This window comes from Rhodococcus sp. NPDC049939, assembly GCF_040656415.1.
GTDB lineage: Bacteria > Actinomycetota > Actinomycetes > Mycobacteriales > Mycobacteriaceae > Rhodococcus_F.
Genome location: NZ_JBFAMC010000001.1, coordinates 817,755 through 875,274 on the forward strand (window position 1 = coordinate 817,755; position 57,520 = coordinate 875,274).

A 57,520-nucleotide genomic window follows, 5' to 3' on the forward strand; every position below is an offset into this window, starting at 1 on the left:
GACGGAATGAACTGCATGGGACCGACCGCGCGATCGTGCACGGAATCTCCATCCATCGCACCCCCGTCGGTGTCGCGGATCACCGCGTTTCCGGCCAGTCGTCCGTCGAGGACGGGCCCGAGGATCGGGGAGAGAGTGGTGCCGATCGAGTCGGTCCGGCCACCTCCCGCATGGCCGGATTCGATGCGGCCGATACCCGCGAGCAGATGCCAGGGCAACCCGCACCGTGGATTCTCCGCCATCATCACGAGTTCGGCGGCCCGGTACGCGTTCAGTTCGATCTCCGGTATGCCGAGTGCGCTCAGGATTATCGGCGCGGCGATGAGCCCTGAACCGAACGTGGCGGTTGGCGAAAGGGGGCTTGTCGCGGACGGTACGGGCGGTGGGGGAGCAGCGCGCTGTGAGCGAACGGACCGTGGTGTGGGCGGCAGCAACCTCGCAGGCGGGAGTTGTGCGGATTGTGGTTCCGATCCGGATTTGGCTGCGCCCTGCGTATCGATCTTCCCTACGACGGAGGACGCGAGCACGGTCGTGCCCAACTGAGAACTGTGGACCGGGACACTGCCGGACAACGAACCGAGAGTGGCGACAGCGCCCGCAGTGAGAAGAGACAGCATCAACGGTCCACGAATTCGCACTCGACAGCCCCCTGCGACGTATTTGTCTGCACACGTCATACTTTCGACAAGACGTGAGTGACGTTACCTATCCGTGATTGCTGCTGCCGGAGATTTGAGCGGACTGGTCGACGCTCATTGACGCCTGTTTCGGACATCGTCCTCGTCGGTGAGCAGGGTCCTGATCTCGTCGAGTTCACGCCGCAGATAGTCGCGTGTGGCTACCTCGCCGATCGCAATGCGAAGGGCTGCCAGTTCGCGCGCCAGGAACTCGGTGTCCGCTTTCGTCTGCTCGGCCCGTGAACGGTCTACCTCGAGGGCGACGCGGTCACGATTCTCCTGGCGGTTCTGGGCCAGCAGAATCAATGGAGCGGCGTAGGCGGCTTGGGTGGAGAAGGCCAGATTCAGAAGTATGAAGGGGTACGGGTCCCACTGGAGTCTGACGGCGAACAGATTGATGGCGATCCAAACGAAGACGACAATCGTCTGGATCATCAGGTAGCGACCTGTGCCGAGGAATCGCGCGAATTTCTCGCTGATCCGACCGACCGCCTCCACGTCGTAGGTGAGCCGGAAGCGGCGGGCTATCCGGGGTGTGTCGAGGCGCTGCCGCTCGGAAAGGCTGCGGGCCGCCGCGCTGGACGCCTTTTCGGTCATCGGTCGATCTCCTCTTCTCGCCAGTCCTCGGGGAGGAGATGGTCCAGGACGTCGTCGACGGTGACCGCGCCGATCAAGTGGCCTTCGTTGTCGACGACCGGACCGCACACGAGGTTGTAACTCGCGAAGTACCGCGTGACTCTGGCCAGCGAGTCGTCCGCTGCGAGGCAGGGCAGGCCCGTGTCCAGCAGGCCGCCGACGAGGCCTGCAGGCGGCTCCCGCAGAAGTTGTTGCAAGTGGACGCAACCGAGGTAGCGGCCCGTCGGCGTGGCCGTCGGTGGCCGGACGACGAAAACCATGCTCGCCAGCGCAGGGGTCACGTCGGGGTTCCGGGCTCGTGCCAGTGCCTCCGCGACGGTCATCGAGGCGGTCAGCACCAGCGGTTCGGGGGTCATCAGGCCACCAGCGGTGTCGGGCGAATGCTCGAGAAGCCTTCGGACCGGCTCGGAATCCTGCGGGTCCATCAACTGCAACAGCGACTCGGCCTCGGGTTCGGGTAGCTCGCCGAGGAGGTCGGCGGCATCGTCGGGATCCATGGCTTCGAGGACGTCGGCGGCCCGTTCCACCTCGAGGTGCATGAGCAGATGGGTTTGGTCGTCGGTTGGCAGTTCCTGGACCACGTCTGCGAGCCGTTCATCGTCGAGGGCGACTGCGAGTTCGTGCCTGCGCTTGTCAGGGAGTTCCCGCATTGCGTTGGCCACGTCAGCTGGGCGCATGCCTTCGTACTGCATCAGCAGGGCCGCGACGCCCTGCCCCGGCATCGACAGATCGGTCTGGGTGAGTCCCTGTACGTGCTGCCAGTCCACGATGTATATCTCGGCCCGCCTCCCGAGACGTCCCCGATGTTTGCGTACAGCCACTTTCGACACAACCCAGTCACGGCTTCTGGTGAGCTCGATACCGAGATCGACCACAACGGTGTCGACTCCGTGTAGTTCCCCCATGTCCGGGTCGTCAACCCGCACTCGGGAATCGAGTACCTGGGCGAGCGCGAGAACCTCGCTCGGGCGTTGAGTGAATCGGCGCAGGCTGACATTGCCCGTCGTAAGTGTGACCGAACCCGGTTCGATCGCAGTGACACGCAGCATGGGAACGAAGATGCGTTTGCGCGTGAACATTTCGATGACCAACCCGAGTACTCGGGGTTGCTGCCGGCCGATGCGGACGGTGATGACTACGTCCCGCACCCGGCCGATCGACTCGCCGTCTGGGCCGAGGACCACCAGGCCGGCGAGCCTGGCTGCAAATACCTTGTTCGCAGCTGCCATGATTGTCAGGCTAATTCCTCTGACAGAGATTCCGGCAATTGAACACCTGTGAAATTGGAGGATGGTATGTGTTCCGTGTCGAGGCCCCGGCGATCGGTTCTCGCTGTCCCGGGCAGCAGTCGCAAGATGATCGACAAGGCCAAGGGATTACCCGCGGACGAAGTCTTCCTCGACCTCGAGGACGCGGTGTCCCCTCTCGTCAAGAGGGAAGCCCGCGCCACGATCGCAGACGCCCTCGCCGAGGACGGGTGGGGGGACCAGATCAAAGTGGTGAGGGTCAACGACTGGACCACCGAGTGGACCTATGCCGATGTCGCCGAGGTCGTTGGGCGCGCCGGCGCGCATCTCGATGCGATCCTCCTGCCAAAAGTGCCGGATGCCAGCCATGTTCAGGCGTTGGACCTGTTGCTGACTCAAGTCGAGAAGGAAAACGGACTCGATGTCGGCAGGATCGGGATTGAGCCCCAGATCGAGAATGCGATCGGGCTCACCAACATCGACGCCATCGCGACGGCAAGCCCGCGAGTGCAGACGCTGGTGTTCGGTCCAGCCGATTTCATGGCAAGCATCAACATGCGAACCCTCGTCGTCGGCGAGCAGCCGGACGGTTACGACCGTGGTGATGCTTATCACCACATCTTGATGACGATCCTCTTGGCCGCCCGGGCGCACGGAGTGCAGGCCATCGACGGCCCCTACCTCCAGATCCGTGACATCGAGGGATTCCGTCGTTCTGCCCAGCGCACGGCAGCACTGGGCTTCGACGGAAAATGGGTGTTGCATCCCACTCAGATCGAGGCCGCCAACGAGGTGTTCAGCCCCCGTCAGGATGATTACGACCGGGCTGAGCTGATTCTGGACGCGTACGAGTTCCACACTTCCGCGGCCGGTGGTAAGCGCGGCGCGGTGATGCTCGGTAACGAGATGATCGATGAGGCGAGCAGGAAGATGGCCCTCGTGATCTCCGCCAAGGGACGAGCTGCGGGAATGAAGCGCACGACGGATTTCGTACGGCCTGACGAGGGCTAGCTGGGACAGGCAGAATGGTTAATACAGGATCGATTCTGGACAGAATCACACGAGGAGATCAGGCGACAATGACGAATCCACTCGGACAGTCCACTGGGGCGCGGCGTGGGGCTCTGCCGGAACCCCCCACGGGCTGGCCCATCGGTTCGTACCCCACCTACGCGGAGGCGCAGCGCGCCGTCGACTACCTCTCCGATCAAGAGTTCTCTGTAGAGGACGTCACCATCGTGGGTGTGAACCTCATGCAGGTCGAGCGCGTGCTCGGGCGTCTGTCATGGGCGAAAGTTATTGGTGGGGGAATTGTTTCGGGTGCTTGGCTCGGCGTTTTCTTCGGTCTGTTGTTGGGCATCGTTACGGGAGGGTTCCTTGCGCCACTGGTAGTGGGCATTATCGGCGGCATCATCTTCGGGCTGATCTCGACGTCGATCCCATACGCGGCGACTCGGGGGACCCGGGACTTCGCATCCACGATGCAACTGGTTGCCGGGCGTTACGACGTGTTGTGCAAGCCGAAGTCGGCGGAGATCGCCAGGGACATGCTGGCCAGACTGGCCCTCTGATCTGCTCAGCTAAGACGCGCTTCGGTGCTCGCTCGCGGGGGTCGTGTTCGCGGAGCCCAGGCCACCGACGGTGCCCCATTCGGCGGCGAGGGCGGTCGCGTGAACCTCGTCCTCCTCTTCGTGTGGCGGGGTGCGGATCAGGCGGGTGGTGCCGACCAGTGGGAGCAGACCGGCGAGCGCGGCAGCCGCTGCGCCGACGACGAACGCGATCACATACGCAGTTTCCGAAGGGATGGCGGTTCCGGCCAGGGTGATACCGGCGAGCAGGCTTGCCAGCAGGGCGCTGGCGAAGGAACTGCCGACGGACCGGGCGATGGAGTTGATGCTGTTCGCGACGCCGGTTTCGTTCTGGTGAACTTCCGCGACCAATAGCGACGGAAGCGCCGCATAGGCAAGGCTGATGAAGGTGTTGACCAGCAGGAGCGCGGCGATCACTTCCAGGGTCTGGTCATGCGCGAGGATGAACAGTGTGAAGCCGACAACACCGACCACGCTCGAGGCGGTGAGGACCGCACGGGGACCGAAGCGCTGGATCAGCTTTCCGCTGAGGATCGCGACGATGACACCGGTGATCGCACCCGGGAGCAGGTACACGGCGGAGGCCTCCAGCACAGTGGCCCCGAATCCGTATCCTGCGACCTCACGCGGGGTCTGAACGAAATACGAACTGCCCAAGAACATCACGAACATGGACATGCCCACGAATAGTGCGGCCAGGTGGGTGACGAGTACCGATGGGCTGGTGAGTAGTCGGGGTGCGACAAGCGGATCGGCAGTCCTGCGTTCGTAGAGGAACCAGACGATGAGAACCACGATTCCCGCGAGGCCACTGCCGACCGTGACGGGCGAGAGCCAGCCCCAGTTTCCTCCTTCGGAGATCGGAAGCAGAACGAGGATGAGGCCGACCCCGAGGCCCACCGCGCCGATCCAGTCGATCGGCCCCGCGCCACTGCGTGGACGCCGGGGGATCGAGAACCAGGCGAGGACGAGTCCGACCGCACTGATGGCAGAGGCCAGCCAGAAGACTCGGTGGAAGTCGGCTCCGTCGGAGACCAGCACGCCCGTGAGGATGATGCCGAAGCACCCACCGAAGCCGAGAGTGCCGGAGAGGATCCCCATTGCCCCGGTCAGCTTCGCCGGCGGGAGTTCGTCCCGCAGGACGGCGATTCCGATGGGGAAAAGTGCGAACGACGCGCCTTGGAGCACACGGGCGAAGATCAGCACACCGATCGAAGTCGCGACAGCGCCGATGACCGAGCCCAGCAGAACGACCGCGAGCACACCGAGCAGGACCGGACGCTTGCCGCGCAGATCTGCGAGCCGACCCAGGACGGGTGTCGCAGTGGCGGCTGCGAGGAGGTTGGCGGTAAGGAGCCATCCCACGCCAGTCGGGCTGACGCCCAGTTGCGCTCCTATGGTTCCGACGATCGGCACCACCAGTGTCTGGAGAACGGCGACGATCATCACGACGAAGCACATGACCGGTAGAAGCCCCCTGGTTGCCGGTTTCGATCCGATGGCCACTGGGTCCTCCCGCAGTCCGAACTTGCACTAGGGCAATACGGTACTGCGGCAACTGACGAGACCGCGGTCACGGTGAGATCGGAGCCGGTTGTCGCGATCGTGCTGCCATGCAGCCTGCCCGAGAGGCCGTCCGGCGGGGGATCGAGTTCGGTGGTTTGATGGCCGGGTGACTGACAGTGTTGTTGCCTCGGTTCGCGCACACCTGATCGAGCAGATCGGAGTGCCGGATCCAGCGGAGGCTTCGGTGACGTTCCTGGGCGTCGAACCTCTCAGCGTGCTCCGGTTCGCCGCAGACGGCGAGGGTCTGGTGAGGTACGCGACAGTGGGTTGTTCCAGGCACCCGATGGGCGACCCGGGCGAGTTGATGGCCGACCCCGTGCGCGGACCGCGCGCCGAGCTCGTCCTCGCGCTGCGCGGCGGCACAGGGGTGGCTTCGGGTGTCGCGCGCACGTTGGCGGTTCTGGCGGCCGCGCCCTCGGTGGAGGGCGTCGTTCTGGTGGGGGACGCGCTGCTCGACTTGGGAGAGCCCCTGTGGAAGGACGCACCGTTCACGGCGGTGTTGCTCGAGGAGTCGACTATTGCAGATCTGCCGCTACCGGAACCGGCCGAGGCCGTACGGTTTCTGACGGTGGTGCCGCTGACCGGAAATGAAGCGGCGTGGGTGCGATTGCGCGGCGCTGATGCTCTGCGTGAGGCGTGGGCGGAGGCGGGCATCGACGTCCGCGATCCGAATCGTGCATCCGCTTCACTCTGATATATGCAAGAGCGGGCGACTGATAGATGCGGCAATCGGCGACACACCCGAGTTCGAAGACCGTTCGCCCGACAGCTGAGAGACTGGACTGGTGCTCATCGATCTTCATTCTCACTCGACGGCCTCGGACGGAACGGATCGTCCGGAGGCCTTGGTGCGCGCCGCGAAGGCGGCAGGCTTGGACGTCGTGGCGTTGACCGATCACGACACCACCTCAGGTTGGGCAGAGGCGGTCGCCGCGTTACCTGCCGGGCTCACGCTGGTCCGGGGCATGGAAATGTCGTGCGAAGGTCGTGGAGAGGACGGACGTCCTGTCGCAGTACATCTGCTTGCCTACCTGTTCGACCCGGCTCACCCGGCGTTCGCGAGGGAGCGAGAACGGTTGCTCGACGAACGGGTAGTCAGAGTCCGAGCAATGGCAGAACGGATGAAGGAAGACGGACTCCCGATCGACGCCGACGAGGTCCTCGCTGAGGCGGGAGTCGCCGCGGGTCGCCCGCACCTGGCCAGGGCCCTGATGCGGGCGGGGGTCGTCGACAGCGTCGGTGAGGCGTTCGTCGACCTGCTTGCGCCCGGTGGCAGGTACTTCGTGGATAAGTCGGACACACCGCTCGACGAGGCGGTACAACTTGTGGCGGAGGCGGGGGGAGTGAGTGTCCTCGCGCACGGGCGCGCGCGCATGAGGGGGCGGTTGCTTGCACTCGAACACATCCGTGATCTGGCGTCGGCAGGTCTGCACGGGCTCGAGGTGCACCACCCGGACCACTCGGCGGCCGACACGCGGCTACTGCAGGACCTTGCGGGGGAACTCGACCTCGTCGTCACCGGTTCTTCCGACTATCACGGGGCGAACAAGAATACAAGGTTGGGCGAATTCTCTACGAACGCAGACGAATTTGACAGATTGGTGTCCAAATCATCTGGAGTGCCGGTGATTTCGTCATGAGTGTATACGCAAGAGATGGATACGACAGGTTCGACTCCTATGGTCGGCCTGCTCCTGGCGATGTGCCGCCCAGAGAGCCACGAAGCCCGCTGCCCCTCCGGGCAATCCGTGCGCTCAGCGGTGCCGTCGCTGCCGGACTCGTGCTTCTGCTGCTCGTCGTGATCGTTTCCGCCTACCTAGGTGGCGGCAAGGGGGTGCCTGGACCGGGAACGGTCTCCATCACAGCGCACACCGCGGCTGCTCTGGTCGCGATAGCGGCTCAGTGGATCGCGGATCGTCGCGAAGGAATGGTGGCTGCGACCGCGTCTGCGGTCGTAATCGCGGCGGCGGCTCTTCTGCTGTTCACACAATGGTGGGGTTGATGCCGATTCGGTCAAAAGGCGACAGCGAATGGCGCAGTGATCACGGAACCCGTACTCGCCGGGCAGTGGGAGCGTGGAGCTACGACTCCCGACGGGATGACAATTTGATTGCGTGTCGATAGTCGTGCCAAACTTGCCATACTCCGCCGTCGGCGCCACCGCCCTTCGGGGGAGATCACGGCAGTCTTGCCAGGGCTCACCCGCCCGGTGCCATGACGCTTTGGAAGTTCTGCGGCCATCGTGATAGCGCATCCTGGAGCGTCATCTCAGTAGTCGTTCGTGGAGTAGTCAAGTGGTCAGAGTTGATCCGCATGGTTACTTCTCAGTAACCCGGCCCCGAGTGAGCCTAGACTTTGTAGGAGTGCCATTGTGTCCACCGTGTCTGAACCCACAACACCGCAGAAGGTCGAGCTGAACGACGAGGAAATCTTCGCCGGCCACATCGGGGGAAAGCTCTCGGTGCAGACCACGGCAGCCCTCGATTCTCAGCGTGCCCTGTCCATCGCATACACGCCCGGCGTCGCACAGGTCAGCCGCGCCATCGCAGCCGATGAGACGCTGGCCAATCGCTACACCTGGACCAATCGCCTCGTCGTCGTCGTATCGGACGGCTCCGCGGTACTCGGCCTCGGTGACATCGGAGCCCGGGCGTCACTTCCCGTGATGGAGGGCAAATCCGCGCTGTTCAAGAAGTTTGCGGACCTGAACTCCATCCCGTTGGTGCTGGATACGAAGGACACTGACGAGATCGTCGAGACTCTCATCCGATTGCGTCCGAGCTTCGGCGCCGTCAATCTCGAGGACATCTCGGCGCCCCGCTGCTTCGAGATCGAAGAGCGCGTGATCGAAGCGCTCGATTGTCCGGTCATGCATGACGATCAACACGGCACCGCGATCGTCGTCCTTGCCGCACTCAAGGGTGCCACCAAGGTCCAGGACCGCCCCCTGCACGAGCTTCGGGTGGTCATCTCCGGTGCCGGTGCCGCAGGTGTCGCCTGCGCGAACATTCTGCTGGCCGCCGGCATCAACGACGTGACGGTTCTCGACTCGAAGGGCATCGTTTCCGAAGATCGCGAGGACCTCACCGAGGTCAAGTCCGACTTGGCAGCCCGAACCAACCCCACAGGTCGCCGCGGTGGCATCGTCGAGGCCCTCGATGGTGCAGACGTGTTCCTGGGTGTGTCTGCGGGCACTGTGCCCGAAGAGATCATCGCCACAATGGCGGAGAACTCGATCGTGTTCGCGTTGTCGAACCCGGATCCAGAGATTCACCCCGACATCGCACGCAAGCATGCGGCAATCGTGGCTACGGGACGCAGTGACTTCCCGAACCAGATCAACAACGTACTCGCCTTCCCCGGTGTGTTCCGTGGTGCGCTCGACGCCGGCGCCCGCCGTATCACCGAAGGCATGAAGCTTGCCGCTGCCGAGGCAATCCTTTCGGTGGTCGGCGACGAGCTGGGTGTAGACAAGATCGTTCCCAGCCCGCTCGATCCTCGGGTCGCCCCCGCTGTTGCGGAGGCGGTCGCCGGTGCCGCTCACGCAGAAGGCGTCACCAGCTAGCGAGAATCCGTCGAACACCCCGGACTGGAGCCCGCACCCAAGGCTCCGGTATCGGGGTGTTCGTCGTTGTGCGGTCTCTTCGTCAGGATGCCCTCGCGACAATCTGTTCGGCGCTCGGGTTGCGCCTCAGTCGGCCCGTGCCGGGAACGGACATCCATACCGCGAGCGCGAGCAGACCGTCCACGACGAGCGCGAGAATCGTCACCAGAAGCGCGCCAACCACCACCCGGTCGTACTGGCGCAAGGCAAGCCCATCGAAGATGTAGCGGCCCAAGCCGCCGAGATTGACGTACGCGGCCACGGATGCGGTTGCGATGATCTGCAAGGTGGCGTTGCGGAGTCCGCCGAGCATGAGCGGCAGCGCGTTCGGCGCCTCGACACGGGTGAGGACTTGCCATTCGGTCAGGCCCATCGCCCGCGCGGCGTCTACAACCTTCCACTCGACGTTCGCAATACCCGCGTAGGTTCCTGCCAGCACAGGTGGAATCCCGAGGATCACCAGGGCCAGGATCGGGGGGATCAGACCGAGCCCGAGCACAAGCACCAGCAGCGTCAGCAGGCCGAGCGTCGGCAGGGAGCGGAGTGCGTTGACGAGACCAACGACGACCACGTCGCCTTTGCGTAGGTGCCCGATGATCAGACCGAGCGGTACCGCTACCGCCACCGCCAGGACCACCGCCAGAAAGCTGTACCAAAGGTGTTCGAGGATTCGAGCGCCGATTCCCGTGCTGCCGTGCCAGTTGGCCGCGTCGGTGATATAGACCCACGCGTCGGCGAAGATGTTCATGAAGCCCCCTCGGACGCCGGTGCGCTGGAGGGCCATTGTTCTGCAGACGGGCGGCGAAATTGCCGGGTCCACGGTGTCAGTAATCGGCCGACGAGGTACAGCAGCACGTCGAATGTCAGGGCGAGTACGGCGATGGCGATGATCCCGGCCAAAATCTGGTCGGGGTAGTCACGGTGGTAGCCCTGGGTGAACAGGGTGCCGAGGCCCCCGATTCCGATTACCGAACCCACCGATACCAGCGAGATGTTGGTCACAGCCACCACCCTCACGGTGGCGACGAGAACGGGTATTGCGAGGGGGAGGTCGACGGTGAGGACCCGCCCGAGGCGGGTGAATCCCATCGCGGTTGCAGAGTCGACGACATCAGCGGGGACCGAGTCGAGGGCCTCGGGCACGGCACGGATGAGCAGGGCGGTGGAGTAGATCGTCAGCGCGATCACCACGTTGAGCGGGTCGAGGATCTGCAAGCCGACAATCGAGGGAATCGTCACGAACAGCGCCAACGATGGAATCGTGAACGCAATGCCCGCGGCGATCAGTGTGATCTTGCGCAGCCACGGCACGCCCTTGACGACGCTCCCTACCGGGACGGCGATCATCAGTCCGATCAGAAGGGGGACCAGTGCGAGATACAGATGGGTCTTCGTCAGATCGACGACGACGGAGAAGTTGTCGAGCAGCCACCTCATCGGACTACGGCCTGTCCGTGCTCGTCGCCTCGCAAGAGAGGTGGAGCTCACTCCTCATGCGATCCTCCGCCGCCCGTTGCTCGGCCAGTTTCGCGATCACCTCGGCGCCGAGTATGCCGCCCGCCACCGTGCCGTCGGCGTCTACAGCCACCCCGATCCCCGCGGGAGAGGAGATGGCCGCGTCCAGCGCCTGTCGTAGATCGGCGCCGGGAGTGAAGAGAGACCCTCCTGCCGCAGTGCATTCGGAGATCGGGCGACCAGCACGCGCCCTCTCCACGCCAATGCCGTCGATCCAGCCCGTGGGAACTCCGGTATCGGTGACGACCAGGGCCCAGTCACCGTGCTCGAGGGTCAGCTCGGGTACTTCCTTTTCGGTCGCGGTCCGAATCGTGTGCAGCGGAACCTGATCGGCGGTCCGGAACGAGAGGCCACGGTAGCCGCGATCTCGTCCCACGAACGACGCGACGAAATCGTTGGCGGGCACGGACAGGACCGTGTCCGGGGTGTCGTACTGCTGCAGCCGTCCACCCGGGCCGAAAACTGCCACCCTGTCGCCAAGTTTGATGGCTTCGTCGATGTCGTGGGTGACGAACACGATGGTCTTCCGCATTTCGGCCTGCAGGCGTTGCATCTCCGCCTGCAGGTCCTCTCGGACAAGGGGATCGACGGCACTGAACGGCTCGTCCATCAGCAGGATCGGCGGATCGGCGGCCAGCGCCCGAGCGACTCCTACGCGCTGTTGCTGCCCACCGGAGAGTTGCCCGGGATAGCGTGACGCCAGCGCCGGATCGAGGCCCACCCGTTCCAGTACAGCCAACGCGGCCTTGCGGGCGCTGCGCCGTGAATCACCCTTCAGCACAGGCACGGTGGCGACGTTGTCCACGACTGTGCGGTGTGGCAACAGTCCGGCGCCCTGGATGACGTAACCGATGCCGAGGCGAAGCTTCACGGCGTCGACATCGGCGATGTCGCGCCCGCCAACCGTGATCGTTCCCTTGGTAGGCGTGATCATCCGGTTGATCATCCGCATCGATGTGGTCTTACCGCAGCCGGACGGCCCGACGAAGACCGTGAAGGACTCGGCTTCGATCTCGAGATCGAGGTTGTCGACTGCCGTCGTGCCATCCGGATACCGTTTGGTGACACCCGAGAAAGTGATCACGGCGAGTCCTTACGAGACCGGCTGGTCGAGCCCCTGGTCGGTGACCCATTGCTCCGCCGCCGCCGCCGGTTCGGTCTTCGCGTCACCGGAGACGGCATCGTTAAGCGACAGAAGGGCTTCGGTGGTCAGTTTCGCCGACACAGCATCGAGCACCTCGGTCAGTTCGTCGGAGACCTTCGCGGTACGCACCACTGGGACTACGTTCTGCGCGGCGAAGTTGTCAAGCGGGTCCGTGAGCACCACGAAGTCGTTCTTCTCGATAGCTGGAGACGTGGTGAAGATGTTGGCAGCGGTGATCTGCCCTGAAGCAAGGGCTGCGACCGTGGCGGGACCACCGTTGTCGGCGATCGGAACGAAATTGTCGGCCGATATGTCGAGCCCGTACTTCGACTTCAATCCCGGCAGGCCACCGATGCGCTCGGCGAACTCCGCGGGCGCACCGAACTTGACCTCGCTCGAGTGCTCCGCAAGGTCGGCAATCGAAGTCAGGTTCCAACGTTGCGCCGTTTCCCTCGTGACGACGACGGCGTCCTTGTTTTCGGCCGGAGCCGGCGTGATGATCATGAGTTCCGGTCCCAGTGCGGCAGGAAGTGCTGCGTCGACGTCGGTGGCACTGGTCGCCGTCGACTCGGGATCGACATATTGCAGGAGGTTTCCCGTGTAGTCGGGAATGACGTCGATGGACCCATCCTTCAGCGCCGGAATATATGCCTCCCGGGTGCCGATGTTGAACTTGGTGGTCACGTCGAACCCGTTTGCGCGGAGCGCGTCGGTGTAGATGTTCGCGACCGTCACCGATTCGGGGAAGTTTGCAGACCCGACGATGATCGAATTCGGGTTGTCGCCGGACCCTTCGCCGCCCCCGGAGAGTGGATTGGATCCTCCACCGCAGGCCGCGAGCGACACTATCGCGACCGTTGCGAGAGCGGTACCGCCCACGACGCGGCGGGTGAAATATGACGGGATTCGTGAGGTGCGCACAGGGTCCTTTCCGTCGTCACCGCGGCCGGGTCCGCCAAGGGCACCGGTGGGTGTGTGTAGGAGCTGCCAGGTGGCCAGTGTAACGATGGGGGGCGGACACAGCAGGGTCTTGTTGCGACTCGACATTTCAAGGAAGGACTCTTACGTGGCACACACGCACAACGAAGGATCGCGGGCGGGGCGGCGATGCCGACCGTTGTCGTGGCGGCGGGTGGTGATCACCGCCTCGGCTGTGCTGCTGATGGGTGTGACGGCGTCCTGTGGAGTCGATCGTGCCACTCCCGACGAGTCCGCCGCGCCTGCGAGTCAAATCGTCGTCGGGGCCGGTGACAGCGCCGAGAGCCGAATTCTGGCTGAAATCTATGCCGGTGCGCTGCGTACGACGGGAGCCTCGGTCAGCACAGCTCACGGTCTCGGTGCCCGCACCGACTACCTCGGTGAACTCGACGCCGGCGACGTGACGGTGGTGCCGGAACTCACGGGCGAACTGCTTCGGTACTACAATCCCCGGTCGACGGAGACCGAGCAGGACGACGTCTTCGAGGCACTGAGTAGGTCTTTGCCGCAGGGCCTTTCGGTATCCGACTTCGCCTCGGCCGAGGACAGGTCGGTGTTGGCCATCACGCCGGAAACCTCCACCCGCCTGAGCCTTACAGCCCTGGAGGATCTCAATCCCTGGTGCAGCACGACAACTGTTGTATACGCGCCGAGCTTCGAGGCCGATGCCTTGGCAGGTCTTAGCGGATGTTCGTTCGCCCAGACTCGTATGGCGACTGACGATGCGGCGGCAATCGCCGAAGTCACCGCCCCGGAGTCTGCCGACGAATCTGTCCGCCTGGCCGGTGTGACCACAGCTTCCCCCGACGTCGCGGGTGCGGATCTCGTTCTGCTGTCCGACGCCGACCACGTCTTCACTGCGCAGAACGTCGTGCCGCTGTACCGAAGCGGAAGCCTTCGCGAATCCCAGGTGAAGGCGATGAACCTGGTAGCGGGTGAGCTGACGACAGCGGACCTGGCCGACATGATCGGCCAGGTCCGCGATGGTGCGGATTCAGCGGGCGTGGCGCGGATTTGGCTTGACGCTCATCTGTGAACGGAGAAATTCGCCCAGTTCGGCGACCGCGTCCTCAGCCTCTCGTACCAAAGACGCCTGCAGGTGGGCGACGTGCCACAGACGGGCGTACTCGGTGAGCGTGACATCCACGTTCGACTGTTCCAGCTTGTCGGCGAACTCCATGACCTGCGGGTAGAGAACTTCCTCCACGCCGATGTGAATCAGAGTGGGCGGCAACCCTTTCAGGTCCCCCAACATCGGGGCGTAGCCGGGGTCGCTCGCATCCCCGTTGCCCAGATACTTCTCGGCCGCGTCGAACGACCAACCCGCATTGACGACGAGGTCACGGGGGCGGGGATAGTCGCGACGCCCTGGGTCGACCCATGGTGAGATCAGGGCCATCGCGGCGGGCGTCACGCCGTGCCGATCGATCAGGCGCCGTGCAGTTGCGACAGCGAGTCCGCCGCCTGCAGAGTCACCTGCGACAGCTAGTTGCTCTGTCTCGTAACCGTGTTCGGTGTTCAGTTCCATGTACGCCGCCACCGCGTCCTCGAGGCCGGCCGGGAACGGATGCTCCGGTGCCAACCTGTAGTCGAGGGTGTAGACCGCGGCGCCGGATTCCTTGGCAAGGTAGGCGGCCAGCGAGCGGTGCGTTGCCGGCGAACCGATCGTGAAGGCGCCGCCGTGTAGGTAGAGAACGGCGGTCTGGCGTTTCGTGGCCCCTACGGTGATTCGCTCCGCGGGTCGGCCGGCCAGTGAGGTCGGGCGAACGACGGTACCCGGTGGGAACCGCTGTAGCGGGGCACCGAGTTCGAGGAGCGCCCTCTGTACGTCGTACGGAAGCCTCGCGTTGAGGCTCAGCCGGTAGAAGGGCCGGAGGGCGGCCGCGACGACCGGAAGTGGTAGGTGCAAGCTCATAAGTTCCTCAGTTCGACTTGGGCACAATGCGTTCGACGACGGTGGCGACCACACGCTGATAGTTGGACCCGACCAGCCGCACGAATGCGTCGAGCAACTTGGCATCGGTGCCGACCAGAATGCGGGGCTTACCCTTGCGGACGCCGTTGACGATGATCTTCGCCGCATCTTCGGCTGTGGTTCGCGCGAGCCTCTTGTCGAAGAATGCAGCGGAGGTATCCCGATCCTCGCCCGGCCCGACCGTGGCATTGCGGGCGATGGCAGTCTTGACCCCGCCGGGGTGCACACACGTGACCTTGACGGGATGCTTTGCGATCAGCATTTCCTGTCGCAGTGCCTCGGTGAAGCCGCGAACAGCAAACTTCGCCGCGTTGTAGGCACTCTGCTTCGGCATGGCCAACAGGCCGAACAGGCTCGAGATGTTCACGACATGGCCATCGCCCGACGCAATCAGGTGCGGAAGAAATGCCTTGGTGCCGTTGACCACTCCCCAGAAGTCCACGTCCATGATCTTTTCGATGTCCTTGAACTGGGACTTCTCGAAGTCGCCGTTGTATGCGACGCCGGCATTGTTGTAGATCTGGTTGACCTTTCCGAAGTGGTCAACCACGTCATCTGCATACGCCAGCACTGCATCACGCTCGGTGACGTCCAGGTGATCGGACTTGACCTCGGCGCCCAGCGCTGTCGCTCCGCGCGCGGTTTCGGCGAGACCAGCCGCGTCCACGTCAGAGATGGCAAGTTTGGCGCCCTGGCCCGCCAAATTCAGCGCCAGGGCCCTACCGATGCCTGATCCGGCACCGGTGATCACCACTACCTTGCCTGCGAACTCACTCACGGCGTGGTGGCTTTCACGCCGTCAGGATCGACCTGCGCTGGTATGGCCTTGGAGTTCGCGGACTTCCTCTTCCTTTTCGCCTTGACCTTCCCGTTCACCGGCGCGGGTGCGGGTTCGGGCGCCGGTACGGGTAGGTCGGCCGTAGCAACGCTGTCATATGCGGCAAGGTCGAAACGCTGGGTCTCGTTGCGGAACTCGAAGGTGAAGCCCGGCCACAGCGTGGTGTTGTTGCCGTGCTTGTCGAGGTACCAGCTCGCGCAGCCGCCGGTGTTCCAGACGCTGTTCGACAACCTTTTCTGAATGTCCGCGTTGTAGCGGTCCAGGACGTCCTCGCGGACCTCGATCTTGCCGATGTCGTGCTTGTCCAGCGTCCGCAGTGCGTCGACCAGGTAGCTCAGCTGCGATTCGATCATGTAGACCATCGAGCTGTGGCCCAGACCCGTGTTGGGGCCCGTGAGGAAGAACATGTTGGGGAAGTTCGCGATGGCCGCGCCTTTGTAAGCTCGCTGTCCACCGTCTTCGAAGACCTGAGCGAGTGATCGGCCGTCCTTGCCGAAGATGGTTTCGAAGGTGGGGGAGTCGGTGACGTGGAATCCGGTGGCGACGACGATCGCGTCGACCTCGCGGACGGTGCCGTCCCGGGACACCACCGAGTTGGCGGTGACCTTCTCGATGCCGTCGGTCACGAGGTCGACGTTGTCCTGCGCGAGGGTCGGGTAGTAGTTGTTGGAGATCAGGATGCGCTTGCAGCCGAGCTGGAAGTTCGGTGCCACCTTCTCTCGAAGCGCCTTGTCCTTGATCTGGCTGCGCAGGTGGAGCGTGGCCGAGAGTTCCAGGGGCTTCATGAACACCGGAGCCTTCGTCAGTCCGAAGACCTGCGTCTCCCGCCACAAGTAGACACCCGTGCGATAGAGCCGCTGGAAACCCGGGACGTACTTGAATGCGGCCTGCTCCAGCGTCGTGTACTCGCGGTCCGCGCGGGGCAGGATCCACGGCGCTGTGCGCTGGTACACGTCGAGGTGGGAGACCTTCTTGCCGATTTCCGGGATGATCTGGATGGCGGAAGCACCCGTGCCGATGACGGCGACGCGCTTACCGGTGAGGTCGGCGTCGTGATTCCAGCGGGCGGAATGGAAGATCTCGCCCTCGAATCCTTCTATGCCCTCGATGTCGGGCAGGGACGGCTCGCACAATGTACCGACCGCGGAGACGACGATCTTGGCGACGAAGTTTCCCTTGCTGGTGCTGACTTCCCATCGTGTGGTCGCCTCGTTCCAGCGGGCAGACTGCACATCGCAGTTGAAAAGGTGCTTGTCGAGCACCTTGAACTTCCTGGACACCGACTGAATGTACTTCTGGATCTCGGGTTGCGGCGAGAACGACCGCGTCCAGTTCGGGTTCAGGGCGAACGAGTACGAGTACAACTGTGAGGGGACGTCACACGCCGCGCCCGGATACGTGTTGTCCCGCCAGGTACCGCCGACGTCGCTGCCGCGTTCGAGCACGAGGAAGTCGGTCTTGCCTGCCTGGGTCAGCTTGATCGCCGCGCCGAGGCCGGAGAACCCGCTGCCGATGATCAGGGTGTCGACGTGGCGGACATCAGCGGTGGGCTCGTAAGTATCTGTGTCTGGGAGACTCATGCACGCCACAATAAGACGCTATTGATTTTCGGTCAATAGCTATTGACTTACGTTTAGTAGTCTTGTGTCATGGCAGTTGTGAAGCGGACCCGTCTCAGCCCCGAGCAACGGCGCGCGCAATTGATCGATCTCGGCGAAAAAATGCTCGCAGAACGACCCCTCGAGCAGATCACCGTCGAGGACATCGCGGACCAGGCCGGGGTGTCGCCCGGTCTGCTGTTCCACTACTTCGCCTCCAAGCACGACTTCCACCTCGCAATCGTCCGGCATGCGAACGACGAGATGCTTGCTTATACGGCCGCCGATCCGTCCCTCGAGAAACTCGGCGATCCGATGCGGGTCCTGCGTTCGGTGCTGTCGTCCTACATCGACTATGCCAGCGAGAATCGCACATGCTATCTGTCGCTGTCGCGCGGACCGGCGAGTGGCGACCCGGACATGCAGGCAATCTTCGAGGAGACTCGCGTGGTGATGTGCGAGCGGGTCCTCGAACAACTCAGGTTGCTTGCCATCGAGCCGACCTCCGCGGTGGTGCTCTCCGTGCGCGGATGGATCGCGTACGTCGAGGAGGTCACGATCACTTGGCTGTACAACCCGTTGCACAACCAGCGGTTGTCCCGCGACGAACTGATCGACATCGCCGCTCAGGCTCTTCCCGCGCTCGCCATTGCAGCGGCGCCTGAGATGGCGGCAACGCTGCAGTCAGCGATCGCGGGCTGAAATCGGACCAGGAACTACGAAAGCCGGGCCGGCTCACTCCCTGGAGTGGACCGGCCCGGCTTTCGCTGGAGAACCGAAATCACAAACGAAACTCAGCTGAACGCTTCATCCGTTTCATGCTCAATCGCTGAACATTCGAGCGGTTTCGCCCCTTTCGCTGAACGCTTCATCGATGATCTCTTGCTGTTCTACCGCGTGCACCTTGCTCGAGCCAGACGACGGCGCCGACATCGAACGACGAGAGATGCGTTTGATTCCGCTCAGCTTGTCGGGCAGCAGTTCGGGCAGCGCGAGACCGAAGAACGGCCACGCGCCCTGGTTGGCCGGCTCCTCCTGAACCCACTGGAACTCGACGGCATTCGGATAGAGGTCGAGTGTTGCGCGTAGGCGACGGCTTGGAATCGGGTACAACTGCTCGATGCGGACGATCGCGATGTCCTCACGGTTGTCCTTGTGCTTCCTCGCCAGCAACTCCCAGTACAGTTTTCCGCTGACAAGAAGAACGCGGCGGACCTTGGAGCGGTCGGCGATGCCGTCCTCGTACGCGGGCTCCTCGAACACCGACCGGAACTTGCCGGTGGTGAAGTCTTCGATCTCCGAGACCGCAGCCTTGTTGCGTAGCATCGATTTCGGTGTGAAGACGACCAACGGGCGATTGATGCCGTCGAGCGAGTGACGCCGCAGCAAGTGGAAGTAGCTCGCCGGCGTGGACGGCACGGCGACCGTCATCGAACTTTCCGCACACAGCTGCAAGAAGCGTTCGATGCGGCCGGACGTGTGGTCGGGACCTTGACCTTCGTGGCCGTGCGGCAGCAGCAGCACGACATCGGAAAGCTGTCCCCACTTGGCCTCACCCGATGAGATGAACTCGTCGATGATGGACTGCGCACCGTTGACGAAATCACCGAACTGTGCCTCCCACAGCACCAGCGCGTCCGGGTTGCCTACGGCGTAGCCGTATTCGAAGCCGACGGCTGCGAACTCGCTGAGCGCGGAGTCGTAGACCATGAACTTGCCGTGGTTCTCGCTACCCAGGTTCTGTAGAGGGGTGTACTCCTCGCCCGTCTTGCGGTCGATGAGCACCGAGTGACGTTGCGTGAAAGTGCCACGCCTCGAGTCCTGGCCGGACAGGCGAACCAGCTTGCCCTGGTCGACAAGCGAGCCGAAGGCGAGAAGTTCCGCAAACGCCCAGTCGATCTTGCCTTCGCGAGACATCTCCAGACGCTTCTCGATGACTGGTTTCACTCGCGGATGCACGGTGAAACCTTCGGGAAGGTTGACGAACGCGTCGCCGATCCGCTCGAGAACCGAGATGTCGACGGACGTCTTCAGCTTGGTCGGCAGCGGCTGATCCAATTCGACCGATTCGCTCGGCCCGGGTGTGTACTTCTCGAGTTCGCGGACCTCGTTGAATACCCGTTCGAGCTGGCCCTGGTAGTCGCGTAGGGCGTCTTCGGCTTCCTTCAGCGAGATGTCGCCGCGGCCGATCAGGGATTCGGTGTAGCTCTTGCGGACGCTGCGCTTGGTGTCGATGACGTCATACATGGCCGGTTGCGTCATCGAGGGGTCGTCGCCCTCGTTGTGACCGCGACGGCGGTAGCAGATCATGTCGATGACGACGTCCTTGTGGAACTTCTCTCGGAAATCGACGGCCAGCTGGGCGACCCAGACGCAGGCCTCGGGGTCGTCGCCGTTGACGTGGAAGATCGGCGCGCCGATCATCTTCGCGACGTCGGTGCAGTACTCGGAAGACCGGGAGTGTTCCGGGGCGGTGGTGAAACCGACCTGATTGTTGACCACGATGTGCACAGTGCCACCGGTCCGGTAGCCGCGCAGCAGTGCCAGGTTCAACGTCTCGGCGACCACACCTTGACCGGCGAACGCGGCGTCGCCGTGCAGCATCAGCGGCAGGACGGTGAAGCCGTCCTCGCCCTTGTCGAGGATGTCCTGCTTGGCGCGGACCAGACCCTCGAGAACCGGGTCTACCGCCTCCAGGTGTGAGGGATTGGCCGTGAGGGAGACGGTTATGTCGTTGTCACCGAACATCTGGATGTAGGTGCCCTCGGCGCCGAGGTGGTACTTCACGTCGCCGGAGCCGTGAGCGGCCGCCGGGTTCATGTTGCCCTCGAATTCCGTGAAGATCTTGGAGTAGGGCTTGCCGACGATATTCGCCAGGACGTTCAGGCGACCACGGTGCGGCATACCGATGACGACCTCGTCGAGCGCGTGCTCGGCGGCTTGGTCGATGACAGCGTCCATCATCGGGATGACGGACTCGGCGCCCTCGAGCGAGAATCGCTTCTGGCCGACGTATTTGGTCTGGAGGAACGTCTCGAAGGCCTCTGCGGCGTTGAGCTTGCTCAGGATGTACTTCTGTTGGGCGACCGTGGGCTTGACGTGATGCGCCTCTACTCGGGCCTGTAGCCACTGCTGTTGTTCCGGCTCGAGGATGTGCGTGTACTCGACACCGATGTGGCGGCAATACGCGTCACGAAGCACGCTGAGGACGTCGCGCAGCTTCATCTTCGACTTGCCGTGGAAGCCGCCGACTTTGAACTCGCGATCGAGGTCCCAGAGGGTCAGGTCGTGTGTGGTGACGTCGAGGTCCGGATGGCTGCGGAACTTGTCCTTGACGAACTGGAGCGGATCCGTGTCGGCCATCAGGTGACCGCGGTTGCGGTATGCGGCGATCAACTCGAGAACACGAGTGCTCTTGTCGATGGCGCCTTCCGGCACGTCCTTCCGCCAGCGGACCGGTTCGTACGGGATGTGCAGCGAGTGGAAGATCTCGTCGTAGAATTCGTCGCTGATCAGCAGGTTGTGGATGGTCCGAAGGAAATCGCCCGATTCGGCACCTTGAATGATCCGGTGATCGTACGTCGAAGTGAGAGTCATGAGCTTGCCGACGCCCATTTCGGCGATGCGCTCGTCGCTCGCGCCCTGGAACTCTGCGGGGTACTCCATGGCGCCGGCGCCGATGATGGCGCCCTGGCCGTTCATGAGGCGCGGCACCGAGTGCACTGTGCCGATCCCACCGGGATTGGTCAGCGAGATGGTGACACCCGAGAAGTCCTCGGCCGTGAGCTTGCCGTCACGTGCACGCCGAACGATGTCCTCGTAGGCGCTGTAGAACTGCGTGAAGTTGAGCGCTTCGGTCTTCTTGATCGCCGCGACGACGAGGGATCGGCTGCCGTCCTTGCCGGGCAGGTCTATAGCCAGGCCCAGGTTGGTGTGTGCGGGGGTGACCACGTTCGGCTTGCCGTCGACCTCGGCGAAGTGGCGGTTCATGTTCGGGAATACCTTGACGGCCTGCACGATCGCGTACCCGAGAAGGTGCGTGAACGAGATCTTGCCACCACGGGTACGGGCGAGGTGATTGTTGATGACGATCCGGTTGTCGGACATCAGCTTCGCGGGAATCGCGCGCACGCTGGTGGCGGTCGGAATCGCAAGCGATGCCGACATGTTCTTCGCAACGGCAGCAGCCGCGCCGCGGAGAACCTTCGACTCGGTGGTGGCAGGAGCCTCGGTCGCAGGAGTAGAGGCCTTCGCTTCCTTGGTTGGCTTCGGGGGCGCGACGCTCTTCGGAGCAGCCTTCGGGGCTGCGGCTTTCGGAGCCGCAGTCTTAGGGGCTGCGCTCTCTGGCGCCGCGCCGTTGGCCTGCTTGGTCTGAGGCCGGGGCGCGGTCTTCGGCGCAGCGGCCCGAGGAGCCGAGGTCGTGGCCGCGGGAGCAGCAGGCGCGGCGGCATTGGCAGTGCCGTGTCCATTGGCTGCGCCTGTATTCGAGGCAGCTTCCGGAGAGTAATCTGTCAGGAATTCGTGCCAGCTGGCATCCACGGACGACGGGTCGTCCTGGAAGCGCTGGTACATCTCGTCAACCAACCACTGGTTCTGTCCGAACTGGGATGTAGAGCTGCTGCTCACGGCAGGTATTCGCCTCGTTTCTGTTTCGGTACCCGATCAGAGCGCCTATATAACATGAGAGTAGCCCCCGCGTGTTACGCGTATTTAACCCGACGAACACGTGTTGACCGTCCCACGGCTATCGACGGGGTTACCATCGATGACGGTTCTCGCCCCGAGATTATTCCCCGGTACCGCCTTCGCCGCATCTCGCAGGACACGATAGAGGTCACCGGCGTAGGCGAGCGCGGTGTGGATCCGGTCTCGAGCAGCCGACTCTGGTCGACGACAGTGTTTACTTCCGAAAAGGTCACGGCCGCGTGGCGAGGTAACAGAGGTATTACGGTGTGGGTCCTCGGCGAGGTGGTCTGTTCCGCTCCGCTGACACGACGACGGTCTGCTTGTCCAGCATCTTCCCCGTTGTGTCGACACGTCAGATGTGGACGTACGAGTTCGCTCGTCGGGTCAGCTGATACCGGTGATGTGTTCCGGCCGAACCGGCACTCGGGTGAGCTCCAAGCCTGTGGCGTCCCTGATCGCAGCCACGATCGCAGGTATGGAAGACAATGTGGAGGCTTCCCCGGCGCCGCGCAGTCCGTACGGGGCCAGCGGGTCCGGGTTCTCCAGGATCTCGAGGCGCATCGGCGGCATGTCGACGATCGTCGGGATGAGGTAATCGTGGAATGAAGGGTTCTGGACCAGCCCGTCCTGGACGACGATCTCCTCCATAACCGCCAGCCCGAGACCTTGGGACGACCCGCCGTGGATCTGGCCCTCCAGCGCCAACCGGTTGAGCACTTTGCCGACATCCTGGACGGCCGCCATCTCGACAACCTTGATCCGTCCGAGCTCGACGTCGACATCGACGACCGCGCGGTGAACGCACAATGCATGCTGGGTGTGGGTGGCACCTTGTCCGGTGACCGGGTCCATGGCGTTGGTCGGGCGGTGGTGATACTCCCTGGTCTGCTCGATGACCCGGTCGCCGAGAACGTCTTCAAGGGTGGCAAGCGGACCCTCTGATGCGGACTCGATCTTGCCACCGACCAGGCTCAGGTCTTCGACGAGCCGGCCGAGATGGACCCGTGTCAAAGAGAAGACGGCCTCACGGATCGCTTCACAGGCTGCCTTCACCGCACCTCCGGTCATGTACGACTGGCGGGACGCAGACGTCGATCCGGCACTGCCGACCCGGTTGTCGGCTGGGTGGATGGTGACCCGGTTGACGCCCAGTTCGGTACGGACGATCTGTGCCTGCAGGGTCACCAGACCCTGGCCTACTTCGGCGGCGCTCGTGTGCACCAGTGCGGTGGCCTCGCCCCCTATCACCTGGAGTCCGACTCGGGCCGTGGAGAAGTCGTCACGGGACTCGGAGGAGCAGATGTTCTTCATGCCGACTCCGTAGCCGACACCACGTACTACGCCCTCGCCGTGTGTGGTCTGCGAGGTGCACCCTGGCAGGTTCATGATGTCGGTGGCATCGAGCGGGGCAGGCATCGGCATCGCTTCGGCTCGCGTAAGCATGTCGGCCAATGGTGTGTGCGCCTCGACCAGCTGACCGGTGGCCAATACCGAGCCCTGCTCGATCGCATTGATCCGGCGAACCTCGACTCGGCTGATCCCGCAGGCCTCGGCCACCTTGTCCATCATCGACTCGTATGCGAAGCAGGTTTGCAGGGCGCCGAAACCGCGCATCGCTCCACACGGAGGATTGTTGGTGTAGACGCCGTACGCGTTGACCTCGATGTTGGGGATCACGTACGGACCGACTGCGAGTGAGGCGGCGGTCCCGACGACGCCCAGGGTGGCCGACGTATATGCGCCACCGTCGAAGATGATCTCCGCGTCGGCGAAGAGCAACTTTCCTGCGCGTGTCGCCCCGTACTCGTAGCGCATCTGGGCCGGGTGCCTATGCACATGACCGAAGAATGACTCGTAGCGGTTGTACACCATCTTGATCGGCTTGCCCGTGTGCAGTGCCAGCATCGCCGCGTGGATCTCCATCGAGAGATCTTCGCGACCGCCGAATGCTCCGCCGACGCCGGCAAGCGTCATCCGGATCTTGTCCTGGGGCATGGCCAGACACGGACTGATCTGTTCGAGATCGTTGTGCATCCATTGGGTTGCGACGTACAGATCGATGCCGCCGTCTTCGCCCGGAATCGCAAGCCCGGACTCTGTGCCGAGAAACGCGTGGTCTTGAATTCCGGTGTTGAACTCGCCGCTGACCACGATATCTGCCGCGGCGCGGGCAGAAGCGACGTCACCGACGCGAATCGGCTGATGCCGAGCCAGTCCGCCGCGCGGCTGAACCTTCGGATAGCTCGGGTCCAGTGCTGCCCGGCGTGCATCGGTGAGCGGTTCGAGCACCTCGTAGTGGACGGTGATCTTCTCCATTGCTCGCCGCGCCGTCTCCGGGTGGTCGGCGGCTACCAGGGCGATCGGTTCACCCTGATGCCGGACCTCGTCGAATGCCAGTACGGGCTGGTCCCACGTGTGATTCACCCCATAGCACTTTCGGCCGGGGACGTCCTCATGCGTGAGGACTGCTTCCACGCCGGCGGTGGCGTAGGCCTCGCCCGTCTCTATGGACAGAATCCTCGCCCGCGGGTGTGGGCTGCGCAGGGTTGCGCCCCACAGCATTCCGTCGATCGAGAGGTCTGACGAGTATGCGAACTCGCCTTTGACCTTCAGGGTTCCGTCCGGCCGTAGCGGGCTGTCGCCGACCCGTCCCTGACCCGGCGCGACGATGTCGCTCGGCGCTCGCAGTGGTGTGGTCACAATGGTCCCGCCTTCTGTGAGGCGGCGAGCGACTCCGCCTTCCGCAAGGCAGTGAGCCGCACCGCGTCGAGAATCTTTTCATAGCCCGTACAGCGGCACAGGTTGCCTGCGAGTGCCTCTCGAATCTGCGCATCGGATGGGTTCGGCACTCGCTCGATCAGGTCATGTGCCTGCACTACCAGGCCCGGCGTGCAGAACCCGCACTGGATGGCTCCACATTCGACGAACGCCTCCTGTACCGGATCGAGCTGATCGCCGTCGGCAAGCCCTTCGACCGTGCGGATGCGGCGTCCATGGACCTGGCCTGCAGCCACCAGGCAGGCGCACGTGGGTATGTCGTCGAGATAGACCGTGCAGGAACCGCATTCGCCCTGTTCGCAGGCGTTCTTCGAGCCCGGGAGTCCCATTCGTTGGCGGAGGAGGTAGAGGAGGCTCTCGCCTTCCCACACATTGTCTGCTACCTGTTCCTTGCCATTGACAGTGCAAGTCACACGCATGTCTAGGCCGCCTTTCTCCTGGTCGAGTGGTCCTGCCACGCCCAGGTGAGGGTTCGTCTGGCGATGACCGCGAGAGCGTTCTTGCGGTACCCGGCTGTGCCCCGAAAGTCATCGATCGGGTTGGCCGCTTCCTTGACCAGATCTCCGAACCGGCGGGTGACGGCCTCGTCGGGCGCACCGTCCCAATCGAGTTCGGCGGCCAGGAACTCCTCTGCCGCGAGGGCCCGACAGGGGTTGGGAGCGGCCGACCCGAGCCCTGTGCCCACCCGCCGTTCCTGTGGGTACAGCGCAATCGAGAAGGAACATGTTGCCGCTACCATCGCGTTCCGGATACCAACCTTGGAGAAGTACTGCGGGCCGGAGGCCGGTGCGACGTGGAAGGCGCGGATGAGTTCATCGGGGGCGAGCGCACTGCGCTCGGCACTCGGATAGAACTCGGTGGCGGGGATCATTCGCACGCCGCGGGCAGATGATTCGACTTCGATCACTGCGCCGGTAGCAAGCAAGGGCGCGTGAGCGTCGCCGCTGTGGTCAGTCGCGCCGAGACTTCCGCCGACCGTGCCGCGGTTGCGGATCTGGCGCGAGCCGATGGTCCGGGCGGCCTGCGCGAGTGCGGGTAGTCGGTCGCCGAGTTCCGAGATCAGTCGCACGTAAGGCACTCCGGCCCCGACTCGCAGCGTTCCGTCCCCGAGTTGTTCCCATCGGGACAATTCGGTGACCGGATTGAGGTCGAGGAGTGCGGCAGGCCGATCCAGATCGAAGTTCAACCCGACCATGACGACGGTGCCGCCTTGAATGGGTACGGCGTCGGGACGGTCGGCCATGACGGCCAGCGCGTCTTCCCAGTTTTCGGGGCGAAGGAAATCCATGGTGTCCGGTGCTCTCCACTCGCGATGAGGTCCCCACCCACTACTACCCCTGCAGACGGGGTTGGGCGAGCGACCAAGCTCTGAGCGGTGATGACCCGTGCAACCCGGGTTCGTGATACCTGCAAACCCGCTGGTTCCTTTGGCGAGGCCCCGCCACGTACGGTACACGGGTGATGAAACGTGTTCTAGTTCTTGCCGCAGTAGGCGCGCTGGCTACCGCGTGCGGAAGCCCGTCGACCGAAGACTCAGCGACCTCCACAACCACAGCGACCGCCACGACCTCCTCGTCAACCAGCCCCACCTCGACACCCGCGGCGCCGACAAGGACGATGAGCCCCGAACAAGCGATGTAGTCGGAGTACGCCAGCGCACTTAGGGCGGCCGGAATCGACTTCGAGCCTGGGCGCGAACACGGCTCGGACTGGTACTACGACATGAACACCTGCGATGATTTGCGCTCTGGGGTCTTGGACGCGTACGACTTCGCAACCAGATATGGAGTCCTCGCTCAGACCGGCAACGGCCGCCAGTACACCATTATGGTTCCCATCCTGTGTCCTGATCAGCAGCCGATTCTGGACCAAGCCTTGGCCGGTGAGGTTCGGGAAACGACGTTCCGTGGCGGCAAGCGGCTCATCGGCAATGGGCTGGAGAAGACGCCGTGGAACGATTACTACCTTTCGCCTGGCACCTACCGAACAGAAGAACCCGCCTCAGATTGCTACTGGGAGCGCTCCGACGCCAACGGAAACATCATCGACAACAACTCGTCTCAGTCGCACCGTCGGTGACAGTCACCATCGCACCAACCGACGGTGGATTCACCTCTAGGGGCTGCGGCACTTGGAGATTAGTGGAGTAAGAACATTTGCTGACTCGTACAGGCGCCGGCCTCGTCGTCCTCCCCGGCCTCGTTCCGTCAGTTGATGTCGCGCTGCCGCATGAGCACCCAGCCGCCCGCAACGAAAGCAACGGTCCAGGCCAGCAGGGTAAGTGGCGCGGCAGGCCAGAGAGTCAGCCAGTCGATTTCGTTACTCGCGGCAGCGTTGGCGACCGTGCCGAGTGTGGCCGATACGGGTAGGAATCCGTTGACGGAACCGAGCCCGATCCCGCTGAGGATCGCGCGGAGGATCAACTCGCCCACCGTGAACCAGACCGCGATTGCGATACAACTGACTACCCAGGACCGAGTGAGCATCGAGATGCCACCACCGAGGAGCGCCCACAGTGCCGCGCAGATCAAGGCGGTGCCCAGCATTGCGAACAGTGTTCCGCTCAATCCGAAACTCTCGCCTCCGAACGTCAGGAGCAGGGCGACGCTGACCGCCTCCACAGCGAGGCCGTACAAGATCCCGAACCCTGCTGTGACAGCGAGCTTGGCGCCGATCACGCCGTCCCGGCCGCGCGCGGTCAGAAACGTGGTGGTCAGTGTCTTGTAACGAAACTCCGTTCCCACGTTGACCGCGCCGAAGAGGGCAGCAAACAGCACCAGAAGGAAGAGGGCGACCCCCAGCCCGTACAGGGTTGCCGCGAGGTCGACGTGGAGCGGATCGACCTCCAATGCGTTGGTGGACACGCTCATTGCCGGAAGCGTGATCGTGCTGGAGAACATTCCGACGATCAGGGGTACCAGTCCGAGTACCCACCAGAATCGCAATGTCACGACTTTGCGAAACTCCGCGGTGAGTAACGCTGTCATCGCTTTCCTCCTGGCACCGGACCGTGGTGGGGTGGTGCATAGCCGGGCGGTGGTGTGTATCCAGGCGGCGGACCATACCAGGACTGCGGTGCGTACATCTGCGGCGGGCCGTAGCCCGATGGCGCAGCTGCGCTGGCTCCCGCCACGTACTGGCCGGCGGTCATCGTGAGGAAGAGTTGCTCGAGATCGATCTCCTCACCGACCATGCCGAAGATCGCTATGCCGCTTCGATCGGCAACTGCCCGCACGACGTCCTCGCCGACACCCGCGACGGCGAGCCGACCGTCAGCGAGGGAGCGAGTATCGACGAGGCCCTCGGCGGCCAGTGCCGTCGCGAGTGCGGGCGGGTTCGAGCATGCGACCAGCAAGCGGCTCTGCTGCGATTTGCGCAGCTCGTCGAGACGTCCGGTGTAGACGATTGCGCCGCGGGTGATGATCACGACTGTGTCTACGGTCTCCTCCACTTCACGAAGGATGTGGCTCGTGATCAAGGCAGTGCCCCCGGATGCGGCGAAGCCTTGGAGGAATTCGCCCAGCCACGCGATGCCCTCCGGATCGAGTCCATTCATCGGTTCGTCGAGGACGAGGATCTGTGGATCGCCGAGAAGTGCCGTTGCCAGGGTGAGTCGCTGCCGCATGCCAAGGGAAAGTCCACCCGCCCGTCGCCGCGCCACCTCCTCGAGTCCGACGATCGACAGCACCTGTCGCACGCGCGCTTCGGGGGCACGAATCGCGGCGGCGTACACGGTCAGGTGGTCAAGAGCGGTGCGGTTGGGGTGCACGCCCTGCGTGTCGAGGACGGCTCCCACGGTCCGGGCGGGATACGCGAGTTGGTGGATCGGCAGCCCCGCGACGGTGGACGTTCCCGACGTAGGTCGGACCAGACCCAGGATCATCCGCAGCGTCGTGGTCTTGCCGGAACCGTCGGGACCGACGAGCCCTGTAACCGAGCCTCGAGGAACCGAGAACGTCAGATCGCTGACCGCCGGAACGCTCTTGAAACTCTTCGACAGCCCGCGCACCTCGATGGGTGCTGCGAAACTTTCGGAGATTGCAGTGGTCAACCCGTCCCCCTGACACAATCGAGTGGAATCGGTTTCGAGACTACTGGGCCGATCCGATGAGCTTTGACCCATGACGTTCGGGACATGGCCCGCTGGGCACACTGACGCCATTCGATTGGGGATTCAGATGAGCAAGCATCACCACCACCGTCATCACGGCCGAGACGTCCTCGTCCCTGCCTATACCGGCCGAATGGCGATCGAACCGTTCCCTGCGTTGCGCTTGCCGGAACGGGCGGCCAATCCGGAGGCGGCCTACCGCTTCATCCACGACGAGTTGATGCTCGACGGCAGTTCCCGTCTGAATCTGGCCACGTTCGTCACCACCTGGATGGACCCAGAGGCCGACAAGTTGATGGCCGAGACATTCGACAAGAACATGATCGACAAGGACGAGTATCCGGCAACTGCGGCGATCGAGTCGCGGTGCGTGTCGATGGTGGCAGACCTCTTCCACGCGCCCGATCTGTCGCCCACGGACCCGGCCAGTGCCACTGGTGTGTCCACGATCGGCTCCAGTGAAGCCGTCATGCTCGGTGGGCTGGCGCTCAAATGGCGGTGGAGAGCGCGGCGTGAAGAGGCGGGAAAGGACACGGCACGACCGAATCTCGTGCTCGGTAGCAACGTGCAGGTGGTGTGGGAGAAGTTTTGCCGTTACTTCGACGTCGAACCCAAGTACCTGCCGATGGAAAGGGGTCGATATGTCATCACCCCGGAACAGGTCCGCGACGCGGTCGACGAGAACACGATCGGAGTAGTCGCGATCGTCGGCACTACCTATACCGGTGAACTCGAACCGGTTGCCGAAATCGCCGACACACTCGACGAACTCGCCGCGTCAGGTGGCCCTGACGTCCCGATCCATGTCGACGCGGCCAGCGGGGGATTCGTTGTTCCGTTCTTGTACCCGGATCTGCTGTGGGACTTCCGGGTACCCCGGGTGGTTTCCATCAATGTCAGTGGGCACAAGTATGGGTTGACGTACCCGGGTATCGGGTTCGTGGTGTGGCGCGGTAGAGAGCATCTGCCTGAAGGGCTCGTATTCCGGGTCAACTACCTGGGCGGCGACATGCCGACGTTCACCCTGAATTTCTCCCGCCCTGGAAATCAGGTGGTGGGGCAGTACTACAACTTCCTACGTCTCGGTCGCGCAGGCTACCGGGCGATCATGGAGACCCTCCGTGACACAGCGGTCCAAGTAAGTGAGCGGATCGCCGAACTCGAGCACTTTGCCTTGGTCACCGATGGCTGCGATATTCCGGTAGTAACTTTCGAGCTCGTGGGAGACCCCGGATTCACGGTCTTCGACTTGTCACACGAGCTGCGGGCGAGGGGGTGGCAGGTACCCGCATACACGATGCCCGCCGATGCGGAGGACGTGGCGGTGCTGCGCATTGTCGTTCGTGAGGGCTTCAGTGCCCACCTCGGAACGTTGGTGTGCGACGACATCGAAGCGGCCTGTGCCGACTTGCGCGGGAAGAACGGCGGGCACTCGGAGCATCACTTCTGCCACTGAGTGTGCGTTCGATCGTTGCGCTCCGTACCCAGCCAAGCGTTCCGGCGTCACCGCGGTGGCAACTGTGTCGATGCCGGCTCTGCCTTCGAGAACGTCAGAGTCCCGTCGTCGACCGGGGTGTCTCGCAGTACGACGACGTCCTTGTAGTAGTCCATCTGCAGGTTCCACGGATCCTCGGTGCCTGCCTGCGGCCACAGGCCCTGGGATCGCTGGATGTACCCGGCAGCGAAGTCGAGCAGCGGCCGCGTCTCCATGTCGGGCCGGTCGTTCTCGGCGACCGCGACCGTGGCGCCGCGAAGATCCATCTCGGTAAGCAACCGGCTCAGGAAGCCCGCCACCAAGTCGACCTTGAGCGTCCACGGGGCGTTGACATAGCCGACGGCGAAGGAGAAGTTCGGGACGTCGGAGAGCATCGTTCCCTTGAACGCGAACCGTTTGGTGATGTCCAAGGGTTCGCCGTCGATGCTCAGTTCGACGCCGCCGAGCGCGAGCAGATCGAGCCCGGTCGCGGTGATGATGATGTCGGCGTCGAGGTGCCTGCCGGAACTGAGCGCGATGCCGGTCTCGGTGAACGTCTCGATCGTGTCGGTGACGACCGATGCTTTCCCCTTGCGGATCGTCTTGAACAGGTCGCCGCCCGGCACGACACACAGGCGTTGATCCCATGGGGCGTACCTGGGGTTGAAGTGGGTGTCGACGTCGAAGCCGGCCGGCAGCATTCGCTTGTTGAGCCTTCGGATGACAGCCCGCGCCTGCCGAGGGAAGCGTCGGCACAGCTTGTAGACCCAGACGTTCTGCGCGATGTTCTTCTTACGGGTGAGCCGGTACCCGCGTTCGGCGCCGAGGACGCGACGGAACACGTCATAGAGTGCATCCTCCGCCGGCAGCGGAATGATGTACGTGGGCGAACGCTGGAGCATCGTGACGTGCTCGGTTGCGTCGGCCATCGCCGGGATCAGCGTGACGGCGGTCGACCCGGAACCGATGACGACGACTCTCTTACCGGCGTAGTCCAGGTCCTCGGGCCAGTGCTGGGGATGCACGATCTGTCCGGCGAACCGTTCCGCGCCAGGGAACTCGGGGGTGTAGCCCTTGTCGTAGTTGTAGTAGCCGGCGGCGCAGAAGAACCAATTCGCCGTGAACGTCACGGTCTCGTCGCCGTCGCCGACGCGAGCGGTGATAGTCCAGCGCGCGTCCGCCGGTGACCAATCGGCGCGGATCACCTTGTGGTGGTAGCGAATACACTCTTCGATGTCGTACTCGCGTGCGGTCTCGCGGATGTAGCCGAGGATGTCGGCGGCAGGCGCGAGGGCCTTACGGCCCTTCCACGGCTTGAAGTCGTACCCGTAGGTCTGCACGTCGGAGTCGGAGCGGATTCCCGGGTACCGGAACAGGTCCCAGGTGCCGCCGGAGACCGCACGGGACTCGAGGATCATCAACGTCCGCTCGGGGTGTTCCCGGCGCAGTCGTGCCGCGACCCCGATCCCGGACAGCCCGGCCCCGACGATGAGGACGTCGACGTGCGTGGCTTCGACCGCACGGGACCCGTTTGATCGTTCGGGGTGTTCGGGGCTCATCGAATCCTCCGGTGCGTTTGCTGGTAAACCTCGTCTGTCCTGCACGATAGCCCGATCGACCGATTCCGCGGGACCGACCCGAGCAGATTCTCGCGACCAAGTGCCTCTTGCGTCCAATGATGATTCCTATTGTCGTCGCTCGTGGTGGTCGGCAGGGTTCTGTCGATGAAAGGTGTTGGCTCGGACCTGCACGATGTACCGCAATTCTCGAGGAATCGAACATCGCGTGAACACTCGAGGACACGCCGGAAGCAAAGCTGTACGGCCATCCGAATTGTGTTGTGATCCTCTCGTGCCCGAAAACAAAAACATGGCTGGCGTGAGCAGGCGCGGCATGTTGCGCGGCTCGATGGTTCTTGCAGGCGTTGGACTTGCCACCGCGACCGCGGGGCGGGTCTCAGCGCAGGCTGTGACACCGGGATTCGTCCACGGTGTCGCGTCCGGTGATCCCCTCCCTGACCGGGTGATCATCTGGACCCGGATCACCCCCTCCGCCGACGCGCTACCAGGTTCTGGTGTGGGGCAGAGAATTTCGGTGTCCTGGCAGGTCGCGGCCGACCCGGACTTCACGAACGTCGTGCGCGGCGGCACCGCGAACACCGGTCCCGACACCGACCACACCGTGAAGGTCGACGTCACCGGATTGCGCCCCGACACCGGGTACTTCTACCGGTTCGCCGCGCTCGGCCAGACGTCCGCGACCGGGCGCACCCGCACCGCGCCCGCGACCGACGCCGATCTCAGCCGGCTGCGGTTCGGTGTCGTCTCGTGCTCCAACTGGGAGGCCGGCTACTTCGCGTCGTATCGCCATCTCGCCGAGCGCGACGACCTCGACGCGATCGTGCATCTCGGCGACTACCTCTACGAGTACGGTCACGGTGTGTACGGCGGCCCAAACGGCCCTGTCCGACTGCACGATCCGGCACACGAGATCGTCTCGCTCGCCGACTACCGGATCCGGCACGCGCAATACAAGACCGACCCCGACCTGATGGCGCTGCACGCCCGCGTGCCGTTCATCGCCACATGGGACGACCATGAGAGCGCCGACAACGCGTACATGGGTGGGGCCGACAACCACGATCCTGCCGCGGAGGGGGAGTGGGGTGCGCGTAAAGCCGCGTCGATGCAGGCATACTTCGAGTGGATGCCGGTCCGGGTCGACGGTACGGGCGGCGACGCCGCTCTCTACCGGCGCTTTCAGTTCGGCGATCTCGCCGAACTGTCCATGCTCGACCTGCGCAGCTACCGCGACGTGCAAGCCTCCGCAGGCGCCGGGTGGCGCAATACCGACTCTCCGGACCGAACCATTACCGGTCGTGAGCAGATGGACTGGCTGACCAGCGGTATCGTCACCTCGTCGGCGCAGTGGAAGCTCGTCGGCAACCCGGTGATGATCGCCCCGTGGGTGTTCCCGCCGCTCGACACCCGCACGATGGGGGCGATCACCGAGGCGGTCGGATTACCGGAGGCCGGCATCCCCTACAACACCGACCAGTGGGACGGCTATACCGCCGACCGTCGCAGACTCTTCGATGCGATCTCTTCGAATGGGGTCCGTAACACCGTCTTTCTCACCGGTGACATCCACACCTCCTGGGCGTGTGATCTGCCTGTGAATGCAGCGGACTACCCGGGCGCGGGCACGGTCGGCACCGAATTCATCGTCCCGTCGGTGACGTCCTCCAACATCGACGACATACTCGGCGTTCCTCCGCGCACCGCGACACTCGCCGCCGAAGAGGCGATCAAATCGACCAATCGTCATATGCGGTATGTCGAACTCGACTCCCACGGTTTCGGTGTGTTCGAGGTGAACAGGCAAGGGGCGCAAATGGACTGGTTCTATATCACTGACCCGAGGGATCCGTACGCCACGGTTCGACACGCGGCGAGCTATCGCGTCGCCGACGGCACCCAGCAGGCCCGCCCGGTTGCGACGCCTCTCGATCCCGCCGCCTACCGCCCGAGTGGCGGCTCATGAGCGCCGTCCTGACCCGGCGGACGTGTCGACAGACGATCTTCCCTCGACGGCGCGTCCGAGTCCTGATGCGATATCGGCTGCGAGGCGGCGCCGGCGTGGATCGCGTTAGTGTGGGGTGGTGACTACCTGCTCGGCTCTTTCACGAGGCTGGGGTACGAGCGCAGCACTACCGTCGCGTTTGCCGCCGCGGACAGCAACTTCGAGCTGGCCATCGCGGTCGCAACCACCATCGCCGCACCAGTGTCGTCCAAGGAGTACTGATGTCCGATCAGTCGTTCAACGAGGAACTGCGCACCCGCGATAATCGGGCTCAGCCCGAACTGTTGATGCCACAAGCGGTCCTTGCCCGCACAGCTGCGGATCTGGCCGCCAAGTACACCGGGGTGTTCTCTCCGCAAACAGTCGAGCGGTACGTATTCGAGTCCTACACCGCGCTGAGGCTGGTCGCGAAAGTGCACACCCACCTGACGACGCTGGCCGGACGGTTCGCCGCCGAGCGGCTCACCGCGCTTGCCCAATCACAGGGGGCAGTGCCGAAGACTGTGCCCGAGGTGCTGTTCGTGTGCGTCCACAACTCCGGCCGCTCCCAGATGGCCGCCGCGCTGCTCGCCCATCACGCCCCCGGGCGGGTCCACGCCCGCTCCGCCGGCTCGGCACCGATCGATGCCATCGCACCGCCCGTCATCGAAGCGATGCTCGAGCTCGGGATCGACCTCGGCTCCGAGTTCCCCAAGCCGCTCACCGACGACGTCGTCGCAGCTGCCGACGTCGTGGTGTCGATGGGCTGCGGGGAAGCGTGCCCGGTCTACCCCGGCAAGCGCTACCTGGACTGGGCAGTCGACGACCCGGATGGACAGCCGCTGGAGCACGTCCGGCGGATCCGCGACGACATCGACGCCAGGGTCGGCGAGCTGCTTCGTCAACTCGTCCTCGCCACCGACTGACCGCATTGAAAGGCACTGCATGTCCACCACACCGAAGGTGCTGTTCGTCTGCGTCCACAACGCGGGCCGCTCGCAGATGGCCGCCGGATTCCTCACCGCTTTCGCCGGGGATCGGATCGAGGTGCATTCCGCCGGCTCCGCGCCGGCAGGCCAAGTGAACCCTGCCGCGATCGAAGCGATGGCTGAGGTTGGTATAGACATCTCCGCCGAGAACCCGAAGGCCCTCACCGTCGATGCGGTACTGGCCTCCGACGTGGTGATCACCATGGGCTGCGGCGACAGCTGCCCGATCTTCCCCGGCAAGAGCTACCGCGACTGGGTCCTCGATGACCCGGCCGGCCAGGGCGTCGACGCGGTCCGTCCGATCCGCGACGAGATCAAGGCCAAGGTCGAGGCCCTGATCGTAGAGCTGACCTCGCAGCCCGCCACTTGCTGACGGGGATCACCTAGAGGCCACCGAACGCCGATTGGTCGCGGTCGGCAACGACATCCCGCCCCGGCGCAGCGACGATCATGCCTCCAGTGCGGGAAGCTCGTCCGGCCACTTGGCAGGGGCCGGACCGAAGGCTTCGCGCGCGTTGTTTATCAGACCCCTGCCGATGGCTCGGTTGCCTGCGCCGCCGATGGCTGCACCGATGCCTGCAGGCACGAGTTTGCCGAGAATCAGTGCGCTGCGGCGGGCGGCGTACCTCGTGATGAACTTTCGCACCAAGGTGTTGTTCATGCCGGCCATCGTGGAGCCGGGGACACGGTTGGTGACGGCGGTCGCCCAGTTCTTCGCCGTCACGCCTGTCGCCTTCTGGACGATCTCGATTCCCGACTCGCCAAGGGCTACCGAGAGGACGAGCGCGCGCCGCTGCTGATGGTCGGCGGCAGAGACCCCGTGCACCGACGCTACAGCGAGGGTCAGCAGAGCGGCTGCCTCGAGGAAGAACGCCGATTCCGCACCCACTGCCGCGATGGATGCGACTGTGCCGACCCCTGGAACGGCGGCGGCGGCACCGACAGCGCTGCCGCTACCCGTTACGGCGAGCAGGAACATCTTCTCCATCCGCTCCACGATCTGCGCCGGTGACTCGTCGGGATGCGAGCGGCGGACCCATTCGACGTACTTGGCTACCGCGGGGGCCTGAAGGCGGCTTCCGTTGTCGAGGACCGAGACCAATGTCCTCTCGACCAATGCCTTCTCGGCCGATCCGCCATTGCCAATCATCCCCGGCCCCCTTTTCTGTGTACTTCCGTTGTACTGGGAGCTACTGTAGGCGATCGCGCGTGGTGGCCGGTATCGACGGACAATTACGAGGGTGATCGGAGCGCAAACGCAATCACTCTCGATGTACTGGCGGAAAGCATGATCCCCGCTCGATGAGACGCACGGAAAGTACATTGCCCCGGCGGTAACGGCGGCGTGGATGGTCGATGCGGTGAAGGACTCGATCGATTGCCTGCCTGCCGAGTTCGGAGGGGCTCTGGTCGATGACCGTAAGTGGTGGGCACATCGCATCAGCCATTGGGAAGTCGCCGAATCCGATAACAGAGAGATCGTCGAGCTTCAGTTGCTGCAGTGCAGGGATGCTCACCATCGAGATTCGGGCATTCGACAGGAACAGGGCGGTGGGTGGTGTGTCGAGAGACATCAGCATCGTGAGGACCTCCCTGGCGCCGTCGCGCGTCTCCACCCCCATCACAATCAGGTCCTCGTCTTCGGGGATGCTCCGGGCGTCGAGTGCGTGCCGGTACCCCAGCAGCCGGTTGCTGGTGGTCGGAATCAGCTCGGTGTCCCCGATGAAGGCCACGCGCCGGTGCCCCAGCTTCAGGAGATGCTCGGTAGCGGCGAAGCCTCCGTCGTGATCGTCGTGCACGAAATTGTCTGCTGAAACCCCTTTCGCTGCCCGGTCGACGAAAACGGTCGGTAAGTGGCCTGCCCACCGTTTGAGATAACCGTGGTCGGACCCGATCGGGGCCAAGATCAGACCGCCGAGTCGGCGGCGCAGCAATGACTCGACAATCGGGCGTTCTTGCGCTCGGTCGTCGCCCAAGCTCGTCATGATCACCGCCATGTCCCGCTGGTGTGCGCGGGTCTCGACGGTATGCGCCAGCGCGGCGAAAAAGGGGTCGGCGATATCGGGAACGGCCAGTCCGATCGCGGTTGGACGCCCGGTGCGGAAGGTGGTAGCCATCGTGTTCGGGACGTAGTTCAGCGATTCGAGTGCTGCCACGACGCGCGCTCGCGTACCCGGATCCACGTGAGGATCGTCGTTGTAGACGCGGGAGACCGTCTTCGCGCTGACGTTCGCCAGCGCCGCAACATCTTGCATTGTGGTCATCATCGCGCTTTCGACTAGTTGGGGTCTTCCAGTTTGGGTCTTCGACCGGAGCGCAATCATGTTTGCACAGCCGGTAAGTCATTGCTGGCCAAACGATTTTGTCAGATGTGGGCCGCATACGTGGGCTACAACAGACTTGCCACCTTCGTTCAACGGCAGGTGTAGCCACCGTCGACCGGCAGACAGACACCGGAGATCATCGAGGCGGCGTCGCTCAGGAGGAAGGCGATCGGAGCAGCGATCTCGTCTTCGGTAGCCCAGCGCCCGAGGGGCATCTGCTCGAGATAAGGCTTCTCGATTTCGGGCTGCCCCCAGTAGGAGGCAGACATTTCCGTCATCACTACGGTCGGGTTGACGCTGTTGACGCGGATGTTGTATTTGCCCAGTTCCAGGGCGGAGACCCGGGTGATGTTGTCGAGTGCGGCTTTCGATGATCCATAGGAAATGTGACCGGGGAGGGCAACCAGGCCTGCCTGGCTGGAGACGTTGACGATCGCGCCACCCTTGCCCTTCTTCACCATCGAGGGCGTCGCATACTTTATGACCAGCAGCGCACCCCGAGTGTTGATGCTGATTGCCTTGTCGAAGACCTCGATATCGGTGTCCTGTGGGGTGGCGATCTCGCCGCCGAAGCCGCCGCAGTTGACCACGCCCCATAAGTCGAGCCCTGAGAGAGCGTTGCGAATGCTGTCCTCTGAGACGAGGTCGAATGGCATTGGCTGCGCTCCGGTTTCCTGCTGGAGCTTCGCGAGCGCCTCGCGGGACCGACCGGAGGCGAAAACCTGGGCACCCTGCGATACCAGCAAACGCACAGTCGCAGCCCCGATGCCCCCGCTCGCGCCTGTTACCAGGATGGACTTGCCGCTGAAGTCAGCCATCGAGATCACTTTCTGTCAGGTTCACGGGAGCGCCGACGATCGGATTCGTGGCGTTCGACCGCGACTGGATGAACTCATCATAGCGTCATGTCATCGATGTCACGAGTCTATGCAGACCTGCCATGTCATCGGTGACATCAACCATGCCATGTCATCGGTGACATTAATTTCGCTGCAGATAGTGACAAGGAGAGTTATCTAGGTCACACTAGAGATCGTCGATTTCCATGAGGTGTCACCGACAGGACCAGCGGTTATGTTTCAGCGAGCATCATGCGCCCGATTTCGAGAACGCACTGAAGGGCGCAAAGATGCTGTGGTCCCTGCCGTTAGTATGCCGCATGGCGAATACTTCTGTGAACCAACGAGTCTCGCGGCGACGGTAGGCGAACTGGCCGATCGTGCCCGCGCCATGATCGCGGGTGGGCAGCGACGACTGCTCGGCATACCTGGATCGCCCGGCGCCGGAAAGTCGACGCTGTCCGAGGTGCTGGTGGCAGCGCTGGGGAAGCAGGCCGTGCTCGTCGGGATGGACGGATTCCACCTTGCCAATGATGAATTGCTCCGACTCGGACGTATGGACCGTAAGGGTGCGCCGGACACCTTCGACGCAGACGGCTACGTTGCGCTGCTGAAGCGGTTGCGTCATCAGCAGTCTCCGGTGATACACGCCCCTGTGTTCGATCGCGTCCTAGAGGAGCCCATCGGAGGCGCAGTTCCGGTCCACAGGGATGTTCCCTTGGTCGTGACAGAGGGAAACTATCTACTGATGGGCAGCGGCGGTTGGGAAGATGTGCGCCCGGCATTGGACGAGGTCTGGTTCCTCGACGTCCCCCACCGTGTGCGGGAAGATCGGTTGATCGGGCGGCACCAGGCGTTCGGGAAGACCTTCGCCCAGGCTCGCGAATGGACCCACGAGGTGGATCTGCGCAACGCCGATCTCGTCGAAGCGATGCGTTCGCGTGCTGATGTGTTGGTCGACGTACTCGACGATCTCTCCGCCGAGGACAGCACGTGGTGAGCGGCGAATCCGCGCAGAACGGAATCACGGCCGCGACTGGAGCACACAACCAAGGAGTGCCTGTGACGAATGCTGCGCCAACGGCCACGCCGATCCTGGAAGCACGAGGGTTATCTCGCAGTTTCGGGCATGTAAGAGCACTGGACGGCGCCGATTTCGAGATATATCCCGGTGAGGTCGTCGCTCTGATCGGCGACAATGGCGCCGGCAAGTCGACGCTCGTAAAGGCGATGTCGGGAAACCTGAGCCTCGACTCGGGGGAGATACTGTTCTCAGGCTCGCCGGTGGACCTTAGAAGCCCTAGTGCGGCAAGCGAATTGGGAATCGAGACCGTATATCAGGATCTTGCGCTCGCGCCACACCTCAATGCCGCGCAGAACATGTTTCTCGGTCGTGAACTGCGTGCGCAGGGATTGCTCGGCCGCCTCGGCTTCCTCGATACCAAAACGATGCGAGTGAGGTCTCGCAAAGCTCTCGACGATCTCGGGGCGACAGTCCTTACCCTGACCGACCCGGTCGGAGTCATGTCGGGTGGCCAGCAACAGGCGATAGCGATCGCGCGCGCGGTGGCATGGGCCAAAGGGGTGGTCTTCCTCGACGAGCCCACGGCAGCCCTGGGGGTTGTGCAGACCAAGAATGTCCTCGACACGATTCGACGAATCTGCGACACAGGCGTCGCGGTGGTCTTCATCAGTCACTCCATGCCGCACGTGATAGAGGTGGCGGATCGGGTGCAGGTGCTACGTCGAGGGCGACGTGTGGCCACCTACGAAGCAGAGAACACCTCCATGGAAGAACTTGTCGGTGCGATGACCGGCGCAATCACCGGAGCCGCGTAGCCATGTCCAGTCAAACCGCGACCACTCCCACCTCGCTGCCGACGGGTGAACCGGACGCGGAATCAGCCCGTGCCGGCTGGACCCCCGGCAAACTGCTGCGGATCCCGATCATCCAGATCCTGTTGGTGCTGTTGATGATCTGTGCGGTGTTCGGTGCAATGGCACCCGACACATTCCTCGCATGGGGCAATATCCGGCTGATCATCCAGAACGTGTCGATTCTGGCGATCCTCGGTATCGGTATGACCTTCGTGATCGTGACGGCGGGTATCGACCTGTCGATCGGATCTGTCCTGGTCTTCTCCGGCGTCGTGGCCGCCAAGGCAATGCAAGCGACTGGCGGGGCAGGCTGGGGCACGGCCATCGTCGGGATCATCGTCTCGATCCTCGCCGGTATGGCGTGGGGTGCACTCAACGGGTTTCTGGTTGCCAAGGCAAAGGTTCCACCGCTGATCGTGACGCTCGGAACCCTGGGCGGCGCACTCGGTCTGGCGCAGGTGATTACCGGTGGCGTCGACATTCGTGACGTTCCGCCTGTTCTCGTCGACACCATTGGCTACGGAAACCTACCCGCCACCTCCATTCCGGTCATCTCGGTGATTGCCCTCGTATTCATCATCTCGTTCTCGATCATCCTGCACCGCACGAAGTTCGGCCTCTACACCTACGCAATAGGGTCGAATGAGGAATCTGCAAGGCGTGTCGGCGTCAAGGTGGACAGGCATCTGATCAAGGTCTACGCACTGTCGGGCACCCTTGCCGGCATAGCCGGCATCCTGTCGCTGGCTCAGTACAGCACCACCGCAATTGCCGGCCAGTCCGAGACGAACCTGAACGTGATCGCCGCCGTCGTGCTCGGTGGCACCAGCCTCTTCGGCGGCATAGGCACGATCTTCGGGACGATGGTGGGGCTCTTCATTCCCGCAGTTCTGCAGAACGGATTCGTGATCATCGGTGTCCAGCCGTTCTGGCAGCAAGTCGCCGTCGGTGCGGTTCTGATCGCTGCGGTCTACATAGACCAACGTCGCCGTTCCGCCGCTTCCCGCGGTCGATCGGAGTCGTCGAAGCTCTCTTCCCTGCGCAAACTATGGTCTCGCGGTCCGTAGTGAACCCCGGCATGTGCACGGATGCACCAACTCTCACCAACATCCGAACAGGAGTGTGTCAACAATGACGAAGAAGTCACGCAGGGTCGCTACGATATTCGCTCTCGGTGCCGCGGGCGCGCTGGTGTTGTCGGCGTGCTCCGGCGCAGGGGGAAGCGGCACCAAGGAGGTAGCCTTCGTCCAGGGTGTGGCCGGCGACGAGTTCTACATCAGCATGCAGTGCGCCATCGAACAAGAGGCCGCGGCTCAAGGGGTCAGCGTCAACACTCAGGGTCCTACCCAGTTCGACCCCTCACTGCAGAAGACAGTGCTCGACTCAGTGGTTGCTTCCCGTCCTGACGCAATTCTCATCGCGCCCACCGATTCCGCGGCTATGCAGGCACCCCTCGACGCGGCGGCAAGGCAAGGTATCGAGATCGTGCTCGTCGACGCTACTGTCGACGATCCGTCCTTCGCTGTGTCCCAGGTCGCGTCGGACAACATAGGTGGTGGCGCCGAGGCATTCGACGCGATCAAGCAGATGAACCCGGACGGCGGAAAGGTTCTCGTGATGAGTGTCGACCCAGGTATTTCCACCACCGACGCGCGAGCGGCGGGCTTCGAGCAAGCGGTCGCGCAGGACCCGGCGTTCGAATTTCTCGGCGTGCAGTACAGCCACAACGATCCGGCCGAGGCAGCCAGGCTGATCACCGCGGCACTGTCACGGGATCCCGACATCGTCGGTGTTTTTGCTACCAATCTCTTCGCCTCTGAGGGCACCGCTACCGGTATCCGCCAGGCCAACATGCAGGATCAGGTCAAACTCGTTGGCTTCGATGCAGGTCCGGCGCAGGTCAACCAACTGCGGGATGGCACGGTGCAAGCACTCATCGCCCAGGAACCCGCCGTAATCGGCAAGGACGGTTTCGATCAGGCCATGAACGCACTCGACGGTAATCCGGTTACCCGAGACATCCAGACCGGTTTCCAGGTGATCACCGCAGACAACCTCGACACCGACGGCGCGCAGTGGGTGTACAGGTCCGCGTGCTGACCCGGTAGCGATCGTTGTGGTGTCGGAATCGCGCATTCCGGTGCCGGGAATTTCCACCACCGCGATCGTTGGCCCCAGGTCCTGATCGCGCTGAAAAGGTCTGATTACGCTCCGTGACCTGCGGGTACCGCCTCGGCCGGCTTCGGTGGGGGCGGTGGGGTGCCATCTCCGAACGGTCGGCCGCCGAGTTGCTCGCGTCCGTGCGGTTCCCGCCAACCGGACAGGTCGGGCCCCTTCGGCACGATGCGGGTTGGATTGATGTCGGTGTGCACCATGTAGTAGTGCTGCTTGATCTGAGTGAAGTCGATCGTGTCGCCGAACCCGGGTGTCTGGAAGAGGTCGCGGGCATATGCCCACAGGGCGGGCATCTGGTCGAGTTTGTTCCGATTGCACTTGAAATGGTTGTGATAGACGGCGTCGAAACGAGCCAGTGTGGTGAACAGGCGCACGTCCGCTTCGGTGATCGTGTCACCGACGAGGAACCGGCGATCGGTGAGCCGATCTTCGAGCCAGTCCAGTCGCGAGAACAGCTTGTCGTAGGCGGACTCGTACGCTTCCTGTGATCCGGCGAACCCGCACCGGTAGACACCGTTGTTCACGTCGTGGTAGACGAGGTCGGCTACCTCGTCGATCTCGTCCCTCAGGTTGTCGGGGTAGAGGTCGGGGGCGCCGTCGCGGTGGTATCGCGTCCACTCCGACGACAGGTCGAGTGTGATCTGCGGATAGTCGTTGGTGACCACCTGTCCGGACGGCACGTCGACGATTGCGGGCACCGTGATACCGCGCGGGTAGTCGGGGAACCGTGCGAAATAGGCGTCCTGCAGGCGGGGGATTTTCAGAACCGGATCGACTCCACCGGGATCGAGATCGAAAGTCCAGCTGCGCTTGTCGTGTGTGGGCCCGCACAGGCCCAGCGACAGCGCGTCCTCGAGTCCGAGGAGACGCCGGACGATGACGGCTCGGTTCGCCCAGGGGCAAGCGCGGGCCGCGACGAGGCGGTAGCGACCCGCTTCAGTGGGGTACCCGTCACGCCCGTCTGCGGTTATTCGGGTGCCGATGTAGCGTGTGTCCCGGTTGAATTCGCCGGGCTCGACGTAGGAGCTCGTATTGCCGTCAGGGTCATCCGCGCGTTCTGTCATGGTGTGCTGTCCCGCCTGTCGGTGTTGTGTCAGAGTGTACTTCGCAATATCGAGAGCGAGATGGATGTTCCCAGCTCGCGGTATCCCGTGCGCGTCGCCAACCCTCGGGACGCGAGATTGTTGCGGTGTGAACACCATTGGGCGACCAGGCCACTGTCCAGTGCGTCGTCGGTAGCGATTCCGGCGGCAAGAGTGCCGAGGCCGCGGCGGCGTAGAGCCGGCGCCGTGAGCACACCGACATCGGCGAGCAGGCCTTGGAATTCGACGTATCCCGCCGTGCAGAGCGTGTGTTGTGCCTCGTCGAGCACGGTGAACCAGTGCCCGAGTTCACTGACGCGTGCCTCGGCTACGTCGTCGGGTGGGCACATGCTCTCGAGGCGGCGCACGTGGTCGAGGTCGCGCGCGACGAGCGGGCGGAGCGCACTCTCCGTGTCCTGATACTCCGTCGTGAACGCGAGGACGAATGGGCCGGAGCAACGGCCGGCGTGGTCTTGGGTGAGAGCGAGCAAAGTGGCGGGCTCCATCAGCGCGTCGGGCGGATATTCGTTCGCGCGCTCGACGACCCACCCAGGTCCGACGAGTGCAGATACAGAGCCGATCTGAACGAATCGGAGGGTACCCGCGTCGTCGTCGACGCGGGTGGCGACGTGGTCGGGGTCAGTCATCGCGTCGTCGCGCAACCCCAACTCCCGCGACCACGCGAGTCGGACGATGTCGAGGTGATGGGTGTCCACCCGCCTACGGTAGCCGCTTGTCCCCTTTCCACCCGAGCTGTATGGTCCACACGGAGTATTCGATACGAACTATTTGTGGAGGTGGTCACCGTGGTTCTCACTCCGCTCGGCGTCACCATCCTCGGCCTACTGTGTGAACGCACGATGCACCCGTACGAGATGTATCAACTTGCGACTCTCCGGCGCGGACGTGTGGTGAAGATCCGGCCAGGCTCGCTCTACCACACCGTGAACAGGCTCGAGGGCGAAGGGCTTGTGCGCGCCACCGGCACCGATCGGACGGGGAATCGGCCCGAGCGCACCATGTACGAGATCACGGACACAGGCCGGAAGGCGCTGGTGGACCGTGTCAGCGAGATGATTGCCAATCTGGGGAGCGAGTTCCCACAGTTCCCTCTGGCATTGGCGGAGGCTCACAATGTCGATGCCGCCACCGTGGTGGGACTGCTACGTGACCGCCTCGGTCATCTCGAGAAGGCGATCGATGATCTCGAGACCGCCACCGCGCAAGCCTATTCCATCGAGACCCCCAGGATCTTCGTCCTTGGCGACGAGTACCTCCTCACCCTTACCCGCGCCGAACACAAGTGGCTCAGCACATTGGTAGCGGAAATAGAATGTGGTGACTTGCCTTGGCTCACAGAGGAACTCCTTGATCAACTGGCAAAGTCGCGTCGGTCACAATCCGGTTTGGGCAAGGATTGATGATGGATACCGCCCGCACTGCACCGAACGCCTCCCCACTCGAGCGCCGAAATCCGTGGCCGGCCCTGTGGGCTCTGGTCATCGGATTCTTCATGATCCTCGTCGACAGCACGATCGTGGCGGTGGCAAACCCCGCGATCATGGACGCTCTGCAGACCGACATCAACAACGTCGTCTGGGTCACCAGCGCCTACCTGCTGGCGTATGCGGTTCCGCTTCTGGTGTCAGGTCGCCTCGGAGATAGATTCGGCCCGAAGAACATCTACATGATCGGGCTCGTGCTGTTCACGGCGGCGTCGTTGTGGTGCGGACTGTCGGGCACGATCACAACGCTCATCGTGGCCCGGGTGTTCCAGGGACTGGGCGCGGCGCTCATGACGCCGCAGACGATGGCCGTCATCACCCGTACGTTCCCGCCCGATCGTCGCGGCACGGCGATGGGTCTGTGGGGTGCGGTCGCGGGCGTGGCCACATTGGTGGGACCGCTCGCCGGCGGGGTACTCGTCGACTACCTCGGCTGGGAATGGATCTTCTTCGTCAACGTACCGATCGGTGTGGTTGCGTTCGTGCTGGCGTGGCGCCTGGTTCCGTCGCTGGAGACCCACCGGCACAAGTTCGACATCCCTGGTGTCGTCCTCAGCGCGCTCGGCATGTTCTTTCTCGTGTTCGGAATCCAGGAAGGCAATTCCTACGACTGGTCAGCGATCGTATGGGGGTCGATCGGTGCAGGACTGCTCCTGCTCGGGGCATTCGTCTGGCACCAGTCACTGAACAGAAGTGAGCCGTTGCTCCCGCTGGTTCTGTTCAAGGATCGAAATTTCTGCCTTGCCAACGTGGCCATCACCGCGATGGGTTTCGCGATTACCTCGATGGTGCTGCCCCTGATGTTCTACACCCAGGCAGTACGCGGACTGTCACCGACGACCTCGGCGTTGCTGCTGGTGCCGATGGCGGTGCTGACAGGGGTGCTCGCCCCGTTCGTCGGCAGGCTGGTGGACCGGACCCACCCGCGGTACATCGCAGGCGCGGGATTCCTGCTGTTCGCCGTCGCGCTGGGATGGCTGGCTACGGTCATGTCGCCGGATGTCGAGATCTGGAAACTGTTGCTGCCCATCGGGCTGATCGGGCTGGCCAACGCCTGCATCTGGTCGCCAATTGCCGCGACGGCCACGCACAATCTGCCGGCTCAGAAGGCGGGCGCCGGTGCAGGCGTCTACAACACGGCACGTCAGATCGGTGCGGTGCTCGGTAGTGCTGCGACCGGTGCCCTGATCACCGCTCGACTGAATGCCCATGGGTTGAGCAGTGGAAGCCAGGAGTCGGGTGTGCGCGAACTACCCGCGTTCGTAAAGGAGCCGTTCAGCATCGCCATGTCACAGTCGGTGTGGTTGCCTGCGGCAGTCCTGCTGGTCGGGTTCGCCGCCTCGGCGTGTTTCGCCCGACCCAGGCGACAGTTGCGGCACGAGGTCAGTTCGGTTGCCTCAACCAGTCGGGAAACATCACTGCCGGGTTGAGATAGTCGTCAGGATCGAGGGCGCGCTTGATCGCCCACATTGCGCTGATGTCCGCGTGGCTGCGCGCGAAGTCGAGATAGTTCCGCTTGTGGGCCCCGACGCCGTGTTCGGAGGCGATCACACCTCCGTGATCGCGGATCAGTTCCGTCACCGGGCGGTACAGAACGGACTCGTCGAGGCAGCGAAGCACGTTGAGGTGTACGTTCCCATCGGCGATGTGGCCGAACAGCACCGGGATCGCGCCTTCTGCTCGGTCTGCCACCAGTGCGACGACCTCGTCGACAAACGCGGCGATGGCGTCGAGGGGGAGCGCGGCGTCGAACTTGACAGGGGCACCGAACAATTGGACCACCTCGGCGAAGGCGTCGCGCGCCGCCCACACTCGGGCCCGGCCCGCAGGATCCATCCCGACGGCGGGTTCGTCGTCAGGATCGCACCGTTGCAGGGCCTCGGCCAACTCCTCCGTGCAATCGCATGAGCCCTCCATCTCCACCAGCAGATACCACGGCAGTTCGGCGGGAACCGCGAATCCCAGCCGGGAGGAGGCCAATTCGAGGCCGCGGCCATCCAGCAGTTCCACCGCGTCTACGCCGTCGAGGCGTCGTAGCACCCGAACGGCTTCGATGAGCCGCGACAGGTCCGCGAAGCCTGCGAGAGCGGCCACGCAATGTCCCGGGGCTCGGTGGAGCGCGAGGTCGACAGCGGTGATCACGCCTAGTGTGCCTTCGCTGCCCGTCCATAGCGCAGACATGTCGTATCCGCAGTTCTCGGCACCCACCCGCCTCCGGCGTCTGACGATCGTGCCGTCGGGAAGTACCACTTCGAGACCTAGCACCTGGGCGGCCATGTGCCCGTACCGCACGGTGTGGAGACCGCCCGCGTCTGTCGCCACCATCCCCCCGATCGTCGCGGAGTCCCGCGAGGCGATGTCGACGCCGAACCGTAGACCGGCCGGGGTCACGGTTCGCTGGAGCGTGGCCAGGGTGACGCCGGCACCGACGCTGATCCGAAGCTCGTCGCCGTCGACGTCGCCAACTGAGGTCAGCCTTTCGGTGGACAGCAATACGTCGTCGTGTTCCGGAACGGTCCCCGCCTCGAGGCCGGTTCGGCCACCCTGCACAGTGACCTTGGCTCCTGCCCGACGGCAGATGCTCAGGACCGCCGAGACTTCTGCGGCATCGGCAGGCCGGACGAGTGCGCTTGCCCACCCGTGGTAGCGAGTGGTGTGGTCGGTGGCGCGGGCGGCCAGCACGTCGGGGTCCGAGTTCACGAACCGTTCTCCGACGGCGTCGGCTAGCGCCGATCGCAGCGGGTCCACACTTCGATCGTAGGCGCGAACGGTGTGGCACTCTGGCGACATGACAGAGCCTGCCGCCACACATCCCACCCGACTCGACCGTGTACGCACCGACGCCGGCGCCGAAATCGCGATACTCACTTTCGCCCATGGTCAGCTGAATCTCTTCGACCAGTCGATGTTCGATGCCCTGCGGACGGATGTCGCCACTCTTGCCGAGAATCCGCCGCGGGCGGTGCTGTTGCGCGCCGAGGGAAAAGTGGTATCGGCTGGAGTTGACGTGAACCTCTTCAACGGTTTGGCCGCGGAGTCGGCGGCCAGCCTATGGCAGGAGTTGTTTGCTTCGATCTGCCACCGTCTCGAGCAGTTGCCGTGTCCCGTCGTGTACGCAGCGCATGGCTTGACGCTGACCGCAGCCTTCGAGATCGCACTCGCCTGCGACATCATCCTTGCCGCTCCGCAGGCGAAGTTCGGTCTCGTCGAGAACGTCGTCGGACTCACACCATCGATGGGTGGGCCGCAGCGCCTGGCCGAGCGCGCGGGATCCGGTCGTGCCCGTGAGTTGGTCATGACCGGCGATCTATACGATGCCGCGACTCTGCAGAGTTGGGGTGTGGTCAACGCTGTCCATGAGGACGTCGACTCTGCGGCACGCGCACTCACAGCACGGCTCGCAGACGGACCGACCCGCGCGCACGATGCCACGAAGCAGATCATTTCCGCGTGGCGGTCGGGTGGAGTCGCTCACGCCGATTCGATCACTCCCGATGTGTCGGCTGCGTTGTTTGCGACCGACGACCTTCGTGGTGCGGTACGCAGTTTCCTCGACGTCGGACCGGGCAAGGCGACCTACCAGGGACGCTAGGGGTCTTCCGCACCCTGCCCTATATTGTGATCTGCGTCTCATATAGTTGTGGCACCGTTCCGGTCGCTCAGCAGTGTCATCAGCGGAGGTGCAGATGCTGTCGTCTCTCGTCGAGTACCCGTGCCATGGTGCTTTCTTCCGTGACGACAGGGTGGTCCGTGCTCGGGATGGCATCCTCCGGTACGGCGGGCTCAACCCCTCGCTCACAGAACTGCTCGATGTTGCCGTGCATCGCTATGCAGGCCGGGTCGCCGTTGAGGAGGACGACGGTCGATCGCTGACGTTCTCGCAACTGTGGGCGGCGGCGGCGCGGATAGCAGGCGGACTGAAGGAGAGGGGCGTCGAGATCGGCGACCGTGTCGCCGTCCGCCAGTCCATGGGGCTGGGCTGGGTCGAGGCTTTCATCGGTGTACTACTGGCCGGCGGTGTACCTGTCGGTATCAGTCCGGCGCTCGACGACGCTCAGAGCGAATGGGTGATTGCCGACAGTGGATCGGTGCTGATCCTCGACGGTGAAATGCCGGACGGTGTCTCGTACATCGACGACGGTGCCGGCCCGGAGGAGTTGGTGCTGCTGTCGTACGCGCCCGACGCATCGGGCTCTCTGAGGGGCGTAGAGCTGAGCAACGAGAATCTCCTGTCGACCATCGAATCCGTGGTTCATGCGCGCGGTTTCAGCGACGAGGGGTTGCGAAACCTGCTGGTCGATCCTGAACTGCACACGGTCGGATCGCTTGTCGAACTACTGTCGACGCTGGTAGTCGGTGGAACGGCCCTGCTGACTGCGAGCCGAGATGTGGTCACCTGGCGGGGGACCGGAGCGGATGTGCTCACCGCGGCACCCACGGTTCTGGTACAGGCCGCGGAGAACTCCAAGGCGGTGAACTTCGTTCGCCGAACGTTGCGCTGGATCGACTACAGAGGTGTCGGCCTGTCCGCTGACCAGGCGCGGTTACTGCATCGGACCTTCCCGGATGCGAAACACTTCCTTTGCTGGGGCATGACCGAGACCTGTGGCGCGGGCTTGGCGTTGCCCGACGAGTGTGCTGTCACACACGCGGGAAGTGTCGGCATCGCCTTCGGCGGTATGGAAGTGGCGTTGTTCGGCCCTGACGCTGCCCGCGGATACGGTGAATTGCTATGTCGTGGACCGGGAGTGATGCGTGGATACTGGAACAGACCGGAGGTCACAGAGAAGTGTTTCACGGGTGACTGGTTCCACACCGGCGACACCGCGTGTATCGACAGCGACGGCTTCGTCCGTATCGTCTGATGGCGACGTCGCCGGCAAGGCAGTGAAAAGGCAGGTAATACCCGTGAGTTCTCCAGTCGCCGAGTTGCACATGCACATCGAGGGATCTCTCGAACCCGAGTTGATCTTCGAGATGGCCGAACGGAACTCCGTGCAGCTGCCTTACAAGGACCTCGACGATCTTCGCTCGCGGTACGCGTTCACCGACCTGCAGTCCTTTCTGGACCTCTACTTCGCCAACATGCAGGTGCTACGGACAGCCCAGGACTTCGCCGACCTCACCCGCGCATACTTCGCGAGGGCATCGTCCGCGGGGGTCGCGCACGTCGAGTTCTTCTTCAACCCGCAGGCCCATGTCAATCGGGGTGTTCCGCTGCAGGAGGTAGCCGACGGGATCATGGACGCGGTGGCGGCCAGTGAGCGGGAGTTCGGCCTGAGCAGTGCCGCTATTGCCGCGATTCTGCGTGACCGCCCGGTGCGTGAAGCGGAAGAAGTATTTTCGGAGATCATCCGATTGCGCACGCCGATCATCGGTCTGGGCCTGGACTCGGCCGAGGTCGGGTACCCGCCGTCGCTGTTCGAGGATGTGTTCGCCCGCGCGCGCTCGGAGGGGTTGCACGTCGTGGCCCACGCAGGGGAGGAGGGTCCGCCGGAGTACATTTGGCAGGCGCTCGATCTCCTCGGCGCCGAGCGTATCGACCACGGGGTCCGGGCGCTGGAGGACCCCGCCCTGGTATCCCGGTTGGTCGACGAGGAAGTGCCGTTGACGGTGTGCCCGCTGTCGAATGTGAGGCTGTGCGTTGTCGACTCTCTGTCCGATCACCCGCTGCGAAGCATGATGGAGGCGGGGTTGCTGGTGACAGTCAATTCCGATGACCCCGCGTACTTCGGCGGATACGTGGATGAGAACTTCAGCCAGCTGAGGGACCAACTCGGTCTTACAAACGAGGAGCGGGAGACGTTGGCACGCAACTCGATAAAAGCCTCGTTTGCGAGCGACGCGAGAAAGGCGGAACTCCTGCGCCGCTGACGATCGGGCTTACGGACCGCAGGCAGGCATCTTGTGAGTTGGACGCGGCCGACGACCCAGGACTGAACTGACCCGGGTCGTCGGCCGCGATCGCACTACCGATCAGAGGGCATCAGTTCCCGAGGACCTGGCGCAGGTACGCGTTGCCGAACACCCTTTCCGGGTCGTACTTGTCGCGCACGGCGATGAACTCGTCGAAGTTCGGATACGTCGGACGCAAGTCGTCTGCGGTACGGCTGTTCATCTTGCCCCAGTGTGGTCGGCCATCCACTTCCCGAGCGATGGCTTCGACCGCGCTGAAATAGGGCTCGTGGTCTCGGCGGTGGTACTGGTGGACCGCGATGTATGCGGTATCGCGTCCGTTCGCCGTCGAGAGCCATACGTCGTCGGCGGCGGCGAATCGGATCTCGACAGGGAACGCCACCGTGAAGTCCGACTTCTCCACCCACCGGTCGATCGACGCGAGTGTCTCCGGAAGTGCCTCGGCGGGAATTGCGTACTCCATCTCCCGGAATCTCACACGCCGTTCCGATGCGAAGACACGATAGCTGCGGTCCGTGAACTCGCGCGCGCTCAAGGCGCGTGAGGACACACGATTGATCCTGGGAATCGCAGACGGTGCGAGGGTTGCGACTCGGTTGATGCCTTCGAATACGAGGTTGGAGAGCAGTTCGTCGTCGATGTATGCGCGCACCGGATGAATCGGCGACGGCGGAATGTCACCCGAAAGCCGGGTGTTGCGCTTCGTCAGCACGCGGCGGGTGTGGGGGAACCAGTAGAACTCGAAATGGTCGACGGTGTCGCGGTCGTGGTCGAGCCGATCCAGAGTCGCGTCCAGTGACTCGGGGGCCTCGACGGCATGCAACATGTACTTGGGAACACACCGGATCGTGGCCTTCGATATGATCCCGATCGCGCCGAGCCCAAGACGTCCTGCTTCGAACAGCTCGGGGTTGTGTGTCGGAGAACAGTCCACCACCGAACCGTCCGCCAGTACGATCTGCAGTGCGGCGACCTGCGTGGCCAGACCCCCGAATCCAGCTCCTGTGCCATGGGTTCCGGTGGACAGCGCGCCCGCGAAGGACTGCACATCGATGTCGCCGAGATTGATCATGGCAAGGCCGAGTTCCCAGAGCTGCTCATTGAGGGCGCGAAGCCGAGTGCCTGCGAACACGGTGACGAGGGCGCCGCCCTCCTCATCAGGGATCACGGAGTCGACCCCGGTGAGGGCGTCGAGGCTGACGAGGATGCCATCGGTGACGGCGACCCCGGTAAACGAGTGTCCAGCCCCAACGGCCTTGACGGACTGTCCCTGACGTGCGGCGCCCGCGACTAGCGCGCTCAACTCTTCTACCGATCGCGGAGTTGCGATGTGCTGTGGGTTTGCGGTCTCGGTGCCCGCCCAATTGCGCCATGTGTTTTGTGCCATTCGTCAATAATGAACTTGGACGCTCGTCCAAGCAAGAGCGGGGGGGTGGTCTGGTCTCCGTGTCGCTCGCAGCCGCGGGCGGGGCAGGTTCTACGATCGAGGGATGCTGAACAGGCTTCCTGCAGATGAACGTCGTGCCCAGCTTGTCGAGTCCGCGTTGACCATCGCCGAGCAGCGTGGTGTCGCGTCGGTCACCGTGCGCGCGGTGGCAGAGGAGGCGGGCGTCTCCCTCGGTGTTGTGCACTATTGCTTCGAGAGCAAAGAGGAACTTCTCGCCGCGATGGGAGAGAGTCTGGTTCAGCAGCTGAGCGAGTCGATGCGACAAGCGTTCGGTGAGGTGAAGCACGCTCCGGATCTGCGCGGTTTGGCTGGGTTGCAGGAACTCCTGCATATCGGATTGAGTCAAATGCTTCCGACGATCGTAGGAACGCCGGATCGGCAGCTGCTGACGTACGAGATCACTGCGCAGGCATTGAGGCACCGCGCATCGGCAGGCGAGCATTCGGCGGACATTGCGGGGCAGCAGTACCGGAAGATGGACAACGAGGCCATCGAGTTCCTCTCGGCGTGCGCGGAGATAGCTGAAGTGCGTTGGAAGACTCCGGTCGAGGAGATCGCTCGCCTCGGGCTGGCCTTGGTGGACGGTGTGGTGCTGCGATGGCTGGTCGACAGGGACCGCGAAGGGATGATCGCGGCGTTCGACGAGACAGTGCGCGTTATCGCGGCGAAGGCGGTCGAGCTGCCGTGACACCGAGCGAGTGTTCCGGCTGAAACTACTAGACAATTGTCCAACTCGATGGTTTGCTGGCGCTACGGATCGCAGAAGACAAGCCACTGGATCGACGGACAAAGGATTGGACGCATCTTGACTCCCACGCTCGACCGCCTCATTGCCTCGACGACGGAGGTAGACCCGCCGTTGGCGGCGCTGGACCTGCCTACGTTACGCGGCAATGCCGCCGACCTCGTGCGGCGTGCAGGCGGCACTCCTGTGCGCGTTGCCAGCAAGTCTGTTCGGTGTCGCGCTGTCCTGCAGGTTGCCTTGGGCGAAAAACTCACGGGCGCAGACGGGTTTCGCGGGATCATGGCTTATTCGCTGCGTGAGGCGATCTGGCTCGCCCGACACGGCGCGACCGACATTCTGATGGGTTACCCGACCTCCGATCGGGGCGCAATCGCCGAACTGTCCGCCGATCCCGAACTGCTGGACCGGATCACCCTGATGGTCGACAGCGAAGACCAACTCGACTTCATTCTGGATGCTGCAGGCACCACATCCCTGCGCGTGCGGTTGTGTATCGACGTCGACGCGTCGCTGCGCCTGGGCCCCGTTCACATCGGCGTCCGGCGGTCGCCTCTGCGCGAACCGGCGGCGGTCGCGGCATTTGCCAAGCACGCCGACAAGAGGGGATTCGCCGTCGTCGGCGTCATGTTCTACGAGGCGCAGATCGCCGGACTGCCGGACTCGAGTCCGCCGGTTGGCTGGATAAAGAAGGCTTCGGCCAAGGAACTCGCAGACCGGCGCAGTGCAGTGGTGAACGCCGTGCAGTCCGAGGTCGGTGTGCTCGAGATCGTCAACAGCGGTGGCACCGGCTCGCTGGAGGTGAGTTCTGCGGACCCTGTCGTCACCGAGGTTACGGCCGGTTCGGGTCTGTACGTCCCGACGCTCTTCGACGACTATCGAGCGTTCCGTCCACACCCGGCCCTCTACTTCGCGCTGTCCACGGCGCGGCGACCTGCGCCGAAAATCGTGACCCTGTTCGGTGGCGGCTACATCGCATCCGGTCCGCCGGGCGGTAGCCGCGTGCCGAAGCCGATGTGGCCATCCGGGCTGAGGCTTCTACGCAACGAGGGTGCGGGGGAAGTGCAGACTCCCGTCAGCGGAAGGGCGGCAGCAAAACTGGGCATCGGAGACCGCGTGTGGTTTCGGCACGCGAAGGCCGGCGAACTGTGCGAACGGTTCGCGGAGATACACGTCGTGGATGGGGACGGATCGCGCACCGCGGTACCCACCTATCGCGGTGAAGGTATGTGCTTCGGTTGACCAAAGGTCAGTTCGCGGTTTGACCGGTGGGCTGCATAGGGAACGGTCTCGATCGCGGCCGTCGTCATTGAAATGATGACGACGGCCGCTTTCCGTATCCGCGCCGGCCGATCGGGCGCACGGCACTGTGACGATCGAGCGCACGGCACCGTGACGATTGGGCGCATGCGCCGTGGGAATACCGCTGACCCTCGCGTGTTGTACCTCGCGTCCGAATAGTCGAACTCGAGGATTCGTCATGACGCGAGTGTTGTTCGTTGTTACTGCCGCCGATCATTGGACGCTGGCCGACGGAACGGCCCATCCGACCGGGTATTGGGCCGAGGAACTCGTCGAGTCTCATCGTGTATTCGAAGAGGCGGGATACGAAGTCGTGATTGCGACCCCGGGAGGTAAGGCTCCGGTGGTCGATCAGACGAGCCTGGCTGCCGAGGTGAATGGAGGTGAGGAGCGCGCCGCGGAGTTGAAGGATTATCTCGACCGGCTGAAGCCCCGTCTCGATTCGCCTGCAGTCCTCGAAGACTCTGATGCCAAGGACTTCGATTTTGTGTTCGTACCGGGCGGTCACGGTCCGATGGAGGATCTGGCGGTGTCCGAACCGTTCGGCAATCTGCTCGTCGATTTCCAGAACGCGGGGAAGACGATATCCGCCGTTTGTCACGCGCCCGCGGCACTGTTGCCTGCCAAGAAAGCTGATGGCTCATGGCTGTTCGACGGCTACGAGCTCACTGCGTTTACCAACGAGGAGGAGACGCAGGCAGGTCTTGCAGACAAGGCCATCTGGCTTCTCGAGAACCGTTTGCGTGAGCAGGGGGCGTCATTCGATGCGGTCGGCGCATGGGCTCCGCATGTGGTTGTCGACCGCAATCTGTACACGGGCCAGAACCCGGCGTCGTCGAGGCCCTTGGCCGAACGCATCGTCGCCGAGCTGTAGAGGCTGAGAAGCCGTACGCCTTCCCAGTAGCGGGTGGCTACTGGGAAGGCGTACGAGCCGTGGGAACGCTTTCTAGGAGTAGATAGCCTCGATGGCAGCCCCGTGCTCCTTGTGGATGACGTTCCTCTTCAGTTTCAGCGTGGGCGTGAGTTCGCCGGTCTCCTGAGTGAAGTCAACCTCGAGGATTCGGTACTTCTTGATCTGCTCTGGGTTGGAGACCTTCTTGTTGCCCTCTGCCACGGCCTGGTCGATCTCGGCGATCAGGTCGGGGTTCTTGATCAGGTCGGACACAGAAGCGTCCGCGGCCAACCCGTTGCGTTCAATCCACCCGGGCAGGGTTTCGGCATCCAAGGTGATGAGCGCGCCGATGAAGGGTTTGCCGTCACCGACCACCAGGCACTGGCTGATCAGTGGGTGGGCGCGCAGGGCGTCCTCGAGGACGGCCGGTGCCACGTTCTTGCCGCCGGCGGTGACGATGATTTCCTTCTTGCGTCCGGTGATCGAGATGTAACCATCTTCGTCGATCGAGCCGAGGTCACCGGTGTGGAACCAGCCGTCCTGGATCGAATCCGCGGTTGCCTCAGGGTTGTGCCAGTATCCGCCGAACACGACGGGGCCCTTGAGGAGCAGTTCGCCGTCCTCGGCGATCTTGGCAGCGTGGCCGGAGATCGGCTTGCCGACGGTGCCGACTTTCTGTGCGCTAGGGGTGTTCACCGAGATCGCGGCGCTGGTCTCGGTGAGGCCGTAGCCCTCGTAGACGGGTACGCCGATACCGCGGAAGAAGTGGCCGAGGCGCGCGCCGAGTGCGGCGCCACCCGAAACCGCGGTATCGCATTCGCCCCCGAGCGCGGTGCGCAGCTTCGAGTAGACGAGCTTGTCGAACACGAAGTGCTTGAGCTTGAGCCCCAGTCCGGGCCCGCCGTTCTCCAGCGCTTCGCTGTATGCGATGGCCGTGGCGGACGCCTTCTCGAAGATGCCGCCCTTACCGCCGTCGTACGCCTTCTGCTTGGCAGAGTTGTAGACCTTCTCGAACACGCGTGGCACCGACAGGATGAAGTGTGGTTTGAACACTGCGAACTGATCGACCAGCGTCGAAATGTCGGATGTGTGTCCGACGGTGACCTTGGCGTCGAACGCGCCGAACGAGATCGCCCGTGCGAAGACGTGCGCAAGCGGGAGGAACATCAGTGTCCGCCGGTCCTGGAGGAACGATTCCTCGAGCGCCTGACGCACAGCCGTCGACTCCGCGTAGAAGTTGGAGTGCGTCAACTGCACCCCCTTGGGGCGACCAGTGGTGCCGGACGTGTAGATGAGGGTTGCTGCGGAGGAACCGTTCACCTGATTCCGGCGCTCGTGCAGTTGCTCGTCGGTGATGTTCTGGCCACGCTTGGTCAATTCCTCGATCGCTCCGCCCTCGATCTGGAAGACCTCACGCAGATCCGGAGCCTCGTCTGTTACGACCTTCAAGGCTGCGGCATGTTCGGCTTTCTCGACGACCAGGAGTGATGTGCCGGAGTCTTCGAGGATCCATTTCGCCTGATCAGGTGCGGACGTTTCATAGATGGCGACGGTGCAGCCGCCTGCCGTCCAAATGGCGTAGTCGATGACGACCCATTCGTAGCGGGTCGCAGAGAGGATCGCGACTCGATCCCCGAGTTCGATACCCGAGGCGATGAGGCCCTTTGCGACCGCAGAGACCTGCTCCGCGAATTCGGCGGCGGTGACGTCTACCCAACCACCGTTATGCGGCTTCTTGAAAGGAATGAACTTCGGGTCCTCCTTGGCGTGTCGGAAGACCGTGTCGGCCATGGACGCGTCCTCCGGAATTGAGAACGACTGCCGTACCGAAAATTCGCGCACTGTGACCCCTCCACTAAATGACATGACGGATGTGCATTTGATCACATTTGCTTCCGATTTGCAGCTTCGGCCCTGTCCGTTATGCCCATTTTCACTCTGACCAGCGGTGATCAGTCTAACGCGATCTGAGCCTGTAGCTCAGGCAGCATCGGAGAGGCGCCACGAATTGGCCGAGAGCCAGCGCCGGATCGCGTAGTCCAGTTGGTCCTGATCGACTCCGAGCTCGGCCGCGGTGGCCTCGAGGATTTCCTCGGCGAGGCCGGGGTCCGTGGCTTCGGAGATGCCGAGCGCCCCGCTGACGAAGACCTTCGCCACCCGGCTCGGGCGGACCTCTGGTATCCCCGCGAGCATGAGGAAGTGCGCCCAGGTGACATCGCTGTTCTCGCCACAAACCTCGACCCAGGCAGCGTGGATCTGCTCCAGAGCCGCCTCGTCCCGGGCTGCCTCGAGGAGGTCGTCGATATTGTTGATGCGCAGTTGGTGTAGCCGCTCGGCGGCCTGCTGGATGTGCCGCGCCTCGATCTGCACGCCGGTCGCGTTGTATCGCCGTTTGTAAGATCCGACCTTGCCTGCCCACTGGTCGGAGCTTCCTGCCTCCTCGAAGGTGCGG

The 57,520-nt window shown here is 63.6% G+C and carries 52 protein-coding genes and 1 pseudogene (2 of these 53 only partly in view); 26 read left to right on the forward strand and 27 right to left on the reverse strand.

From position 1 onward, the window contains the following. The 3 genes from AB0I57_RS03620 to AB0I57_RS03630 all read right to left on the reverse strand — a co-directional run. Positions 1–617, reverse strand: partial view of a lytic murein transglycosylase gene (locus AB0I57_RS03620; protein ID WP_358329943.1) — the 5' portion only. 505 nt of this gene lie to the left of the window's left edge; 617 of the gene's 1,122 nt are visible here — the first part of the coding sequence; its start codon is at positions 615–617; the stop codon falls past the left edge of the window. A 135-nt stretch (positions 618–752) separates the two neighbouring features. Beyond that, positions 753–1,274 (reverse strand): DUF1003 domain-containing protein, encoded by a 522-nt coding sequence (locus tag AB0I57_RS03625; RefSeq protein ID WP_358329946.1) that lies wholly within the window; start codon positions 1,272–1,274, stop codon positions 753–755. Beyond that, complete coding sequence (locus AB0I57_RS03630; RefSeq protein WP_358329949.1) at positions 1,271–2,542, reverse strand: CBS domain-containing protein; 1,272 nt, start codon at positions 2,540–2,542, stop codon at positions 1,271–1,273. Before AB0I57_RS03630 ends, AB0I57_RS03625 begins: the two co-directional genes overlap by 4 nt. 66 nt (positions 2,543–2,608) lie before the next feature. Between AB0I57_RS03630 and AB0I57_RS03635 the strand changes: the two genes are divergently transcribed. Beyond that, on the forward strand, positions 2,609–3,571 hold the full coding sequence (locus tag AB0I57_RS03635) for a CoA ester lyase (RefSeq protein ID WP_358329952.1): 963 nt from the start codon (positions 2,609–2,611) through the stop codon (positions 3,569–3,571). A gap of 68 nt (positions 3,572–3,639) precedes the next feature. Further along, entirely contained in the window at positions 3,640–4,131 is a 492-nt protein-coding gene (locus tag AB0I57_RS03640; protein WP_358329955.1) for a general stress protein, read from the forward strand. Between the two features lie 9 nt (positions 4,132–4,140). Here the strand turns inward: AB0I57_RS03640 and AB0I57_RS03645 are convergent, their stop codons facing one another. Then, positions 4,141–5,655: an MFS transporter gene (locus AB0I57_RS03645; RefSeq protein ID WP_358329958.1), complete on the reverse strand. Its 1,515-nt coding sequence runs from the start codon at positions 5,653–5,655 to the stop codon at positions 4,141–4,143. 166 nt (positions 5,656–5,821) lie between these two features. Between AB0I57_RS03645 and AB0I57_RS03650 the strand changes: the two genes are divergently transcribed. From AB0I57_RS03650 to AB0I57_RS03665, 4 genes are all read left to right on the forward strand, one after another. Further along, the gene (locus AB0I57_RS03650; protein ID WP_358329961.1) at positions 5,822–6,409 is read left to right on the forward strand and encodes a suppressor of fused domain protein; all 588 of its coding nucleotides are present in this window, start codon (positions 5,822–5,824) and stop codon (positions 6,407–6,409) included. Positions 6,410–6,500: 91 nt separating this feature from the next. Further along, a complete protein-coding gene (locus AB0I57_RS03655) occupies positions 6,501–7,355 on the forward strand; it encodes a PHP domain-containing protein (RefSeq protein ID WP_358329964.1) in 855 nt (284 codons plus the stop codon). Next, positions 7,352–7,717, forward strand: coding sequence for a hypothetical protein (locus AB0I57_RS03660; protein WP_358329966.1), 366 nt, complete (start codon positions 7,352–7,354; stop codon positions 7,715–7,717). The genes AB0I57_RS03655 and AB0I57_RS03660 overlap by 4 nt, the downstream gene beginning before the upstream one ends. A gap of 369 nt (positions 7,718–8,086) precedes the next feature. Next, positions 8,087–9,280, forward strand: coding sequence for an NADP-dependent malic enzyme (locus AB0I57_RS03665; protein ID WP_358329969.1), 1,194 nt, complete (start codon positions 8,087–8,089; stop codon positions 9,278–9,280). Positions 9,281–9,362: 82 nt separating this feature from the next. On the opposite strand, the gene AB0I57_RS03670 is transcribed toward AB0I57_RS03665, so the two are convergent. From AB0I57_RS03670 to AB0I57_RS03685, 4 genes are read right to left on the reverse strand one after another with little or no spacing between them, the layout of a single operon-like run. Next, positions 9,363–10,067 (reverse strand): ABC transporter permease, encoded by a 705-nt coding sequence (locus AB0I57_RS03670; RefSeq protein ID WP_358329972.1) that lies wholly within the window; start codon positions 10,065–10,067, stop codon positions 9,363–9,365. Further along, positions 10,064–10,756, reverse strand: a complete 693-nt coding sequence (locus AB0I57_RS03675) for an ABC transporter permease (RefSeq protein WP_358329975.1) — start codon at positions 10,754–10,756, stop codon at positions 10,064–10,066. The genes AB0I57_RS03670 and AB0I57_RS03675 overlap by 4 nt, the downstream gene beginning before the upstream one ends. A gap of 4 nt (positions 10,757–10,760) precedes the next feature. Beyond that, positions 10,761–11,918, reverse strand: coding sequence for an ATP-binding cassette domain-containing protein (locus AB0I57_RS03680; RefSeq protein WP_358329978.1), 1,158 nt, complete (start codon positions 11,916–11,918; stop codon positions 10,761–10,763). Between the two features lie 9 nt (positions 11,919–11,927). Next, positions 11,928–12,899 (reverse strand): ABC transporter substrate-binding protein, encoded by a 972-nt coding sequence (locus AB0I57_RS03685; RefSeq protein ID WP_358333113.1) that lies wholly within the window; start codon positions 12,897–12,899, stop codon positions 11,928–11,930. A 145-nt stretch (positions 12,900–13,044) separates the two neighbouring features. Between AB0I57_RS03685 and AB0I57_RS03690 the strand changes: the two genes are divergently transcribed. Then, the gene (locus AB0I57_RS03690; RefSeq protein WP_358329981.1) at positions 13,045–13,992 is read left to right on the forward strand and encodes an ABC transporter substrate-binding protein; all 948 of its coding nucleotides are present in this window, start codon (positions 13,045–13,047) and stop codon (positions 13,990–13,992) included. Here AB0I57_RS03690 and AB0I57_RS03695 read toward each other — a convergent pair. Genes AB0I57_RS03695 through AB0I57_RS03705 form a run of 3 tightly spaced genes read right to left on the reverse strand, consistent with a single transcriptional unit; the run spans position 13,951 to position 17,349 of the window. After that, a complete protein-coding gene (locus AB0I57_RS03695) occupies positions 13,951–14,871 on the reverse strand; it encodes an alpha/beta hydrolase (RefSeq protein WP_358329984.1) in 921 nt (306 codons plus the stop codon). The genes AB0I57_RS03690 and AB0I57_RS03695 overlap by 42 nt on opposite strands. A 7-nt stretch (positions 14,872–14,878) precedes the next feature. Beyond that, the gene (locus AB0I57_RS03700) at positions 14,879–15,709 is read right to left on the reverse strand and encodes an SDR family NAD(P)-dependent oxidoreductase (RefSeq protein ID WP_358329987.1); all 831 of its coding nucleotides are present in this window, start codon (positions 15,707–15,709) and stop codon (positions 14,879–14,881) included. Beyond that, positions 15,706–17,349, reverse strand: coding sequence for an NAD(P)/FAD-dependent oxidoreductase (locus AB0I57_RS03705; RefSeq protein WP_358329990.1), 1,644 nt, complete (start codon positions 17,347–17,349; stop codon positions 15,706–15,708). The genes AB0I57_RS03700 and AB0I57_RS03705 overlap by 4 nt, the downstream gene beginning before the upstream one ends. Positions 17,350–17,418: 69 nt before the next feature. On the opposite strand from AB0I57_RS03705, the gene AB0I57_RS03710 reads away from it, so the two are divergent. Then, on the forward strand, positions 17,419–18,069 hold the full coding sequence (locus AB0I57_RS03710; protein ID WP_358329993.1) for a TetR/AcrR family transcriptional regulator: 651 nt from the start codon (positions 17,419–17,421) through the stop codon (positions 18,067–18,069). A 120-nt stretch (positions 18,070–18,189) separates the two neighbouring features. Here the strand turns inward: AB0I57_RS03710 and AB0I57_RS03715 are convergent, their stop codons facing one another. From AB0I57_RS03715 to AB0I57_RS03730, 4 genes are all read right to left on the reverse strand, one after another. Next, positions 18,190–21,993, reverse strand: a complete 3,804-nt coding sequence (locus AB0I57_RS03715; protein WP_358329995.1) for a multifunctional oxoglutarate decarboxylase/oxoglutarate dehydrogenase thiamine pyrophosphate-binding subunit/dihydrolipoyllysine-residue succinyltransferase subunit — start codon at positions 21,991–21,993, stop codon at positions 18,190–18,192. Between the two features lie 444 nt (positions 21,994–22,437). After that, the gene (locus AB0I57_RS03720; protein WP_358329998.1) at positions 22,438–24,753 is read right to left on the reverse strand and encodes a molybdopterin cofactor-binding domain-containing protein; all 2,316 of its coding nucleotides are present in this window, start codon (positions 24,751–24,753) and stop codon (positions 22,438–22,440) included. Further along, on the reverse strand, positions 24,750–25,250 hold the full coding sequence (locus AB0I57_RS03725; RefSeq protein WP_358330001.1) for a (2Fe-2S)-binding protein: 501 nt from the start codon (positions 25,248–25,250) through the stop codon (positions 24,750–24,752). The genes AB0I57_RS03720 and AB0I57_RS03725 overlap by 4 nt, the downstream gene beginning before the upstream one ends. 2 nt (positions 25,251–25,252) lie before the next feature. Further along, positions 25,253–26,119, reverse strand: coding sequence for an FAD binding domain-containing protein (locus AB0I57_RS03730; protein WP_358330004.1), 867 nt, complete (start codon positions 26,117–26,119; stop codon positions 25,253–25,255). A gap of 434 nt (positions 26,120–26,553) precedes the next feature. On the opposite strand from AB0I57_RS03730, the gene AB0I57_RS03735 reads away from it, so the two are divergent. Beyond that, a complete protein-coding gene (locus tag AB0I57_RS03735) occupies positions 26,554–26,910 on the forward strand; it encodes a hypothetical protein (RefSeq protein ID WP_358330007.1) in 357 nt (118 codons plus the stop codon). A 128-nt stretch (positions 26,911–27,038) separates the two neighbouring features. Here AB0I57_RS03735 and AB0I57_RS03740 read toward each other — a convergent pair whose 3' ends face one another. Both AB0I57_RS03740 and AB0I57_RS03745 read right to left on the reverse strand, forming a co-directional pair. Next, positions 27,039–27,818, reverse strand: coding sequence for an ABC transporter permease (locus AB0I57_RS03740; protein ID WP_358330009.1), 780 nt, complete (start codon positions 27,816–27,818; stop codon positions 27,039–27,041). After that, on the reverse strand, positions 27,815–28,882 hold the full coding sequence (locus AB0I57_RS03745) for an ATP-binding cassette domain-containing protein (protein ID WP_358330012.1): 1,068 nt from the start codon (positions 28,880–28,882) through the stop codon (positions 27,815–27,817). Before AB0I57_RS03745 ends, AB0I57_RS03740 begins: the two co-directional genes overlap by 4 nt. A 127-nt stretch (positions 28,883–29,009) precedes the next feature. Between AB0I57_RS03745 and AB0I57_RS03750 the strand changes: the two genes are divergently transcribed. Beyond that, positions 29,010–30,398, forward strand: coding sequence for a glutamate decarboxylase (locus tag AB0I57_RS03750; RefSeq protein WP_358330015.1), 1,389 nt, complete (start codon positions 29,010–29,012; stop codon positions 30,396–30,398). Between the two features lie 47 nt (positions 30,399–30,445). On the opposite strand, the gene AB0I57_RS03755 is transcribed toward AB0I57_RS03750, so the two are convergent. Then, positions 30,446–31,975 (reverse strand): NAD(P)/FAD-dependent oxidoreductase, encoded by a 1,530-nt coding sequence (locus tag AB0I57_RS03755; protein WP_358330018.1) that lies wholly within the window; start codon positions 31,973–31,975, stop codon positions 30,446–30,448. 310 nt (positions 31,976–32,285) lie between these two features. Here AB0I57_RS03755 and AB0I57_RS03760 point away from each other — a divergent pair, with 310 nt between their 5' ends. The 4 genes and pseudogenes from AB0I57_RS03760 to AB0I57_RS03775 all read left to right on the forward strand — a co-directional run bounded on the left by AB0I57_RS03760 (position 32,286) and on the right by AB0I57_RS03775 (position 35,339). Beyond that, complete coding sequence (locus tag AB0I57_RS03760; RefSeq protein WP_358333116.1) at positions 32,286–33,959, forward strand: alkaline phosphatase D family protein; 1,674 nt, start codon at positions 32,286–32,288, stop codon at positions 33,957–33,959. Positions 33,960–34,052: 93 nt separating this feature from the next. Beyond that, positions 34,053–34,181: pseudogene (locus AB0I57_RS03765) on the forward strand (arsenical-resistance protein); the annotation flags it as partial. A 38-nt stretch (positions 34,182–34,219) separates the two neighbouring features. Continuing rightward, positions 34,220–34,903: a three-helix bundle dimerization domain-containing protein gene (locus AB0I57_RS03770; RefSeq protein ID WP_358330021.1), complete on the forward strand. Its 684-nt coding sequence runs from the start codon at positions 34,220–34,222 to the stop codon at positions 34,901–34,903. Positions 34,904–34,922: 19 nt separating this feature from the next. After that, positions 34,923–35,339, forward strand: a complete 417-nt coding sequence (locus AB0I57_RS03775) for an arsenate reductase ArsC (RefSeq protein ID WP_358330023.1) — start codon at positions 34,923–34,925, stop codon at positions 35,337–35,339. A gap of 75 nt (positions 35,340–35,414) precedes the next feature. Here the strand turns inward: AB0I57_RS03775 and AB0I57_RS03780 are convergent, their stop codons facing one another. From AB0I57_RS03780 to AB0I57_RS03790, 3 genes are all read right to left on the reverse strand, one after another. Further along, a complete protein-coding gene (locus AB0I57_RS03780) occupies positions 35,415–36,116 on the reverse strand; it encodes a hypothetical protein (RefSeq protein ID WP_358330026.1) in 702 nt (233 codons plus the stop codon). Positions 36,117–36,228: 112 nt separating this feature from the next. Then, positions 36,229–37,221 carry a LacI family DNA-binding transcriptional regulator gene (locus AB0I57_RS03785; protein ID WP_358330028.1) on the reverse strand — a complete coding sequence of 331 codons (993 nt, stop codon included), beginning with the start codon at positions 37,219–37,221 and terminating at the stop codon, positions 36,229–36,231. A gap of 158 nt (positions 37,222–37,379) precedes the next feature. Then, a complete protein-coding gene (locus AB0I57_RS03790) occupies positions 37,380–38,108 on the reverse strand; it encodes an SDR family oxidoreductase (RefSeq protein WP_358330031.1) in 729 nt (242 codons plus the stop codon). Positions 38,109–38,442: 334 nt separating this feature from the next. On the opposite strand from AB0I57_RS03790, the gene AB0I57_RS03795 reads away from it, so the two are divergent. The 4 genes from AB0I57_RS03795 (at position 38,443) to AB0I57_RS03810 (ending at position 42,107) form a co-directional block, all read left to right on the forward strand. After that, positions 38,443–39,129, forward strand: a complete 687-nt coding sequence (locus AB0I57_RS03795) for a nucleoside/nucleotide kinase family protein (protein ID WP_358330034.1) — start codon at positions 38,443–38,445, stop codon at positions 39,127–39,129. A 62-nt stretch (positions 39,130–39,191) separates the two neighbouring features. After that, positions 39,192–39,968 carry an ATP-binding cassette domain-containing protein gene (locus tag AB0I57_RS03800; RefSeq protein ID WP_358330037.1) on the forward strand — a complete coding sequence of 259 codons (777 nt, stop codon included), beginning with the start codon at positions 39,192–39,194 and terminating at the stop codon, positions 39,966–39,968. A 2-nt stretch (positions 39,969–39,970) separates the two neighbouring features. Continuing rightward, positions 39,971–41,074: an ABC transporter permease gene (locus tag AB0I57_RS03805; protein WP_358330040.1), complete on the forward strand. Its 1,104-nt coding sequence runs from the start codon at positions 39,971–39,973 to the stop codon at positions 41,072–41,074. Between the two features lie 64 nt (positions 41,075–41,138). After that, positions 41,139–42,107: an ABC transporter substrate-binding protein gene (locus AB0I57_RS03810; RefSeq protein ID WP_358330043.1), complete on the forward strand. Its 969-nt coding sequence runs from the start codon at positions 41,139–41,141 to the stop codon at positions 42,105–42,107. A gap of 104 nt (positions 42,108–42,211) precedes the next feature. Here AB0I57_RS03810 and AB0I57_RS03815 read toward each other — a convergent pair whose 3' ends face one another. Both AB0I57_RS03815 and AB0I57_RS03820 read right to left on the reverse strand, forming a co-directional pair. Beyond that, a complete protein-coding gene (locus tag AB0I57_RS03815) occupies positions 42,212–43,246 on the reverse strand; it encodes a glutathione S-transferase C-terminal domain-containing protein (RefSeq protein ID WP_358330045.1) in 1,035 nt (344 codons plus the stop codon). A gap of 29 nt (positions 43,247–43,275) precedes the next feature. Continuing rightward, positions 43,276–43,980 (reverse strand): GNAT family N-acetyltransferase, encoded by a 705-nt coding sequence (locus AB0I57_RS03820; protein ID WP_358330048.1) that lies wholly within the window; start codon positions 43,978–43,980, stop codon positions 43,276–43,278. A gap of 81 nt (positions 43,981–44,061) precedes the next feature. Between AB0I57_RS03820 and AB0I57_RS03825 the strand changes: the two genes are divergently transcribed. Beyond that, positions 44,062–44,685: a PadR family transcriptional regulator gene (locus AB0I57_RS03825; RefSeq protein WP_358333119.1), complete on the forward strand. Its 624-nt coding sequence runs from the start codon at positions 44,062–44,064 to the stop codon at positions 44,683–44,685. Between the two features lie 2 nt (positions 44,686–44,687). Continuing rightward, on the forward strand, positions 44,688–46,199 hold the full coding sequence (locus AB0I57_RS03830; RefSeq protein ID WP_358330051.1) for an MFS transporter: 1,512 nt from the start codon (positions 44,688–44,690) through the stop codon (positions 46,197–46,199). On the opposite strand, the gene AB0I57_RS03835 is transcribed toward AB0I57_RS03830, so the two are convergent. Further along, the gene (locus tag AB0I57_RS03835; protein WP_358330054.1) at positions 46,153–47,517 is read right to left on the reverse strand and encodes an FAD-binding oxidoreductase; all 1,365 of its coding nucleotides are present in this window, start codon (positions 47,515–47,517) and stop codon (positions 46,153–46,155) included. The two genes, AB0I57_RS03830 and AB0I57_RS03835, sit on opposite strands and share 47 nt — an antisense overlap. A 40-nt stretch (positions 47,518–47,557) precedes the next feature. On the opposite strand from AB0I57_RS03835, the gene AB0I57_RS03840 reads away from it, so the two are divergent. From AB0I57_RS03840 to AB0I57_RS03850, 3 genes are all read left to right on the forward strand, one after another. Then, complete coding sequence (locus tag AB0I57_RS03840) at positions 47,558–48,361, forward strand: enoyl-CoA hydratase/isomerase family protein (protein WP_358330057.1); 804 nt, start codon at positions 47,558–47,560, stop codon at positions 48,359–48,361. A 94-nt stretch (positions 48,362–48,455) separates the two neighbouring features. Further along, positions 48,456–49,634 carry an AMP-binding protein gene (locus tag AB0I57_RS03845; RefSeq protein ID WP_358330060.1) on the forward strand — a complete coding sequence of 393 codons (1,179 nt, stop codon included), beginning with the start codon at positions 48,456–48,458 and terminating at the stop codon, positions 49,632–49,634. A gap of 43 nt (positions 49,635–49,677) precedes the next feature. Continuing rightward, positions 49,678–50,643, forward strand: a complete 966-nt coding sequence (locus tag AB0I57_RS03850) for an adenosine deaminase (RefSeq protein WP_358330063.1) — start codon at positions 49,678–49,680, stop codon at positions 50,641–50,643. A 112-nt stretch (positions 50,644–50,755) separates the two neighbouring features. Here AB0I57_RS03850 and AB0I57_RS03855 read toward each other — a convergent pair whose 3' ends face one another. Beyond that, a complete protein-coding gene (locus tag AB0I57_RS03855; RefSeq protein ID WP_358330065.1) occupies positions 50,756–52,072 on the reverse strand; it encodes a D-arabinono-1,4-lactone oxidase in 1,317 nt (438 codons plus the stop codon). Positions 52,073–52,175: 103 nt separating this feature from the next. Here AB0I57_RS03855 and AB0I57_RS03860 point away from each other — a divergent pair, with 103 nt between their 5' ends. From AB0I57_RS03860 to AB0I57_RS03870, 3 genes are all read left to right on the forward strand, one after another. Continuing rightward, positions 52,176–52,820: a TetR/AcrR family transcriptional regulator gene (locus AB0I57_RS03860; protein ID WP_358330068.1), complete on the forward strand. Its 645-nt coding sequence runs from the start codon at positions 52,176–52,178 to the stop codon at positions 52,818–52,820. Between the two features lie 117 nt (positions 52,821–52,937). Continuing rightward, the gene (locus AB0I57_RS03865; RefSeq protein ID WP_358330070.1) at positions 52,938–54,116 is read left to right on the forward strand and encodes an amino acid deaminase/aldolase; all 1,179 of its coding nucleotides are present in this window, start codon (positions 52,938–52,940) and stop codon (positions 54,114–54,116) included. A gap of 238 nt (positions 54,117–54,354) precedes the next feature. Further along, complete coding sequence (locus tag AB0I57_RS03870; RefSeq protein ID WP_358330073.1) at positions 54,355–55,050, forward strand: type 1 glutamine amidotransferase domain-containing protein; 696 nt, start codon at positions 54,355–54,357, stop codon at positions 55,048–55,050. 72 nt (positions 55,051–55,122) lie between these two features. Here AB0I57_RS03870 and AB0I57_RS03875 read toward each other — a convergent pair whose 3' ends face one another. Together AB0I57_RS03875 and AB0I57_RS03880 are read right to left on the reverse strand one after the other, a co-directional pair. Then, positions 55,123–56,910: a long-chain fatty acid--CoA ligase gene (locus AB0I57_RS03875; RefSeq protein ID WP_358330076.1), complete on the reverse strand. Its 1,788-nt coding sequence runs from the start codon at positions 56,908–56,910 to the stop codon at positions 55,123–55,125. Positions 56,911–57,048: 138 nt separating this feature from the next. Beyond that, on the reverse strand, positions 57,049–57,520 hold the 3' portion of the coding sequence (locus tag AB0I57_RS03880) for a heme peroxidase (protein WP_358330079.1). 233 nt of this gene lie beyond the right edge of the window; only the last 472 of its 705 coding nucleotides appear in the window; its start codon lies beyond the right edge, outside the window; its stop codon occupies positions 57,049–57,051.

Coding starts and splice junctions, on each gene's coding strand:
- AB0I57_RS03855 (WP_358330065.1), bottom strand. CDS start 52,072: ATGGCACAAAACACATGGCGCAATTGGGCGGGCACCGAGACCGCAAAC.
- AB0I57_RS03770 (WP_358330021.1), top strand. CDS start 34,220: ATGTCCGATCAGTCGTTCAACGAGGAACTGCGCACCCGCGATAATCGG.
- AB0I57_RS03790 (WP_358330031.1), bottom strand. CDS start 38,108: ATGGCTGACTTCAGCGGCAAGTCCATCCTGGTAACAGGCGCGAGCGGG.
- AB0I57_RS03735 (WP_358330007.1), top strand. CDS start 26,554: ATGAACACCTGCGATGATTTGCGCTCTGGGGTCTTGGACGCGTACGAC.
- AB0I57_RS03795 (WP_358330034.1), top strand. CDS start 38,443: ATGCCGCATGGCGAATACTTCTGTGAACCAACGAGTCTCGCGGCGACG.
- AB0I57_RS03810 (WP_358330043.1), top strand. CDS start 41,139: ATGACGAAGAAGTCACGCAGGGTCGCTACGATATTCGCTCTCGGTGCC.
- AB0I57_RS03635 (WP_358329952.1), top strand. CDS start 2,609: ATGTGTTCCGTGTCGAGGCCCCGGCGATCGGTTCTCGCTGTCCCGGGC.
- AB0I57_RS03785 (WP_358330028.1), bottom strand. CDS start 37,221: ATGCAAGATGTTGCGGCGCTGGCGAACGTCAGCGCGAAGACGGTCTCC.
- AB0I57_RS03630 (WP_358329949.1), bottom strand. CDS start 2,542: ATGGCAGCTGCGAACAAGGTATTTGCAGCCAGGCTCGCCGGCCTGGTG.
- AB0I57_RS03725 (WP_358330001.1), bottom strand. CDS start 25,250: ATGCGTGTGACTTGCACTGTCAATGGCAAGGAACAGGTAGCAGACAAT.
- AB0I57_RS03860 (WP_358330068.1), top strand. CDS start 52,176: ATGCTGAACAGGCTTCCTGCAGATGAACGTCGTGCCCAGCTTGTCGAG.
- AB0I57_RS03805 (WP_358330040.1), top strand. CDS start 39,971: ATGTCCAGTCAAACCGCGACCACTCCCACCTCGCTGCCGACGGGTGAA.
- AB0I57_RS03760 (WP_358333116.1), top strand. CDS start 32,286: ATGGCTGGCGTGAGCAGGCGCGGCATGTTGCGCGGCTCGATGGTTCTT.
- AB0I57_RS03755 (WP_358330018.1), bottom strand. CDS start 31,975: ATGAGCCCCGAACACCCCGAACGATCAAACGGGTCCCGTGCGGTCGAA.
- AB0I57_RS03675 (WP_358329975.1), bottom strand. CDS start 10,756: ATGAGGTGGCTGCTCGACAACTTCTCCGTCGTCGTCGATCTGACGAAG.
- AB0I57_RS03710 (WP_358329993.1), top strand. CDS start 17,419: ATGGCAGTTGTGAAGCGGACCCGTCTCAGCCCCGAGCAACGGCGCGCG.
- AB0I57_RS03625 (WP_358329946.1), bottom strand. CDS start 1,274: ATGACCGAAAAGGCGTCCAGCGCGGCGGCCCGCAGCCTTTCCGAGCGG.
- AB0I57_RS03730 (WP_358330004.1), bottom strand. CDS start 26,119: ATGGATTTCCTTCGCCCCGAAAACTGGGAAGACGCGCTGGCCGTCATG.
- AB0I57_RS03840 (WP_358330057.1), top strand. CDS start 47,558: ATGACAGAGCCTGCCGCCACACATCCCACCCGACTCGACCGTGTACGC.
- AB0I57_RS03740 (WP_358330009.1), bottom strand. CDS start 27,818: ATGACAGCGTTACTCACCGCGGAGTTTCGCAAAGTCGTGACATTGCGA.
- AB0I57_RS03815 (WP_358330045.1), bottom strand. CDS start 43,246: ATGACAGAACGCGCGGATGACCCTGACGGCAATACGAGCTCCTACGTC.
- AB0I57_RS03640 (WP_358329955.1), top strand. CDS start 3,640: ATGACGAATCCACTCGGACAGTCCACTGGGGCGCGGCGTGGGGCTCTG.
- AB0I57_RS03695 (WP_358329984.1), bottom strand. CDS start 14,871: ATGAGCTTGCACCTACCACTTCCGGTCGTCGCGGCCGCCCTCCGGCCC.
- AB0I57_RS03780 (WP_358330026.1), bottom strand. CDS start 36,116: ATGATTGGCAATGGCGGATCGGCCGAGAAGGCATTGGTCGAGAGGACA.
- AB0I57_RS03670 (WP_358329972.1), bottom strand. CDS start 10,067: ATGAACATCTTCGCCGACGCGTGGGTCTATATCACCGACGCGGCCAAC.
- AB0I57_RS03830 (WP_358330051.1), top strand. CDS start 44,688: ATGGATACCGCCCGCACTGCACCGAACGCCTCCCCACTCGAGCGCCGA.
- AB0I57_RS03750 (WP_358330015.1), top strand. CDS start 29,010: ATGAGCAAGCATCACCACCACCGTCATCACGGCCGAGACGTCCTCGTC.
- AB0I57_RS03845 (WP_358330060.1), top strand. CDS start 48,456: ATGCTGTCGTCTCTCGTCGAGTACCCGTGCCATGGTGCTTTCTTCCGT.
- AB0I57_RS03705 (WP_358329990.1), bottom strand. CDS start 17,349: ATGAGTCTCCCAGACACAGATACTTACGAGCCCACCGCTGATGTCCGC.
- AB0I57_RS03660 (WP_358329966.1), top strand. CDS start 7,352: ATGAGTGTATACGCAAGAGATGGATACGACAGGTTCGACTCCTATGGT.
- AB0I57_RS03775 (WP_358330023.1), top strand. CDS start 34,923: ATGTCCACCACACCGAAGGTGCTGTTCGTCTGCGTCCACAACGCGGGC.
- AB0I57_RS03870 (WP_358330073.1), top strand. CDS start 54,355: ATGACGCGAGTGTTGTTCGTTGTTACTGCCGCCGATCATTGGACGCTG.